Source organism: Streptomyces sp. SLBN-8D4, assembly GCF_049739545.1.
Classification (GTDB): domain Bacteria; phylum Actinomycetota; class Actinomycetes; order Streptomycetales; family Streptomycetaceae; genus Streptomyces; species Streptomyces canus_C.
This window is the reverse complement of record NZ_JBMGQC010000001.1, coordinates 9971597-10028678: the sequence shown is the minus strand read 5'-3', so window position 1 is coordinate 10028678 and position 57082 is coordinate 9971597. Positions and strand designations below refer to the sequence as shown.

The window sequence follows — 57082 nt, the reverse complement described above, 5'->3', positions numbered from 1 at the left end:
TCCGCGGCAGGTGATCCATGGGGGGAACTATGCTTCTGTCACGCGGAACCCGCACAGCTCAAGAGCGGCTGCCAGAGCCGGAGTCGGCGGTGCCGGTTCCCGGGCCCAGCGGGTGGACGGCCGTGGAGTCCCTGGGGCGCGCCGTGTTCGCGGTGCTGGACACCGGCGGCCGCGCCGACTACACGAAGTGGTTCGAGGAGTTCCGGGAGGATCCGCAGGGCGTGGTGAAACCCGCCCTCACTCCGGCCGTCGGTTCGGGAGTGACCGTCACCTCGGCACTCCTGTACGTGCTCCCGGTGGCGGCCTGGCTGGTGAAGGCGGTCGCCGAGCGCCTCGCGGGGCAGGCCGTGGACACCCTCGGCCAGACCCTCCGGACGAAGATCGGACGCCTGCTCGAAGACCGCCACGGCGGGGCGGTGCCCGCCCTGGACCCGGACGAGGAGCAGGTGGCCCTCGCCGCGCTGGCGGCCTGGGCCCGGAGCGTCGGCGCCGACGCCGAGCAGGCGGGCACCGTGGCCAGGGCCGTCATCGCCGTCCTGCGCGTTCCTGGACGAGCGCCGGCACCCCGAGACGTAGCACTGCCCCTACCGTCGCCTCGCGGGCCGCAGGGCTGTGGAGGTGAAGGGCGGTCGCCTACGCGGCGAAAGGCAATGCAGGGCTTCAGCCGAACGATCGTCCCTGCATGCAATCGGCGGGTCAGGCGCTGCGCGGCTTGCGGCCGGCGGTCTTCTTCGCCGCGGTCTTCTTGCCCGGCGTCTTCCTCGCCGTGCTCTTCTTGACCCGGGACAGGTCGTGGGCGTCGGCGTCGCCGGCCTCGCCTTGGATGGACCGCGCCAAGGGAACCGCGGCGTTCCAGCGACTGCCTGTCCACGGACATCAGCCCCTCCGGGTGAGCGGTCATTCCAGGTCCCTGCTGACGGACAGTTGATCTCCCTGCCCGGTATGCTATTTGTCCGAGACGGCCGTGCCGTGCGCGCCTGCGCTGTGTGTGATGTCAGTGGTGGCTGCGATGCTGGCGGCATGACAACCCCTTGGAACCTGCTTGATCTCGACAAGGCCCTGCGTGCCGGCTGGGCCGCCGACACCTGCTCGCCCGACGACCAGGCCGACTGGCAGCCGGACAACCCGGCCTGGGGGCACTGCGACATCACGGCCTTGATCGTCAACGACGTCTTCGGCGGTGATCTCATGGTCGGCGAGGTCCACCTTGACCGGACCCAGCACGGTTTCCACTGGTGGAACCGGCTGCCCAGCGGGGTGGAACTCGACCTGACACTCGAACAGTTCCAGCGCGGGCAGACCGTCACGGCTGCCCGTGTCGTCGCGCGACCGCCGGGTCCGCTGCCCCGCCGCTGGGAGGAGTACCTCCTCCTGCGTGAGCGTGTGATCAAGCACCTCGGTCCGCTTCCGGAGCCCGTCTGAGGAGACGGCGGTCAGCCGGCCGGGGCGAGGGGGACGAGACCCTGACCGCTGGTGGCCTGGGTCAGTCTCAGCGAGGATCCTTCGGTCAGGCGATGTGAGCATGGTGCAGGAGCCGGTGGCGGTGGCGGTGGCCAGCGTCTTGGGCATGATCGAATCGAATCCTGATGGATGGAGGTTCGAGGCGCGTCCTGGTCGATGCGATCACGCCGACATCTGGCCCAAGGTCGGGAAAGTGACGCTCGCTCATTGATGGGCCGACGGCCGGACACCCGCAGCGCATCGCACCTGGGGCCCACGCGCGCTTCCCGTCGACGCGGACTTCGCCTACCCGTGCGTGCGTTCTGCAGCGGCGCTGGCCGCCCGATGGTCATGCTGGTCAGCAATGTGCTTGAGGTTGCGGCGTACCCGTTCGCGGAAGGCCTCCGGGGGCAGCCCCGGCGTCAGTCGATCCTTCGGGAAGCCGTGTCGAGGAACGCGCGTACCGCCTGCTCGAACTCGGACTCGATCACGATGAGCTGTTGCCGGTCTTCGGCGGCGTCGATCGCGCCGAGCTTGGCACGTACCGCGTCCATCAGCGGACGGAGCACCGGATCGTCCGCCACCAGTTGGAGACGGAAGTCGGCGGTGTCGGCTGCGGCTCCCAGCCTGTCGCTCTCCACCCGCGCTGCCCTGTAGGCGTCCTCGTCGCGCGGGGATGCCCGACGGCGGAACCACACGGTGATCAGGCCACGCTTGAGTTCCGACACGGCGCCCGCATACCCGCTGTAGGCGGCGAGACGCTCCTGGCGCAGGCGCTCCTGCCGAGACGCGGCATCCGCGCGTTCCGCGATGCGTCGCTGGAACAGGTAGGTGCTCAGTGAGCCGATCAGCGTGCCGGCAACGGCGACCATGCTGGCCAAGACGGCTTCCACTCGACCACCTTCCCTGCCGACTGGGCCAGATCCTGGTCCACGGTGCCACAGCTACACAGGCGATGTTCGCTGTGTCGGTGAACTCGCCGCGAACTGGGCTGTACCGGAAGGCGGGCCACCGGAGGGCAGGGCGGCTACGACATCACGCCAACAAAGTCAGCAGCTCACACCACCCGAGTTACACCATCGGCTGGACAGACCCCGCCTCGGCATGGCAGCGGTCCACTCACCGGAACAGCGCTCGACTGCCGTGCCGGCGAATCCCACCACAGCGCCGGTGTATCAAAGGGCGGATCGACGCTTCTATGTCTGTAAAGCAGTGACTGTCGGCGGATCCGGTTGTCGGAGTGGGCACCGGGCGAGGAGCGCACAATGGAAGATCTGCTCAGGCTGGTGATGGTGCGTCCCGCTGCACAGGCACAGGCGCAGACGCTGCAGCCCAGTCCCGAACTGCTCACGCAACTGGCCGCGGTGGCCAAGGGGCAGGGCGACCTGGTGGCCGGCCGGCGGGACGTTCTCACGCAGTGGCGCGCCGCCCACCCGCCGTCCGCGTCTCCCGCCCAACTCACCTACGGATCTGCCCTGTTGGCGCTCGGCCAGTGGCTCACCGGGGGTGACCGCCACGCAGCGGACGTGCTGCGCCAGGCTCGGGACGTTCTGCACGCCGATCCCCAGAAGGTCGTGGCGTCCGCGGAGTTCGCGGCGGACGTCCGGCGTCTGGACGACACGCTGCTCGGCCAGACGCTGCTCTCGGACTCGGCGAGCGCCGACATCGCCGCGCTGATGACCGCCCGCAGCGGGTACACCGCGCTGCGCCTGGCGGTCGGCGGGCAGGATCCTCCGCGCACCCCCACGGTGACCCTGCCCGACGCCGTGACACGTACCGTCCCGACCGCCGCAGCGGACGGCGGGGGCGGTCCCGGCGAGGACCCGCGCGCGCCTTTGCGGCAACGGCTGGCAGAGATCGACGCCGCCATCAACGCCGTCGTACGAACGGCACGCACGGCCTTCACCGAACCGGTGATCGGTGTTCGAGACCGGTCGTCCCAAACCGCGCCGGCCGACGCCGAGGGCGCACTCGCCGCACCGGACGTGCTGTCGGCGCTGGCCGGGCCGCCGCGTTGGCAGTTACCGCAGGCGGTGGCGGCGAGCCTGCCCGAGGCCGCACGACGCACGATCCTCGACCTCGCCGGAGACCCGGTCGCGACCCCGGTTCCCGCCGTGACCGGGAGGTTGACACAGGCCCGGGGCGAGGTGACCCGGGCGCTGGCCAAGCTCGACCTCGCCGAGACCGGCCGGGTGACGCGTATCGGCTCGGGCTTCTACGAACCGCTCCCGGTCGTGGGGACGGATCCGAAGGACACGCTGCCCACGACCCACGGCACCGTGCACCCGGTGGGCGTCGGCGACCTGCTGCTGGTGCGGGAGCACGTCAAGGCGTACGAGGCGGGCGAGGTCACCCACATCGAGAACATCCTGCGGCGGGAGCACCTCTCCCGGGACACCCGCCGGCTCGAACGCGACGAGCAGCAGTTCACGGTCGAGTCGGAAACACAGAAGGAGGAGGAGCGTGACACCCAGTCCACCGACCGGTTCTCGCTCAAGCGGGAGACCAGCGACACGGTGAAGACCGACGCACAGGTCAAGGCAGGGCTCACGGTGGACGCGAAGTACGGGCCGTTCGTCGAGGTCAAGGCCGACCTGCAAGGCTCCTACCAGCAGGTCACCGAGCAGTCGACGAAGCAGGCGAGCGAGTTCAGCAAGGACGTCATCAACCGTGCGGTGAGCAAGCTGAGCGAGAAGACCAGAACCGTGTCGGTCCAGACGACGATCCGGGAGTTCGAGGAGAAGTACTCCCACGGCTTCGACAACAGCGGCGTGGGTGCAGACAACATCAGCGGTGTGTACCAGTGGGTCGACAAGGTGTCCCAGGCCCAGCTGTACAACTACGGCAAGCGCATGCTCTTCGACGTAGTCGCGCCCGAACCCGCCGCCTTCTACATCTGGGCGCAGCAACGCGGGCGGGCCGAGGCGGTGCAGATCAGCAAGCCGCCGGGGCTCACCATCACCCCCGGTGACCTGGACGAGGGCAACTACCTCGTCTACGCGCAGGCGTACGGGGCGACCGGAATCGATCCGCCGCCGGCCCTGCACAAGACCATCTCGCAGGCCTGGGACGTGACTGTGGCGGCGGACCCGCATCTGTTCACGAAGTCGGGCACGGTCGTGGTGGACGAGGGTTACGCGGCCACCTGGGCGGGTACTGCGGCGGCCTGGAACTATCCGAGCGACCAGACGCCGTTCATTCGCATCATCGTTGCCAACGCGAGCCTGGCTCCCGGGGATACGACGTTGCTGGCGGGCGAGGAGGGGTCTTTGGCCGTAGGCCTGTTCGCCAGCAAGGTCAACGCCGTCACGGCGACCCTGGAGATTCTGGCCGAACGGACGGACCGCGCCTGGGCGCAGTGGCAGGAGAAGGCCTACGCGACCATCCAGCAGGCCTATCTGACGCGTAAGTCCGAGTACGAACAGGCGCTGGCCGAGGCAGCCACCGCGGGCGGAGTCACGGTCACGGGCCGCAACCCGGCCGCCAACCGGGCGACGATCCTCGCCGAGCTGCGCAAGGCCTGCGTCACCGAGCTCACCGCCCAGCAGTTCGACGCCTTCGGGGCACTGGGCACCGATCCCGCGGGCCGCCCTCAGCTCAATCTCGTCCGGACCTCCCAGCAAGGCAAGTACGTCCGCTTCTTCGAGCAGGCCTTCGAGTGGGACCACCTCGTCTACTTCTTCTACCCGTACTTCTGGGCGGACAAGGCGACCTGGCAGTACCGCTCGCTCCTCGACGACCTCGACGATCCCGACTTCGCCGACTTCCTGCGGGCCGGGGCCGCCCGTGTCGTGTTCCCGGTCCGGCCGGGATTCGAGCAGGCGGTGCTGCACTTCCTCGACACCGGGCTCATCTGGGACGGCGGCGACCCGCCCGACATCACCGGCAGCCAGTACGTCCCCATCGTCGAGGAGATCCGGCAGGCGCAGGGAGCGCCCGGCGAGGAGGTGGCGGTGGGCGACCCGTGGCAGGTCCGTGTCCCGACGTCGCTCGTGAAGCTGCGCCCCGACGACAAGCTGCCGGCATGGAAACAGGACGCCTCCGGGAACTGGGTCCCCGCGAACTAGCGGGCCTCTCGAACGCGGTCGACGACAGGGGGCGCCGTGCAGAAGCTGACGAAGGTCGTCCTGTGGAAGGGACGTACGGATCCGGCGAACCGGGTCATCCCCGCTCACCTGAAGCTCGCCATCCTGTCGCGCGGCACTCTGCCTATCGCCGCCGACGCCGTCACGCCCTTCCTGGACCTGGCGCGGGCGTCCGGGGCCACCTGGCCGGACCGTCTGACGGGACCGCTGAGCGATGCCGGTCCGGCCTTCCCGGTGACCTTCGAACTGTTCCAGAACCAGCGGCTGACCCTGACGCCGAACGAGATCAGGGAGGCGATCGACGGCTATCTGGTCCTGCGGCGCAAGAATGATCTGTCGCAGACGTGCTGGCGACTGATCTACGCGTGGATGCCGGCCCGGGACCGGACGACGCTCGAACGGCGTTTCGACGTGGATCTGGGCGAGCTGTTCCGCGCACCGCACGTCACCGTTCGGCCGTCCGACGACCCCTTCCGCCATCTCCTCGTGTACTACGTCTGTCTGCCGCTCGCCGTCTCCCGCCTCGTCGCGCCCCCGGCACCCCGGCGCCTGCCGTCCCCGCTGCCGCCCCGCCCCTCGGGCAAGCCTCCCATCCTCGGCCTGCTCAAGCCCAACACCGAGCTGCATTTCCGGGACGGGCCGAGCACCTCGGCGAAGAGCCTCGGCGTCCAAGCGGGCACCGCGGCGCGCGTCATCGTGAAGGACAAGCAGGAGGCGGACGACAGGCTCTGGTACCGGTTCGAACTGACGGATCCCGCACGGATCGTCCCGGAGGTGGGTGATCCGCTGACGAAGGCGAGCACCCTGCCCGCCGGCACGTCCGCCTGGGCCTCCGCCAACGCTCTCGACATCCTCGTCGTGGACTGGGCCCTCGTCCGCAACGACCTCGCCGAGTTCGACACCGCCAACGCAAGCCTGTCAGTCGGGGCGAGGATCACCGCGCTCCGGCAGCGCCTGCACGCCAAGAACCTCCCCTTCGACGTGGTGATCGGCACCGACCACGGGAAGGTCTACCTCGACGACATCCCCTTCGACGCCGGCCGATGGCAACTGGGGCGCGACTACCAGGCCTTCGTCGCCCCTGACGGACGCTGGGTCGATCTGCAGCACCTCGCGGTCGCGATGGACGTCCTGGACCGCAGGGAGGACACCGTCGACTTCCTGAAGATCCCGATCGGGACGAACTACGCCGCGGCCACCTGGTCGGGGGATGTCGGGGCCGCTGCCGCCGACGCCAGCCTCCACGTCGACGCCACGACATGGGAACGCTGGAATCCGACCGCGATGGCGGCAGCCCGCCTGCAGTTCTACTTCACCACCCGGGCCAGCGAGCACGACCTGCTGGGTGACCTCGACGGTTGGGGAGTCCAGGACGTCCGTAGCCGCAACCGGGGGATTCAGCAGATCGACGGGCTGATCACCCTCTACTACGAGGACACGACTCCCGGTGGGGAGCGGACGCTCACCGCGCGACGGCGGGTGGCCCTGCAACGATTCCTCAAGCACTACGGGTTCACCTATGACGCGGCCCGGGATTTCCCGAACTACCCGGTCTTCCCACGCCAGAACGGCCCGATGGGCCGGTTCCTTCGGGAGATCAACCTGTTCGGAAGCATCTGGATGCTTCGGCGCAACCCCAACCTGACATTGAGCCATGACCCCAACGCCTGGCATCCCTCGTTCGTCGGCGAGATGACCACACAACTCCTCTGGTGGCTGGAACAACAGGTGATCGAGAACGGTGCCGAAGCCTGAGCGCACTGCTGCGGCTGCCGCCACCGCCGACCGGGGCGGCAGCACGACCGAGCCGTCTGGGCCCCTGACCACCTGACAGCGCCGGCACCCTTTCACCCACCAACGACCCGCCCGCTCCGCCCCAACCCGGCGACCCACCCCGCAGCCCGGAGGAACGCCTCGCCTACCCTCCGCGTTGGTCACCATCGCACCTCCGCCATCAGCCAACTCGCCACCCAGGTCCGCACCCTGATGATCCTCGGCCGCCACCAACAGGCCACCGCACGGCCCTCGCTGATCGTCACCGGACCCGCCGCAGCCTGCAGAACGACGGCCCTCCTGAGCGTCGGCCGCGCCTGCCACTTCGCCCAGACCCGCAAAAAAGCCAGGCTCCTCACGGCGCACGATGACGGGTATGCCCTGTCCGGTCGGGGCCTGGCACGGTCGGCCCGCAGATCACGGCGCTCACGAGCCGAGGCGGATGCGCAGCCCCGGCTGGAGGAGGTCGCCGTGGGCGGTGACCATGTCGTCACACAGGCGCCAGATGTCCTCGACCGGCAGGGCCGCGGCCGTGGCGGGGTCGGTCATCGCCGCGTGCCTGATGTGCCGCGGTTCGTCCTCGATCGCCGCCTGCACCACCAGGTCGTTGGCGCTCAGGTAGGTGCGGTTGAGCGCCGCCAGCTGGGGCGGCAGGGAGCCGACCCGGGTCGGCTGGACGCCCAGGGAGTCCACCAGGCACGGCACCTCGACGACACCGTGCGCGGGCAGGTTGTCGATCAGAGCCCGGTTGGGGACGTTGCCGTAGACCGTGCGCGGGGTGCCGGTGACCATGCTGTGGATGATCTGGGGCGCGTACTCCATCGTCCCCTCGACGGCGACCGGTGTTCCTGCGGCCAGCGCTTCGCGGGTCTTCTCGTAGATGGCGACGTTCTCGTCGACGATCTTCAGGTACTCGCCGATCGGCAGCCGCAGCCGTTCGACCTCGCTGCTGTGGTGCAGGTACCAGGGAACGTACTCGGAGGAGTGCTCGCTGGTCTCCGTCGGGTAGTAAGCGAGTCGGCGGTACATGTCGACCCGCACCCTTCGGCGCAACTGGCTGTCGGAGGCGATGAGTTCGTCCAGCTTCGGGTAGAGGCTGCTGCCCTGGTGTTCGAAGCGCAGGACCCATGCCTGGTGGTTGACGCCTGCGGCGTGGTAACTGATCTCCTCATAGGGGACCTTGACCAGATCGGCGAGGTCGCGCATCGTCCAGTACACCGAATGGCACAGTCCCACCACCCGGGTCAGGCCGGTGGCCTGCGTCAGGTACTGGACGTTCATGGCCATGGGGTTGGTGTAGTTCAGCAGCCAGGCCTGCGGGCAGACGTCGGAGATGTCCCGCCCCAGTTGCCTCAGGAACGGGAAGGTGCGCAGGGCGCGGAAAATGCCGCCGATGCCGAGGGTGTCGCCGATGGTCTGGCGTACGCCGTAGCGGGCCGGCAGTTCGAAGTCGGTCCGGGTGGCCTCGCCCATTCCGATCTGCACGATGTTGATCACGAAGTCGGCGTCCGCGAGGGCTGTGCGGCGGTCGGTGTCCGCGGTGACGGTGGGGTTGGCGCCGAGGGTGTCCGCGATCCGGCCGGCGGCGGCGTGCGCGGTGGCCAGACGCTCGGTGTCGATGTCGTGCAACGCGATGTGCGCCGACTTGAGTTCGGGGAACGCGAGGAGGTCGGCGAGCAGTCCCTGGGTGAAGACGACGCTGCCCGCTCCGATGAAGGCGATCTTGGGGGTGGTCATTCGGGGGTTTCCTCGGTCTCGGACAGGCGGGCGAGGACTTCGTCCCGCGTGGGCTGTGCGGTGGTGCCGCCGTGGGCGCGGGTGGACAGGGCTCCGCAGACCGCGGCGAAGCGGAGGGCCTCCGGCAGGGGTGTCTCGTCGAGCAGGGCGGCGATGAATCCGGCGTCGAAGCTGTCCCCGGCGCCGACCGCGTCGACGGGCTGGACTCGGATGCCCCGGGTGGTGAAGAGCCGTTGGCCGTCGTGGCACAGGGCGCCGTCGGCGCCGTTCTTGACCGTGGTGACCGGGCCCCGGCGGGCGAGCCGTGCGGCGGCCTCGGCGGGGTCGTCGGTGTTGACGCGGGCCAGGCGCCGGGCTTCGGCGGCGTTGGGCAGCAGGAAGTCTGTGTGGGCCAGGACCGCGTCCAGGCCTGAGGCCTGCCAACGGCCTGCCGGGTCGTCGTTGGTGTCCAGTGAGGTGCCGGCGCCGTGCCGACGTGCGGTGCGCAGAAGGTCCGGGAGTGCGACGGCGAGTTGTGGCATCAGGAAGTAGGAGGCCGCGTGCACGTGCCGCGCGGCTTTCAGCAGTGTCGCGGGTACGTCGTCGGCCGTGGTCGCGGTCAGGGTGCCGGGGGCGGTGATGATGGCACGGTCGTCTCCGCGGGTGAGGACGACCGTCATGGGTGTGGGGCGGCCGGGGTCGAGCCGCAGCGCTTCGGTGTCGACGCCGTGGGCGAGGAGCTGGTCGCGCATGTAGCGGCCTGCGTCGTCGTCGCCCACCCGGCCGGCGAAGGCGACGTTGAGCCCGAGGCGGGCGGCCCCGCAGGCGACGATCGCGCCGGATCCTCCGACGGTGAGGGTGCCGGTGGGCACCAGCTGTTCGCGCTGGCCGAAGGCGAGCGGGCCGTCGAGCGGGCCGACGACGATGTCGGGGTTGGCGTCACCGATGACCAGCAGGTCGAATGAGTGCGGCATTGAGGTGTTCCTGCCTGAGGGGTGTGTCGGGGGCGAACGGGGTCAGCCCTTGAGTCCGGTGGAGGTGATGGACTGGATGAACGCCTTCTGCGCGCCGAGGAAGGCGAGCAGGACCGGCACCACGGTGATGACGTTGCCGGCCATCACGGCGGCCCACTGGGTGTGGTGTTGTCCCTGGAAGGTCGTGAGGCCGAGCTGGAGCGTGTACTGGGTGTCGTGGTTGATGGCGATCAGGGGCCAGGTCAGGTCGTTCCAGGTGCTGAGAAACGTCAGGACCGCCACCGTGCTGAGGGCCGGACGGGACAGGGGCAGCACGATCCGCCACAGCACGTGGAGCCGTGAGCAGCCGTCGATCCAGGCGGCCTCCTCCAGCTCGCGGGGCAGGGAGAGGAAGAACTGGCGCAGGAGGAACACCGAGAAAGGCGTGACCAGGGACGGCACGATCAGCGCGCCGAGGGTGTCGATGAGGCCGAGCTGCTTCATCACCAGGAAGGTGGGGATCATGGTGAGTTGGAACGGGATCGCCATCGTGGCCAGCATCAGGCCCAGCAGCAGCCGGGAGCCGGCGAACCGCATCCGGGCGAAGGCGTAGCCGCCGAGGGTGCCGAGCACGAGGTTCGCGGTGACCGTGACGAGGCTGACGAGGAGGGAGTTGGCGAACCAGCGGGGGAACATCGCGTTGCCCAGCACGTAGCGATAGCCGCCCAGGTCCAGGTGAGAGGACCACAGCGCGGGCGGGAAACGGTTGATTTCGGCGTTGCTCATCACCGAGCTGAGCGCCAGCCAGATGAAGGGGACGGCGAAGAGCAGGGCCATTGGCGCGAGCAGCAAGTGCCAGGGGCTGAAGGGCAGTCGCGGGGTGCGTCGTCGTACCTCGCGGCTGGGGGCGGCGGAAGCCGCCTGTGCGGCGTCGGGCGGGGCGGAGACTGTGGTCATGCGGAGGCTCCCTGCACGCGGCGGCGGAGGAGCTGGAGGACCAGGCCGATCAGGCCCAGGGATACGGCCAGGACGTAGGCCGAGGCGGCCCCGTATCCGGCGGTGGCGTTCTGGAAGGCCTGCTGCCAGATGAAGTAGACGATCACGGTGGTGGAGCCGAGGGGGCCGCCTTTGGTGGTGACGTACACGAGGTCGAACGCCTGGAGGGATTCGATGGTCTGCCACAGCAGCAGGAACACCGTGACGGGCCTGAGCGCGGGAAGTGTGACGTGGCGCAGGAGTTGGAGGCGGTCGGCGCCGTCCAGCCGGGCCGCTTCTGTCAATGAGGCCGGCACGTCCTGGAGCGCCGCGAGGTAGATCACCAGGCAGAAACCCGTGCCGCTCCACAGGCTGATCGCGACGAGTACGGGAAGCGCCTGGGAGGGGTCGGTGAGGAAGCCCTGGGACGGGATGCCGAGGTGGTGCAGGACGGCGTTGGCGGCGCCGAACTCGGGGTCCAGGATGAACGAGAACAGAACGCCCTGCGCGGTCGCGGAGACGACGAACGGGACGAAGTACAGGGTGCGGTAGAGCCAGACGAAGCGGATGCGCCGGTTGAGGGCGAGCGCGAGGAACAGGCCGAGCACCATGCTGGCCGGCACGTACAGCGCGGTGTACAGCAGGGTGTTGCGCAGAGCCTGGCTGAAATGCGGGTCCTGGGCGAGGGCGCGGTAGTTGTCCGGTCCGACCCAGCGGCTGGGGGTGACGAGGTCGTCGGCCTGGAAGGACAGCAGCAGCGACCAGGCGATGGGTACCACGCTCAGGCCGATGATGATCAGGACGGCGGGGGAAACGAACGTCCAGGCCATGGCGGCTTCGCCGGCTCGTCTGCGGCGCAGGGCTCGCCGGTTGTCCGGGGGCCCGGACACGGTGATCGGGGTGGGCAGTCGCGACATGACGGGGCTCCTCAGCGCGGGATGAGCAGTGCGGCGTTGGCGTCGGCGGCGCAGGCGCGCAGTGCCTTGGCGGGGCTGCTCCGTCCCAGCAGCACGGCGACGATGGCCTGCCCGAGAGCCTGCGAGATCTGTGGGTAGGCGGCGTGGACGGGGCGTGCCCTTGCCGTAGCGAGGGCCTTGGTGAACACCCCCAGTCCCTCGGTGCCGCTTTCTTTGTGCTGCCAGGCGGGCAGATCGCGGGTGCGGCGGCTGAGGGGCAGGCTGCCTGCGTCGATGTCCCAGCGCACGTCCTGCGCGGGCTGCATGAGCCAGGTCACGAAGGTTTTGGCAGCTCGTCTGCGGGCGGCGCCGTTGTCGAACACGGTCCAGGTGTCGGGTCCGCTGATGGTCATCGGCCGGCCGGAGAAACTGGGCAGCGGCACGACGTGGTAGTCGATCTTCGCTTGGTGGATGTCGGGCAACTGCCAGGGACCGGTGACGACCATGCCCATGCGGCCGGACTCGAAGACCTGGTACATCTGCTCAGTGCCCGGCTTCGGGTCGACGTAGACGCTCTTGTCGCGTGCCAGGGTGGCCACCACCTCCAGGGCGCGGGTCCCGGCGTCGGCGAAGCCGATGTGCCTGCCGTCGTCGGCGACGACATCACCGCCGAGATCCCAGATCATGGGCCACAGACGCCAGACGGTGTCCTCGTCGCCGACGCCGGGCCAGCCGGTGCCGAAGCGGCCGCCGCCGGTGTCGGTGAGCGCCTTGGCGGTGGCGACGAAGTCGTCCCACCGCCAGCCGGTTTCCGGCAGCGGCAGGCCGGCCTGCCGGAAGAGCTTCTTGTTGCAGACCACGGCGAGCGAGTCCAGCAGCGCGGGCGCGGCGCGCACCTGGCCGTTGACGGTCACGGCGGCGCGTGCCGGTTCCCAGTAGGTCCCCCAGGGCGTGGGCGCGTGTCCGACCATGTCGGTGAGGTCGACGACCTGCGGGCTGCGGGCGACGCTGGCGAGGTCGGAACCGAAGATGTAGGCGATGTCCGGGTAGGAGCCGGCAGCGAGGGCGGCCGTCACCTTCTGGAGCATCGAGTCGGCGAGGACTCCGCCGCCCAGCTCGACCCGGATGCGGGGATGGCTGCGCATGAAGGCGGCGCCCAGGGATTCCAGGGCCTTCTTGCCGGTGTCGGTCTGACCGTGCCACATCTCGATGGTCACGGTGCCGTCGGCGCTGACGCCGTTGTCGCCGCCCGCCGCGCAGCCGGCGGCCGACAGGCCCGTGACCGCCGCGGCGGCCCAGGCCGCGCCGGTGCGCAGCACGTCGCGGCGTACGGGCGGCGCGCTGCGGGTGGCTGCATGCATGGGTACCTCCGGTGTGGAGCTGCGGGACAGGTGTTTCCGCGCACGACGCGCGTTCGGTGTACGGCACTTCGGCCGCGGCGAAGGTCGGTGGTCTCGGCGGGGCGGGTGTGCGGCCGGCCTGCGTCCGTCGTGGCGTCGAGGCGGGCGGTGCTCAGCGCCACGGGCGCTGCGAGCCGGACGGTGGCCGTGCCGCTGTCGCCGGCACCGCGCGCCTCGGCTGAGGCGAGGCGGGTCGGGTGCCGGCCTCGCGGGACCTGGTGGGTCGGTGAGCGCGAGGAGCGCGTCCAGGCACGGCCGTCGTGTCACGGCGACTGGGGGAAATCGCGCAGATGAGGATCATGTCCGGGCCCCAGATCCTGGTGGGCACGGCCCCGCCTCGGACTCCGATGGGGTCCTGGCGACTCAGTCCGGACTTGTGGCGCGGGGCCAGCTACCGGCTGGGCGTACCTCTGCCGCCGAGTGCTTCGACTGTGGCGTTGGCCAGGAGTTAAACGACGGTGACAGGCGGCTGTCAAGAGGCGGTCGTGTTCGAATCTGCGTGAAACGCCGATGAAATATGCATGATTGAGCAGTGGTCGGCCCGTGAGCGTCGGCCTGTGACGCCTCACCGAGCCGTCACAGGCCACCCTCTTCGGACTGCCGGGCGACGTCAACGGCGGCTCGACAGCTCCCTGAAGGGGTGCGGGGAACTGCGCGACCAGCCACGACGACGCCGTAGACGATCAACGACACATCGCTGCACGCCCGGCGGAGCGCTCAGCAGGTCTTGCGGACGTAGCCGCCGGTGCCGATCGGCGAGACGTCCACGTCGCGCTGGACGATGGTCAGCGTGCCGCCCCACCCTCGGCACGCCTTGGACCTGCCGGCGTCGGTGTACTCGATCACGATCACGTTGTTCCCGAAGGCACTGGTGTAGTCCCCGCACTCGTTGTACTGGCCGCACTCCTCGGCCACGGCGAAGTCGAGGCCGTTGGCCTTGCGATTCCCGGCCAGCTCGGAGGTGTTCTTCTGGCCGATGGCCAGGCCGTCCGCGTGGGCGCGGGCGGAGAGCAGCTTGATGAACGCCTGTGCGTTGTTCGCCGTCAGGCGGTTGCCCGAGCGGGTGTAACTGTCGTAGTTGTCGGGCTCGACAGCCTGGAAGCCCTTGCTCCTGCAGTCGTCGATCTGGGCTCCGATCGTGCCGGCGATCCGCTGCCGCCTGGCGTCCGTGCTGACGTCGAGGAGGGCCTCGCCCCAGTCCTCGTCGTAGACGACCTTGCCCGCGGAGTCGCGCAGCAACAGGTCCGCGTCCCAGTCCTTCTCGGCGCCCGGCTGCGCCTGGAAGGCGTTGACGTAGCAGATGTTGTACAGGCCCGCCGCCGGGGAGGCGGTGTGGTCACGAGTGACGACCTTGACACCCCTGGGCGGGGTGTAGGCGCCTCCGATCTGGTAGTCGAAGGCCGCATGGGTGGGCGGCGGGGTTACGGTCGCGGCCTGCGTCGAGGGCGCCTGGACGAGCAGAGAGCCGGTCAGGGCCGCAGCGCCGATGGCCGCGCCGGTGAGTTTGCGGGAGGCGGTGTTCAGGTTGCTCATGCGGTGAGCTCCAGAGGACGCGGGCACGTCCCCGCCTCGGACACGTGGGGCGTCCTGGCGACTCGGGCCGGGCTCGCGGCGCGAGGGCCTGCATACCGGCTGGGCGTGCCTCTACACGCGGAGCGTGGCTCCGGCGTCTGCCCAGGAGTAAAGCGACCACCTGTGAGGATGTCAACGCACCGCCGAAGTCCCGGTGTTACGCGGCCAGTCGGGGTCCTCGGGAGGGCGCGACAGCCGGCGCAACGTCACCGCGTCGAGCAGATCGCGGCACACCCGGGGCCGAAGTGCCCGGCGAGCGACGCGGCGAGGGTGGCGGCCGACGGGGCTGCGGCCTCGGCGAGCCGCTCCGGCCAGGGGCGACCGGTGCAGAGGCGCAGGTCAGAACCGCCACCCTGGCCGCGTCGGACGGCACACGGCGGAGGTTGGCGAACGAACCGCCGCACTCCCTGCGGGGCTATGGGCGCGGACCCTGCCAGAACCGGAGACGCGACCACTGCGCGGGCACCCACGGCTCTCAACGCGGCCGCACAGCCTAGGATTCGTTCCGGTCGTCCACGACGACGACGGTGCAACGCTTCTCGCCCCGGATCGGGAGGAGTTGGACGTCGGCACCCCGAGGCATGGAGGACGCGCCACGCTGACGCCCTTGCCGCTGGCCTGCTGAACCACCGAGCGATGCCGTTGCTCGCGGGAGACGGAGTCGCTCGACCCGACCCGTGACGTCGAGCACGATGCCGAGTGTGGGGGTGGGGATCATCCGCCGGGTCGTTCGGGGGTGTCGGCTGAGGCGGAAGCCACCTCGCGGATCGCTTCCGGGGGATCGCGGCCGTGGCGGGTCTCAGTCAGGGCTATCGCCTCGCGAGGACCTGACCGTCCGCCCCGTCTCCGTGCCCGAACCACGGTCGGCGCATCAGCGACGATGCCCGCGACCCCCGAGTGGACATGGAATGCTTGAAGATGCTTGATTTAGGCGTTGATATTGCATCATCGAGCATCTATGGTCTTGCTGTCGCCGTCGGGCTCAGGCTGCGTTGACGCATGGAGCGCGTCATGGTGCATGTCTGCCGTGCCCTGGTCGCCTCAGTTGTCACGATGCCCCTGCTCCGGCGGCCGACCCTCCCACCGGCCAACGGCCACCGGCGCCCAAGCGTCAGCCGTGTCTCCCCGTCTCCGATGAAGGGGTGCTCCATGACCAGTCATCCGGCCGAACCGGAGCTGCGCGTCGGTGTCGTCGGCACAGGCCAACGGGCCGCGCTGGCCGTGCGGGCAGAGCGGCCCGGCGGGGCCCGCGTGGTCTCCTGCGCCGATACGTCCGAGCGTGGCCGCGCCGACGCCCGGAGGATCTTCGGGAGCGGTGTCCAGGTCCACGAGCACTACGAGGACATGCTCGCAGACGATCTGGACGCCGTGTTCGTCCTCACCCCGGACGACATCCACACCGCTCCGGCCCTCTACTTCCTCGAAGCGCAAGTCGCTGTGTTCGTCGAAAAGCCTCTGGCCATCGACCTCGAGGACTGCGACCGGATGCTGGCCACCGCTGCCCGCACGGGCACACGGCTGTACGTCGGGCACAATCTCCGCCATCTGCCGGTCCTGCGCACCATGCGCAGACTCGTCGAAGAGGGGGCGATCGGAACCGTGCGGGCCGTGTGGTGCCGACATTTCGTCGGCCACGGCGGCGACTACTACTTCAAGGACTGGCATGCCGAACGAGCCCGGACCACCGGCCTGTTGCTCCAGAAAGGCGCACACGACCTCGACGCGATCCATTGGCTGGCGGGCGGTAGCGCCCGCACGGTGACCGCACTGGGCGACCTGTCCGTCTACGGCGCCAGTCCCCACCGTCGCACCCAGGCACAGGATGCGGCGCGGGTACAGGACTGGTTCGACGAGGGTGTCTGGCCGCCGTCCGCACTGCGCGATCTCAACCCCGTCATCGACGTGGAGGACCTCAGCATGGTGCTTGCTCGCCTCGACAACGGGGTGCTCACGAGCTACCAGCAATGTCACTTCACCCCCGACTACTGGCGCAACTACACCGTCATCGGCGACGAGGGCCGGATCGAGAACCTCGGCGACGGTCTCGAGGGCGACGCCCCGGTGATCAAGGTGTGGAACCGCCGGCGGTCCGGCTACCGCCCCGAGGCAGATCTCACCCTGTCCCCCGCCGAAGCAACCGGCGGTTCGCACGGAGGCGCGGATCAGTCCCTCGTCGACGAGTTCCTGCATTTCGTCGCGTACGGCGGCGCAACGGAGACGTCGCCCGTCGCCGCCCGCGAAGCCGTCGCGACCGGCATCGCCGCTACCACGTCGCTGCGTTCGGGCGGCGCTCCGGTAGAGGTCCCCGCCATCGCCCCGCACCTCGCCGATTACTTCGAGCGCCACCAGCCCGGCTCCCGTGCCCCCGCCACCCGGAACGACTGAGCCCCGGCCGCAATACACCGACCCACGCAGTGCCCATGTGATCCTCTGTGACCCTCCCCCTATGCCAGGTTGGCGTGGCGACGGACCAGCCCGGCCCGCAGAACGTTCAGGGCGCCCACCGTGTCCGCGTGCGCCTGGTGGGCGCAGCTGACGCAGTGAAACTTCTCCATTGTGGGGGCGGGTTCCGCTTGTCGACACCGGACGGCAAGTGATCGCCGTGGACCCCCGCAACACTTCCCGGACCTGCCCCGAATGCGGGCATTGTTGCTGTGCCGTGCGCGCGGACGGCGGACAACGGAGGCGGCTGCCGGGGCGAGCGAGGTGTCGCTGCCGTCGGAGACCTCGCAGATCCGCGTGTGGTCGCGGAGCAGCCGCGACGGAACGGGTCGGGTGAGCCTGCGTATCCGATTACGTAGTTCTACTGACGCCTCCGGGAGGCAGCGTTGAGAGACTCGTCCCATGAACGTCCCGACGGGGCTGTGGTCACGTCGGGGAGGTTGCTGCCACTCTGCTGGACAACTGTCGTCAGCTGTCCGACAGGGAGCGAACGCTGTCTGGTCGAAGAGCGCAGCTGAACATAGGAGAGCCCTCCGTTGTCTTTCAAGATTCGCGTCCTTGTAAGCACCCGCATGCTGCTGGCTCTCGCGATCGGCGCCATCGCCCTGCTCGCCGCAGTGAAGGCGGCTGCCATCTGGTTCACGATCGTTCCACTCGGCATCCTCTTCTTCGGCGCGTCCATCATCCAGACGTCCGGATGGTTCAACAAAAAGGGACGGTGACTGACCGGGCGGCTCGCAGGCTGGGCAGATGGTCTCCTTCGGAGTCGGCTCCTTCCTGTCGGCCGTAAGGTTGATCTTGGCCGGCAGCCGGTGGCCGAACCCGGCGGCCAGGCCCATGTCCCGCCGGCGCCGGAAGATGTGGGCACACTGGTCGGGGCATCTCTGCCCCGTTTCCGGTCGCGCGTCGGCTGCCGCCCAACGCCCCAGCCGCTGGGCGTGTGTGCGAGGGCATTGTCCAGGCTGCGAGCGATGTGGCGGCATCCCTCGAAGCAGCTGGCGGAGTCAGAGGCTGGCGAGTCGGCCTGGGTGGTGGGGGCATTTGCGGGGCCACCCAAGGGTGCAGTGATAGGCCGTCGATGTATTCGGTGACCAGTAAGTCGTGTTCCCACTCGGTGAAGTGGTCGAGGGGGTGTGGGCATACCAGGGCCGCGTCGTTGAGGTGATGTGCCCTGGTTGATGACATGGGATGACATGATGCCGAGGATGATCAGTGGACGGTTGGCGTCGCGGGTGTGGTGGCGGAGTCCAGCGGTGATGTTCGTCCGGTTGGCGAGTCGGAGAACGCCGATGGCCAGGTTGCGCAGGGATGCCATGGCACGTGGAGCGGTGCCGGTGCGTATGCGGGAGGCGTCCTCGGCGTACGTGGTGTCCTTGACGTGGTGGATCTTGTTCTCGATTCCCCAGCGGTCACGGACGCGGCGGGCGAGGTCGGTTGCGTCGGCCTGCTCCGCGGTCAGGTCGGTCACCCCGTAGACGCGTTCCAGGGTGACCTTGCCGGTGGTGTCGATCCGTTGGCGGCGCACGATCTGGACGGCCTGCACCGCGTGTGGGAACGCGATCCCGGTGACTGCGGCGGCCTTGATCCGGCGGATCTCGCCGCGACCGTGTGCGGTGGCCCACGTCTTGTCCAGGAGTGGCACTTCCATGGCAGGGCCCTTCAGCCACCGGTGCAGGGTGGGCTGGTTGCCCTTGATCAGCGCGATGTAGTGGGCGTGCTTGTCCTCGACGATGAAGCGCGCGTGGGCGGTCTGTGAGTGGAGGACGTCGAAGGTGACCACCGGCATGGGCCACCGAGCTGGGCCAGGACGTGCGGCGGGGCGTCGGCGGCCCACTCCGCGATCGCGGCCAGGGACTTCACTCCGGCCAGGACCGCGCACGCTGCCAGGGAGGGGACGAAGGTGAGTGGGTGGCGTCGGCCCTGGTCCCGTCGGGGATCGGGCACCTGAGCCGGGCAGGCCAGCAGGCCGGGGAGGTCATCTGGCATGGTCGGTGCAGCGTCGGTGAGTCGGCCCAGAGGGCCCGGGATGAGCGAGGACGAGCGGGCAGGCACGGTCTTGCGTCGTGGTGATCAGGGACTCGACACCTCATGATCACCGGAAGTCGTGCCTGCCTCCGCGTCAGCCCCCGACGACCAACTCGCGGTCCTGCCCCAGCTCCTGAAGCCCCATCAACCCGGATGCACCGCCGGAACGACGCCGCCCTGCGCTGCCGGATCTTTCTCAACTCTGCTGCTGCCTGAGTCGCCTTGGCGTAGGCAATGAGCCGTCCTGTCTCTGTGGAGATATCGAAGGATGGGTCATTCAGGACAACGAGGGTCTTCCCCCAGTCAAGAACGTTCCTGACGAACGCCATGAAATGGAGATCGTCACAGCTCAGACGGTCCTGTGGGGTGACTGCCAAGACGTCCCACTTCTCCCGTCCTTCCTCGGTAAGCCAGGGGCCCATAGAGGGGCGCTCAGGGAGGTCCGCAGAGCCGGACACCGAACGACCTGTGCCCACGTCTGGAGGTGTTCCAACTGCCTTGGGATGGACGTTGATTCGTCGGTGTCCACGCTGATCCGCGCGGCGAGCAGCGCCCTCTGTGTCTCTGCCATAGGCAAAGCGGAGAGCAGTTTCAACCTACGTATCTACGGAGTGCCGTAGGAGGTGGAGAACGTCTGCGCGTTGTCGGGACTCTTGTGCAGCAGGTAGCCGAGGTCGGTCGCGGGGCGTTCGGGGGTGCCGGTGGTGGTGATGGTCAGGAACACGTGGCCAGGCCTCATGGAAGGGGATGAACTGCGGATGGGTTGAACCGGGATCCTTACTGTGCGCCAACGTACAGCGAACATCCCCTGCGTACCCTGGCATTTTCGCCGCCCAAGCGGAGTCGACCTCCCCTCTTCGCGCGGGCCTGTGTCGGCCGTGGGGAACCCTGTGACAAGATCCGCTGGCATGTCATCTGTCATGTCGTCTGCCATGCCTTCGTTGCCTTCGTCGCCCACGGGCCCCTCAAGAACCGGTCGCCGACTGCTGGTCGCCCTGCTCGCGCTGCTCGCGACTGCAGGCTCCACCGTGGCCGAGGCCGGCACGCCGTCCGGCCCGGCGCCCGGCGCCGCGGTGAGAGCGGCCGAACCCGCGACGCCCGACCGCCCCAGCTACGACGTGAAGCTGCGCGCCGACGCCGACGGCTCCCACTGGGCGGGCCGGCAGACGGTGTCCTTCCGCAACGCCTCCAGCCGGCCCCTGCGTGAGGTGTACATACGCCTGTGGGGCAATGGCGAGGACGGCTGCGGGACATCCGGAAGACCGTCCCCCGTCCGCGTCTCCCACGTGCGCGGCGGCACTCCGGGCCGCCCCGGCGTGAAGTGCACGGCGCTGCGCATCACTCTGCCGAGGCCGCTCGCACGCGGTGAGCGGACGGCCGTCTCCTTCGACGTGGCCCTCACCGTGCCCGCACGCAACAACCGCTTCGGCCGCGAAGGCGCGTTCCGCTTCCTGGGCAACGCGCTGCCGGTCCTCGCCGTGCACGACGCGAGGGGGTGGCACCTCGATCCGTATGTGTCGTACGGCGAGAGCTTCTACACCCTGGCGAGCGACTTCCGGGTGCGCCTCGACCACCCGTCCGCCCTCAAGGTCCCGGCGACCGGCAGCACATGGACCCGCCCCGGCGGTACCGGGCGTACGGTCACCCACAGCGTCGCCAAGCTGGTGCGGGACTTCGCATGGGCGGCGGGCCCGTTCCGCACCGCGACCCAGACCTCGCCCGACGGCGTGCGCGTGATGTCGTACTGGTCACCGAACACGCCCGCCGCCGGTGTCCGCCTCAACCGCAAGGACGGCGTCGCCGCCATCGACCGGTTCGGCAGGGAGTTCGGCCGCTATCCGTACGGCGAGATAGACCTCGTCATGACCCCCGGGTTCGCCGGCGGCATGGAGTACCCCGGCCTGGTCATCCTCGGCACCGGGGAGGAGGGCGCCGCCACCGTCCATGAGATCGCCCACCAGTGGTGGTACGGCGTCGTGGGCAACGACGAGTACAACTCACCCTGGCTGGACGAGAGTTTCGCTCAGTACGCCAACGCGCGCTACTACCGCTGGGACGGGTTCGAGTGCTCGCCGGACGACTCCTGGCCGAGCGCCACCGCCGCGCTCACCAACTCGATGGCCTACTGGTCTACACACCGTGGCGAGTACTTCCAGGTCGTGTACGGGATCGGCCCCTGCGTCCTGGCCGACCTGGAGCACGTCCTCGGGGCCGGCACCATGGCGCGCCTCATCAAGAAGTACGCCCACGACCACTGGTACGGCGTCTCCACCACCGTCGACTTCAAGAAGGCCGCACAGTCGATGACGCACAGGGACCTCGGCCCCTTCTGGCGGAAGCACCGCATCCGCTGAAGTCGCACTCCGCTCGCGGGTGACAGGCGTACCCCGTCGGCGCCACGATGACGGTGACCGACGGGGTACGCGGGCAGGGCTGCGTCGTTCCGGCGGTGCATCCGGGTTGATGGGGCTTCAGGAGCTGGGGCAGGACCGCGAGTTGGTCGGCGGGGGCTGACGCGGAGGCAGGCACGACTTCCGGTGATCATGAGGTGTCGAGGAGTCCCTGATCACCACGACGCAAGACCGTGCCTGCCCGCTCGTCCTCGCTCATCCCGGGCCCGCTGGGCCGACTCACCGACGCTGCACCGACCATGCCAGATGACCTCCCCGGCCTGCTGGCCTGCCCGGCTCAGGCGCCCGCTCCCCGACGGAGTGAGAGCAGACTCCATCTCGGTATGACCCACTTCGACGCTGCAGCATCGCGTGACCAGAAGGGGAGCACTGTGTCGACGGCGTCGAGAGCTTGATTGACTTTGCCCACGACGGGGTCACCGGATGGATCTCCCACTCGTCCCACCAGATGTCAGCGCCTGCCAGTCGCATCTTGGAGGCGAACGGGGTGACCCACTGTTTGTACTTGCGGTTATGGGACATGAAGGCATGCATGAGCCGAGGATGAAACGGGAGCCGGCGAAACATCGTGCTCTCTCAGCGATTGAAGCGCACAGCCCGCCAATTCGAACGCTCAACCGCCAGGTGAAGCGCCCGGTCACATCCGGGCCCGCGGTGCATTCGGCTCGGGGGCGACGGCTGCCCTACCGGAAGCCTGGGCGGTGCGTTCCTGTCGCCCGAGAGGGCAGTAGGCCGCCGAGCTCCCGGTGAATCCCGGCCCCCGAGGCCCGGAGTACGTCTCTTTTCAGCCATGCCTCTGTAACGTCCCTGCACGGAAAGGTACTTCCGTACAGGATCATGCACCTGACATCTTGCATCCACTACTCGTTTCGTACGGCCCGGCCCGTGTCCTCAGCACGGCGGGGCCGTCTTTGGAGGATGCATTGATACCCCACATACCCAGCCGTCCTAGACGCACGCTGGTGCTGGCGGCCACGCTCGGCGCCGCCCTCGCGTTCGGCGCCCCGGGCGCCCTCGCGGGCACGCTCCCCGTCGCCCCCTCCACCGCGCCGACCGCCAAGACCCACGCTCCGGCCGCCGTGCCGGCTTCTCGGAGTGCGACCTGGGTGGCCGGGACGCGTGCCTACCTCGTGATCACCGCCCCCGGTGACAGTTCGGCGGTCCGCTCGGCGATCACGGCCAACGGCGGCACCGTCTTCTCGAACTTCGACGCCATCGGCGTGATCGTCGCCCACTCGGCGTCCAGCGGATTCGCCGCCACCATGCGCGGCGTCGCCGGCGTGCAACAGGTCGGCGCCACGCGCACCTCGGACGTCCCGGCCGACGCCTACAACCCGGCGCTCCCGGCCAATCCGGCCCGGGCCTCGACCCCGGCCGGAGAACCGGTCCGGGCCGACATGAGCCAGATCAAGGCCGACCAGGCCTGGGCCGTGAACCCGGGCTCCGCCTCCGTCAAGGTCGGCATCCTGGACACCGGTGTGGACGACCAGCACCAGGACCTGGCGCCCAACTTCGATGCGCCCGACTCGGTCTCCTGCGCCTACGGCAAGCCCGACACCCGTGCCGGCGCCTGGCGGGACGTCGACACGCACGGCACCCACGTAGCGGGCACCATCGCCGCGGCCAAGAACGGCAAGGGCGTCGTCGGCGTGGCCCCCGGGGTGAAGATAGCCGCAGTCCGGGTCGCCGAGCCGGGCAACGCCTTCTTCTTCGCCGAGAACACCATCTGCGGCTTCGTCTGGGCCGGTGACCACGGCTTCCAGGTCACCAACAACAGCTATTACACGGACCCGTGGCAGTTCAACTGCCCGGACAACATCGACCAGGCCGCCATCATCGAGGGCGTCAAGCGCGCCCAGGAGTACGCCGAAAGCAAGGGCTCCCTCCAGATCGCCGCCGCGGGCAACGAAAACTACGACCTCGCCCACAAGACGACCGACTCCGCGAGCCCGAACGACTCGACGCCGACCACCCGCACCATCACCAACGCCTGCCTCGACATCCCGACCGAGCTGCCAGGCGTGGTCACGGTCGCGGCCAACGGCACGGGGGTCACCAAGGCCTCGTTCTCCAACTACGGGCAGGGCGTCATCGACGTCGCGGCGCCGGGCAGCAACGTGTACTCCACCGTCCCCGGCGGCGGCTACGGCAGCAAGAGCGGCACCTCGATGGCCACCCCGCACGTGGTGGGCGTGGCGGCGCTCATCGCCAGCGCCAACCCGGGCATCACCCCGGCGCAGCTCCGCGCCAAGCTGGCCGAGCAGGCCAACGACATCGCCTGCCCCTCGGACAGCCGCTGCACGGGCACGACGGCCAACAACGCGTTCTTCGGCGAAGGACAGGTCGACGCCCTCAAGGCCGTCGGGACCACTCCCCCGCCCGGCAAGTACTTCGAGAACCTCGCGGACTTCGCCATCAACGACAACGCGACCGTGGAGAGCCCGATCGCCGTCACCGGCGTGACCGGCAACGCCCCGGCCACCCTCAAGGTGGGTGTGGACATCAAGCACACCTACATCGGTGACCTGAAGGTCGACCTGGTGGCGCCGGACGGCACCCTCTACACGCTGCACAACCACACCGGCGGCAGCGCCGACAACATCGCCCAGACCTACACCGTGAACGCCTCCACAGAGGTCGCGAACGGCACCTGGAAGCTGCGCGTCAACGACAACGCTGCCTCCGACACAGGCAAGATCGACGCCTGGAACCTGACCTTCTAGCGCAGGCCCCGGCAACGCCCGCGTACAGCACGCACAGCGCCGACGACGGCTCCCCGCCCGCGGCCGCGCACAAGGCGGGCTGCGGTCTTTTCGGCCAGGGTCGCGAACTGCTGGGCAGTAGAGGGCATATGGGCCCCGGCGGCGGTGCACACCGCAGTTGGGGCCCATATGCCGGAGGCGTCCAGGAAGGCCACGGACGGCCTGGAGCCGGTGTCCAACTCGCCATGCGGCTCCCTGACGAGCTGCAGCCGCGTGTCCGCAGGCGCAAGTGGCGGGCCACCGTCCCGGCCCGGACCACGGAAACGGCCTCGCAGCGGAAGGCCCGGGGTCCTCATCACGTGGGATGTGAGCGTCGACTCCACCATCGCCCGCGCTGATCAGCACGCCGCTGGAGCGCGTAAAGGGGGGATCTGCAGAAGGAGCCTCCTGGAGGCGTCGACACCGAGCCCGAGGACCACGGTCTCGGCCGCTCGCGGGGTGGGCTGACACTTCACGCCGCGCCTGCGTAGACAGGCGCGGTTCGCCCGGGATCCGTACGCCCTGTCTGCGCACACCCGGTCAGGCTTCGTGCGGGGGCGGCCGATTCCGGTGCGAGGCACTCGAATGCCGGCGAGAACCGGCCGGAACTGGGGACTGTCATGCTGCTGGCCTGCCGCGATCAGCACGGACAACGGCTTCTGTCCCTGCTCGACCGCCAAATGCACCATCCCCGAGAAGTCTGACCAGGTGAGCAACCGTCAGAAGCTCGGTTCCCGAGGCGGGCCGCCCGCCCAACTTCGACAAGGACGACTACAAGCAGCGGCATGCAGTCGAGTGCGGGATCAACCGCCTCAAGAGACACCCCACGGTCGCCACCGGATACGACAAGCTGGCCGTCCGCTACCACGCAACCACCGGAGGAAGCGTGCCAGCAGCCAGGTCGACCAGAGCTTCCGCCAGCTCGACAAGCGAAGCCCCATTGATGTGCTCTGCACCGCGCAGGAAGCTGGTCGCGCTCTCCTCCAACTCGGGCCGGGTCGAAACCTCGTTGCGGTCCACGCCGCCGCGGGCCCTCCACAACACAGTTCAGGAGTACCTGTCGCTGTTCAACGCCAAATTCGTCGAGCTGAACGGCGAAGCTGCTGCCCACCAGCGCGTGCGTGCGGGGACCATGCTCCAGCTCCGACCACCACCAGGGCCGCAGGTCCGCCAGTGTCTCTGCACCGACTCGCGCCGCCTCGATGAAGAGAACCCCGAGTGCCACGTCGTGAGCCCAGAACATCGCGTCACCGAAGATCACCGGCACTGACTTGCTCAACGACACTCCTTCGCAGCCGATCGCTTCCAGCGCAAAACATGGCCTATCTACCCGCTCACTCGCATCGCTTGACTGATCGCACCACGAGCAGTTACGAGCTGGCCATAGAGGCCGGGTCGAGTGACGACGCCCAGATTTAGGCCGTCCTGAGATCTCTGTGGTCCGCCGACGTGCGCAGGTGCTTCGGGCAGCGAGACCGTGAACCTGAGGAACTCCCGTGCCCTGCACAGTTGGATCACTGACCGAGTTCCGACACGTGCCGTACCGGCGGGGACAGCGCAGGCGCCATGGGGCTGCGCGGCACAGCGATGAGGAGGAACCCGTGTCCAGCTCGCTGCGGGTTCTCCACCGGGATCACGTCGATGACCAGAATCGGGTGAGCCAGACGGCTCACCGGTCCCCGCTGAAGTGGTCGAGAAGTGCATCATGGCAGTCGTCCGCGCCGACCCTGGTTCGCGAGAAGGCCAGCACGCCGTCGTCGTTGCCTTCCCTCTTGGCCTCGGCCAGCTGCGCCTCGACGTCCGCGATGTACTCGGCGCACTCGGCGCTGACGGGCTTCTCGGGCTGCGGGTCAGGCGCCGGAAAGGCGTTCAGTGCGGCGGTGGCAGCGATACCGGCCACGCACAGCACCACCCACGCAGCAATCCATGTGCGGCGGCTCATCCATAACGGCTTGGGCATGCAGGCATCCTACGAGTGTCCCGCCGGGCCTCTTCCGGATCCCTGGAGACGAGAGCGGCGCAGCCGGCTTCATAAAAACGTGGATGGTGTCCTGCTGGAGCAGATCGCTAGAGCCCGGGAGCCGGGGGGACGTAGAGCTGTGAGGAACCTTGGAAGCTGTTGCCTTTCCGGACTTTATATCCCGCTCGCGGTGTCGCTGACCGGCCGCAACCCCAACGACGTCACCCAACTGCTGCCGCTGCTGGACAAGATCCCGGCAGTGGCCGGAGATGAACGCCACCGGTCAAAGTCCGCCTCTCCCCCGCCCGTTCAGCCGGGGCCTCCTCGTACCGGCGACAGACCCGTCGATTCCGGCGTACGAGTCGCAGGTCCTCCAGCCGCCTTGTCAGCCGAGGTGAAGGGTGGTCAGGGCAGTGGTCCAGTCGGTGACGATGGCCTGCTGCGCGGCCGCGAGCGTGACCTGGCCCTCGCAGACCGCGGTGTGCAACTTCGTCTCCAGCGGATCCTTCTTGTTGTTCACCCCGGCACCCTTCTTGTGGCCTAGATCGGCCGGATCCACCCGCAGGTTGCAGGGATCGGTCGGGTCGCCACCGAGCTGCACGCTGACCAGGTGGTCGTACTCGGCATCACCCATCTGCTGCGCCAGTTCTGTCCCGGGTGGCGGGACCGCAGGTGTGACAGCGCACGGGTGTCCAGGCCGGTGCTGTGAAAACGCTCATCGATGACGACCGCGGTGATGACCCCCAGGGCGCAGTCAGTGCAGATCCGGTACCGGACCTGGCCGACGACCTGGCGGGTGTGCACAAGGAGCAGGCATTCGTCGCCCGGGCCGGGGTCGTCCGGGATGTGCGTGGACAGGAAATCGATGGCCCGGTAGGCGAGGACGCGGCGGCGCAGGCTGCCGGTGCGCCTGCCTCGGCGCGAGTGCTTGGCACCGTCGCGACCGGGCGGCGATGGCTCGGCTGTGGAGGCCTGGCCGATGAGACCGCCGCTGGTGGGACGCACATGTTGCCCGTGCATGGCGTCTCGGGTGCCCGAACAGCCGACGGATACCCGTTCCAGCGCGCCGGGCACCCCGCCCGGGGGTGTCCTCTTGTCCCGGGACGGCGTCCCGACTGAGTGGTCGGACTCCGGAGTTCAGTGCTGATGGCGATCGTGCTGGGGCAGGTAGAGGGGACTGATCTGACGCCAGTAGCCGTGCACCAGGTCTTCGGCCTCCTGCACCGCCCGCTGAGCGTACGGCGCGTCCGTCGGCAGGCCCTGCCCGGCTTGGGCGGTGGCGTTGCCCATGCGCCAGGCAGCCCTCAACGTCGCCCGACGTGAGGCACGGCGGTACGCAGCGACAGTACCTGGGCTGCTGTTTCGGCCCGCCAGGCACCATCGCGCGAGCAGAATCGCTGCCACCGCCGACAACGCGCTGGCGGCGAACATCTCATGACCGGCCACTGGCTCCTCCTGCCGGACACCCGCATGGACCGTGCCGGGTTCGTGTGCCCCCGTATCGCACTCTCAACGTCACCGTTGGGCTAAGAAAACCTCACAGCCGTCGCCGGAGCGTGGTGAGTCGACGCCCGGCACGGGCAACTTCATCTTCACGCGGGGACGCGGGGCCTCGGGGCCTCGGGGCCTCGGGGCCTCGGGGAGCCGACGCCCAACACGGTGCGCGTGTCCCGATCGCCGCCGCATCCGCGCCGCCGCCCATCCCTCCCGTCCACGGGAGCAATGCGGCAGCGGTCGCAATTCCGCGACCAGCCGCCCAGCACACGGAAGCGGGCCGGCAGGCTGCGCCTCATCGATGACGGTGCCGTAGAAGACCGTCCGTCTGCCCAGCATCACGGCCTCCAGCTCAGGGAACGTCTCCGCAGCGTTCTCCGGGACCGGACCGCGGACACGGAACTCGTAGCGGATGGGCTCGCCCGCTCCAGGCCCAAGGTGTGACGGGTTGAGCGTCACGGCATTCCCGTCAGGAATTCCCATACTTAGGGCTTGGGGTCGGTGTTCCACGCGGCGATCCAGGTGCGGACGTCCCTCTCCAGGGCGTGGACGGTTTTGTGGACGCCTCGCCGTATCCGCTTGTTGGTCAGCTCCGCGAACCAGCGTTCCACCAGGTTGAGCCAGAAGGACCCGGTGGGTGTGAAGTGCAGGTGGAAACGCGGATGAGCCGAAGACTGGGTTCAGTCTCACAGACGATCACTGCTGACAATGCGGGCCCGGGAGGAAGACCGGCTTCACTGTGATCACTCCGCGTGGACTCGTTTCGTGCGGTACCACGGGGAGCGGGAAGGGCGGTGGTTGTGGAGGACGAGCAGCGCCAGGGCGCCGGTCGCTGCGGACCAGGTGTCCCGCTGGGCGTTGGTCGAACCGCTACCTAAGCCCCGCCGAGCGCCTGGCCGGGTGCTGCGGGTCCGCACGATCTGCTCCACCGCCGGCGCCGAGGGCTCCCGGGCGACGGGGCGTTGCACGACCAGGCGCAGCCCTTGCCCGCGAGTTGGTCGCTGGTCCCGCCGTGCTCCCGAAATCCGTGTGTGGCACTCGGTCTGCCTTGGGAGCGGGGCCGGTCTGCTCCCGGAGGAGCAGACCGGCCCCCACGGCGGTGCAGGCGGGACCAGGGATCAGTTCAGGCCGAGGTTCGTCAGTGCGGTCGTCCAGTCCGTGACGATCGCGTCCTGGGCGTCGGCGAGGGTGACGGTGCCGGCGCAGACGGCCTTCTTGAGCTTGTTCTCGACGGTGTCCTTGTTGGCCGCGGTGGTGGTGCCGTACTCCGGCTCGGGCCACAGGTTGAGCTCGCTCTTGGGGGCACCGCCGAGTTCGAGGGGGACGAAGTGGTCCTCCTCGTAGTCCGAGGTGCTGGTGTCCGTGTAGCCGTACTCGACGATCTGCTTCTTCTTCAGCGCGGTGGTGTAGGAGCTGGACGGCCGGACGGTCGCAGTCCATCCGGAGACGCAGATCGTGGAGTCGATGGTGGACTGCGTGACATCCGGATTGAAGTCACCGGGCTGGCAGCTGGAGTCGGGTAGGGGGAGGTAGTCCTGGCTGCAGCTCTGCGCGTGGGCAGTGCCGGCTGCGACCGTGAGGCCGGCGGTGGCGAGGGCGAGGGAGGAAAGAACGGTGACCAGCGAGCGGGATATTCGGGGCATGGGGGGGGCTCTCCCGGAGCGGTGCCCGGCAGGAATTCCGGGCGGTCGCGAGCATGACAACACTCGGATCATCTATGCGGGTAGAGCTCTTTGCCGACCGTAGAGTTTTCTTGCTGAACATTTGAGTACGGTGAGACTGGCGGAGAGCAGGTCATGGACTGCGCTTGGTTGTCGGCATCGCGGGCCGGGCCTGCTGACGGCCCCTCGTCACGTCAGCTCCAATGACCGGATGGACGCGCCGCGTTCGCCTACAGCCTGTGCCCACAAGTTGTCCGTCGGCGCAGGCGACGCGAGGGGACCGGCCAAGTCGCATCCTCATACCGGCGACCGGCACAGAGTCGTCGGAACATTCCGGCGTACGACAACCACTGCCTTCCAGCGCCTCTTCAGGCGAGGTGAAGGACCGTCAGGGCTGTGGTCCAGTCGGTGACGATGGCCTGCTGCGCGGCCGCGAGCGTGATCTGGCCCTTGCAGACCGCGGTGTGCAGCTTCGTCTCCACCGGGTCCTTCTTGTTGTTCACCCCGGCACCCTTCTTGTGGCCGGGGTCGGCCGACTCCACCCACAGGTTCCTCGGATCGTTCGGGTCGCCGCCGAGCTGCAGGCTGATCAAGTGGTCGTACTCCGCGTCACCCATGCGGCCGGTGTATCCATAGGAGGCTGCGTTGAGTTTCTTCTCCTTGCCCGTCACATACGCGGAGGGGCGTATGCCGGAGGTGTAGCCACCCTTGCGGCATATCGTCGACTTCAGGTTCGACTGCGTCACGGCCGGAGAGACGGCGCCCGGCGTGCAGGCGGGGTCTTCCAGGGGCTCACCATGCTCGAAGCGGTAGTGGCACGAGCCGGCGGCCGGCTGCTGCTGCACGGTGTAGTGCTTCTGCGGGCCCGCCCCCACTGCGATCGGCCGCCCTGATCCGGCAGGCGCGCCGGGCGCGGGGTTCTGGGAGTTGGAGGGTGTCGGTGTGCCGAGTTGAACGGACGAACAGCCCGTCATCAGCAGGCAGGCGAGCAGGACGGGCGGTACGGCACGGCGGACAGGAGACATGACGATCCTTCACAGGTGTCGGCGACGGCTGAGCAGATGCTCCCCCATCACCAACTGGTCTCATCCGCCGGGGTACGACACGGGTGCACGAACGCCTTGCGGTCCCCGGTCCCGGTCCGCGACTAGCGCTGGCTCGTCGGACCGTGTTCGCCCACGACGGGCAGTCCGAACTCGGGCTCGTAGAAGGTCTGTCGGCACACACAGCCCGAGCCTCGGATGCCAACGGGCTGTCCTTGTCCTCCGTGACGCACGGGTGGAACAGGGCCGGGTTCTTCGTCGGCCCCACGAGCGTGCAGTGCATCGCGTTCGGCTCGCAGCGCACCAGCCTGCTCAGCCACTCCTGGAGGTGAGGCGTCACGGTCTGGAACGCTTCGATGTCCGGCTTGGCGTTCAGCGATGACGAGTCGATTCCGCGGCGGGCCTCGGTGTAGAGGGCGAGGTGCAGGCAGCCCGTCTTCGGATCGGTCAGGTTCATGGTGCGGCCGAGGCGGTGGATCTCCCGTCGGCCGTCGCTCCAGTCGGCGGCCTTCTCCCCGCCTCTGGCCGGGCGGGGCCAGTCTCGCGCGAGCTCGGGTGCTCGGCCGCGGTCATGCGCGCTCTCCGGAAGCGCCTCTGCGCCGGTTCATCGCTCAGCGTCCGGGCGGCCGGGACGATCCGTCCCCGCCCTGATGAAGTCACCCCTGCGCTGCGCCGATGTGCTCATCTCTGTTCCTCGTAAGCGATGTGGTACTTGGCCGCGATGGGATTTATCTTGACGGGGGGCCGTCCCGCGGCCTGGGCTACCGCTGGTTCACCGACCCCGCCACCCGGGCGCTCTGCGCCCCCGACGACCACCCCTTCCTGACACGCATGTTCGCCTCGGGCCTGCGTGGGGTGGTCACCCTGCGCGGACCCCACTCCCGCGCGGCCCGACTCGCCGATCTGCTGCTGTCCCAGAGCGAGGAGTTCCGGCAGGCGTGGCAGGCCCACGAGGTCGGCATCCGCCCCCATGAGACCAAGCGCTTCATTCACCCCCAGGTCGGAGCAATGGAGCTGGCCTGCCAGACACTCCTGGACCCCGACCAGTCACATCTCCTGCTCGTCTACACCGCCATTCCCGGCAGCGAGAGCTACGAACGGCTCCAGCTGCTGTCCGTCATCGGAGCGCAACCGCCCGCTGAACGTCAGCGCTGAAAGAAGCTCAGGCGCAGGGATACCGGGCTCGAACTCGCCAGCGCCTCAGGGACTTTGCCACCCATCTGGCTCTTCCCTGATCGGCGACATCTCCGCACGGCGCGCGGGTGGGCAGGGACGTGACTGGCGCCTCCGTTGTTCGAGCCAGCCGACCAGGGCGGGACGATGGCGCTCCCGCCGGGTCCCAGCGGCAGCTTCCAACAGCTCCCTCACGCACGCGGCCGCATCTTCAGCTCCAGTGACGAACTGCTCCACCAGCCGCCACTCACCCCACCGAGCCTCGTGCCCTGTCGCGTGGCAGCACCGTCCGGCGGGGGCTCGGGTGACTGCCGCCGGTCACCTACGACACCGTAAGAGCAGCGCAGTCGTGCGGGCGAGCGCCGACGGCACCCAGGAGACCCTGCTGGACGCCGCCGAAGACGGACTGCCGGGCACCACGGCCGTCATTCGAGGCGACGGGACGTATGTCACCATCGGCGCCCACCTGGCTCGCGCGCCTGCGTCGGCGCTGACGTGTGGCCACTCCCCCGCCGATGCCCGTCACGCGTGACGCTTGGCAGGGACCGGGCCTGAGTCCAGGTCATGGTCGGACATCAGGCGACGGTAGCGGGCGCTCTGTTCCTCGTACTCGGCCAGGAGCTGGGACAACGGGACGTCGGCTGGCGTCCGCATCTCAGGGCCGGGATCATCGTCGGTCGCCTCAGCGAGCGGCCCCGCGAGTTCCTCGCCCAAGAACAACACTTGCTGTCACGGGCGTAGTCCAGAAAGGTGATCAGCCGCTTACGCTCGCCCCCCGTGGGAGGCATGTCGTGTCGTCGAGTCATCGCGAGGAGCTTCCCGAAGGTCGGAACGGGTGCCGGCCCAATTGTCAGAAGCACCGTCAAGTGCCATCAAGCGTGCCGGAACGGCTGCTGACAGACGGGCGTTTACGTCAAACTCTCTGGTGGTTCGCGTGGCGCGCGGGTGACAATCGCCCGCATGACCGAGTCCTCCGGTGGTCCGTCCACCTTCCGTGACCTGTCCGCCTTCGTCGCCTGCCCGCGCGTCAACTCCCTTGCTCTGTCAGTCGATGGCACTCGCCTTGTCGCCGCCGTACAGTCGTTGTCCGAGGACGGGACGCGGTTCGTGTCCGGCCTGTGGGAGATCGATCCGACCGGGGAGCGCGACGCGCTGCGGCTGACCTGGTCCGACAAGGGTGAGTCAGGACCGGTGTTCGGTCCTGACGGGACGCTGTACTTCCTGTCCGAACGGGCCGCCACGGACGGCGATGAGGGCGCCGCGCTGTGGGCGTTGCCGCCGCGCGGGGAGGCCGCCGTCGTGGCCCGGCACCCAGGCGGGATCACCGCGGTCACCGTAGCCCGCAACTCCGGCGCACTGTGCCACACCGCGGGGCTGCTCCCGGGGGCCGCTGATGCCGAGGCACACGGAAAGCTGCGCGCGGCGCGAAGGGACGCGAAGGTCACCGCGATCTTGTACGAGGCCGGTCCGACCCGCGCCTGGGACCACGACCTGGGCCCGGCGGAGCCGCACGCCTTCGTCCGTTCAGGTGTTGACGCGGAGCCGGTCGTAGCCGGTGGACAGGGGATCGGTCTGGAGGATCCGGGGGATGCGGCGTTGTCCCCGGACGGCACACGGGTCGCGTACCGGCGGTTCGTGCCTGGGCGGGTCCCGGCCGAGCATCGCACCGCCCTGGTGGTGGCCGACTCGGAGAGCGGGGAGGAGATCCATGTCGTCGGTGATCTTGAGCACCTCTACGAAGCCCCGCGGTTCACCCACAACGGCTCGGCCCTCGTGTGCTGCCGGATGCGCTACCCGACCTACGACGCCCCCTGGGAGGCAACTCTCGTACGGATCGGCCTGGCCGACGGCACGGTGCAGGACCTGCTGCCCGGGTTCGACAACTGGCCTGGGGGCGTGGCCTGTTCACCGGTGGACGACACGCTCTTCTTCACATCCGACGAGCAGGGGCACGCGCCCGTCTTCAGGCGCGACCCGGACGGTAGCGTCACCCGCCTTACCGCTTCCGGTGCGTACGGCTCGCTGACCGTGAGCCCCGACGGGCGGACGCTCTACGCCCTGCGCCACGCGGTCGACGCGCCGCCGACGCCCGTCCGGATCGACGCCGGCATCGTCGACCAGACTCCTGCCCAGCTGCCTGCCCCGGGCGGCGTCGGCCGGCTGCCCGGCACACTGAGCGAGGTGCACGCGGAGGCGGACGACGGGTTCGTCCTGCGCGGCTGGCTGGTCATGCCCGAGGGCGCGTCCGCCGAGCAGCCCGCTCCGCTGCTCGTCGCCGTCCACGGCGGACCGCAGTCCAGCTGGAACGGCTGGACCTGGCGCTGGAACCCGTGGCCGTTCGCCGCGCGCGGCTATGCGGTTCTGCTGCCGGATCCGGCACTGTCGACGGGCTACGGGCAGATCAACCACCGGCGCGGCTGGGGGCAGTGGGGCGGTCGCCCCTACGCCGATGTAATCGCGCTGACCGACGCGACCGAGGCCCGCAACGACATCGATGCCACGCGCACCGCTCTCGCCGGCGGCTCGTACGGCGGATACATGGCGAACCGGGTAGCCACCAGCACGGACCGCTTCAAGGCGATCATCAACCATGCGGGCCTGTGGGACCTGCGGGCGTTCCAGGGCGACACCGATGTGCCCTGGTACTTCCAGCAAATCTTCGGCGACCCGCTGACCCGCCCCGAGCGCTACGAGGCCGACTCGCCGCACTTGGACGTCGCGAAGATCCGCACCCCGATGCTGGTCATCCATGGCGCGAAGGACTATCGCGTGCCCGTCGGGCAGGGCGCCGCGCTCTTCCAGGAACTGCAGCGGCACGAAGTTCCCGCGAAGTACCTCTACTTCCCGGACGAGAACCACTGGATCCTCAAGCCGAACCACGCGCGCCTGTGGTACGAGACGTTCCTCAACTTCCTCGACCACCACGTCCTCGGCACCGAATGGCAGCAGCCCAGCCTGCTGTGACTCGGCCGCACCCGCCAGCCGTCTGCTCAGGCTCCGGAACCAATACAGATCGGCGAACTCGGCCTCGACGGCCCAGCGTTGGACGCCCAGGCCGGAACCGTGCTCGGCACCGCGGAGGACGATCAGCAGCTGACGCATCTGCGTCCGACTTGCCGCGCCCCCGCCATCCGCGTACGGCTCACGACGTCCGAAGCGTCGCCAGATACGTGGACACCAGGGCGCGGGCCCAGTCGGCGGAGGCGGGCTCGGGCGTGAAGACTGCGCGGTAGTAGAGCGGGCCGAGGAGGAAGTCCGCCGCGGTCTCGACGGCGAGCGCCTTGCCCCCGCGGTCCTGTTCGCGCTGGATGATCGCGCCGAGCTGGCGGTGGCGGTCCTCGACGCAGGCGCAGCCGCCCGCCGGGCCGGAGCCGATGGTCGCCCGCATGAGGGCGAGCGTGTCCGGGTCGGCGACGTCCGTGGCCACGTCGGCGAGCCAGCGCTGGAGGTCGCCGTCGAGTGAGCCGGAGTCGGGGACGACCAGGTCGCCGGTGAAGCGGCTGGTGGCGACGTCGTTGAGGAGCTGGGCGATGGACCCCCAGCGCCGGTACAGAGTGGTGGGGTGGACGCCGGCGCGTGCGGCCACGGCGGGCAGGGTCAGGGTCTCCGCTTCCTCCTCGGCGAGGAGTTCCGCGACGGCGCGGTGGACGGCCGCCCGCACCTTCGCGGAGCGGCCGCCGGGACGTACCTGGGTCGACGATTCAGCCATGGGGAAATTATCGCACTGATCGCTGCGTTAGTGGTAGCGTCCTAAACGCATCGATCACTGCTTTTGGAGTCGCGCCGTGTCCGGTCCCGCCCCGTCCCAGCTCCAGCCCTCCTCGCAGCCCACCGACCACGCGGCGCCACCGGAGGAGAGGCGACGACGGCTGAGCCGTCCCGTCGCCTTCGCCTCCCTCGCGGTCGTCTTCGTACTGTTCATGGCCGCCTCCAGCGCGCCCTCCCCCCTGTACGTCGTCTACCAGCAGGAGTGGCACTTCTCCGCCACCACCCTCACCACGGTGTTCGCCGTCTACGTGCTCGGCATGATCGGGGCACTACTGGTACTCGGCGCCCTCTCCGACCACCTCGGCCGCCGACCGGTCCTGCTCTCCGCCATCGCCCTCGAAGCCTTCTCGATGGTCCTGTTCCTCACCGCAGGCAACGTCGGCCTGCTACTGACGGCACGCCTCATCCAGGGCATCGCCACCGGGGCCGCCATGACCACGATCGGCGCCGCCCTCTCCGACCTCAACCCCGCGCACGCCCCGCACCGGGCGGGACTCGTCACCGGCACCGCACCCACCTTCGGACTCGGACTGGGCTCCCTCGGATCCGGCCTCCTCATCGAGTACGGCCCGCACCCCACCCGCCTCGTCTACGTGCTGCTGCTCACCGTCCTCGTGGTCGCCGGGGCCGTCCTGTCGGCCCTGCCCGAGACCTCGCTGCGCCGCCCCGGCGCCGCCCGCTCGCTCCAGCCCCGCCTGCGCATCGCCCCCCACCTGCGGGCCGACCTGCTGAGCCTGGTTCCGATCCTCATCGCCAGCTGGGCACTCGGGGGTCTCTACCTCTCCCTCGGCCCGTCCGTCGCCGTCGGCCTGTTCGGCCTCTCCAGCCACGTCGTCGGCGGACTCGTGGTCACCCTGCTCACCGGCCCCGCCTTCCTCACCGCTCTCGCCCTGCGCGGCTGGCCCGTCGGCCGGACCCTCGCCGTCAGCGCGACCCTGCTCCTGGCCGGCACGGCCGTCGCCCTGACCGGCGTGGAGGAACACTCCCTGACCACGGCCGCGCTCGGCACAGCGATCGCCGGCGTCGGCTTCGGCGGCTCCGCCCTCGCCAGCTTCGGCACCCTGGCCCGCATAGCCCGCCCCGCCGAACGCAGCGAACTGCTCTCCGTCGCCTTCGTCATCTCCTACCTGGCCTTCAGCGTCCCGGCCGTGATCGCCGGCATCGCCGCCACCCATGCCGGCCTCAAGGACACGTTCGTCACCTACGCGGCGACGGTCGCCACCCTCTGCGCCCTCGCCCTGCTCGCCCAGCGCCTGCGCGCCACCCGCACCACCGCCACCGCAGGCCTTCCCCAGGCGTAAGCAGAAGCACGAAAACCGGTCGCCGCGGCCCGCACCAGGCCGCGGCGACCGCGGTGCGCCGGACGCACGGCCCCAGCTGGGCCGCAAGGTCTTCGCCACCCGCTGGTCGTGCGCCCTGAGGCAAACCACGCGGCGTTCAGCAGCGGAGCAGGCAGGTTCAGGCGCTCGGACGCACGGGCCAGGGAGGCCGGGACGTGCTCGACCTCCGTGGGCCGCGCGTCCAGAACGTCCCGGTGCCCCACTCGAGCTGCGCCGCGACCTTCACGACGGCGCCGAGAACCGCTGAAGGGAACGGTGTCGATCACTTCGAAGTGGGTCGATGCGCTTGGGAAGCGGCTTTCACGGTCGGCAGAACCAGGTCGTAGGGCAGGGTCTTTGCAGGAATGTGGTCTGTCCGGATTCGTCAGGTGAGTCCGAGGGCTGACAAGAGGTCGATGGTAGTCCCGAGCGGTGTGGCGGAGGGCGGCGGCGATGATGTCCCTGCCTCGTCCGCGCCCAGCGGCCGGCACGAACGCGGCGGTCTTGGCGAGGTGGTCCCTGACCCGGGCGAGCAACGGCGGGCCGGTGAGCGGCCGTAGGCGAAGACGGTCCGGCGGCATCGACCTTGGCCGGCGGGCGTCGTCGCTGCCGAAATTCCTCCCTGATCACGGCAACCTTTGTGTGCGTTGCGGCAACTGGCAGGCAACTGGGTCCCAGAGCAAGGCCCACTGCGCAAGAAAGACAGGCCGTTGCCAGATCTGAACCGCTCTCATCGCCGCCGTCCGGCAATCCGCCGCGTGATCGCCGCCGCCGTGGTCCTCGCCGCCGCGGGTGCTGCCGTACCGCTGGTCGCCCTGGCCGCACGCACGCCGGAGGCCGGCACGCCGACCACGGTCGCCGACGCGGCGGCCGGCAGCGGCCGCTACTTCGGCACGGCAGTGGCCGCGGGCAGGCTCGGCGACGACTCCACGTACTCCGCCATTCTCGACCGGGAATTCAAGATGATCACCCCGGAGAACGAGTTGAAGTGGGACGCCATCGAACCCTCCCGCGGCTCGTTCAACTTCGCCGCCGCCGACTCGATCGTCAGCCACGCCTCCGCACACGGCCAGCGCATGCGCGGCCACACCCTGGTCTGGCACTCCCAGTTGCCCGGCTGGGTCAAGTCCATCACCGACGCCAACACCCTGCGCAGTGTGATGAACAACCACATCACCACCGAGATGACCCACTACAAGGGCAAGATCTACGCCTGGGACGTGGTCAACGAGGCGTTCGCCGACGGCGGCAGCGGTCAGCACCGCAGCTCGGTGTTCCAGGACGTGCTGGGCAACGGCTTCATCGAGGAGGCCTTCCGCACCGCCCGGAGCGCCGACCCCTCCGCCAAGCTCTGCTACAACGACTACAACATCGAGAACTGGTCCGACGCCAAGACCCAGGGCGTCTACCGGATGGTCAAGGACTTCAAAGCACGCGGCGTACCCATCGACTGCGTCGGCTTCCAGAGCCACTTCGGCGCCGGCGGCCCGCCAGCCAGCTTCCGGACCACCCTGTCCAACTTCGCCGCACTCGGCGTCGACGTCCAGCTCACCGAGCTCGACATCGCCCAGGCATCCGCCACCGCGTACACCAACGCCGTCCAGGACTGCCTCGACGTCGCACGCTGCACGGGCATCACAGTCTGGGGCATCCGCGACAGCGACTCATGGCGCACCGGTGAGAACCCCCTGCTGTTCGACGCGGGCGGCAACAAGAAGCCCGCCTACAGCGCCGTGCTCACCGCCCTGGGCGGCAGCAGCGGCAGTGGCGGGGGCAGCGGTACGCAGGCCGGGGGCCTCACCTCCGGCACCGTCTACACCCTCTCCAACGCGGCCGCCGGACGCGTTCTCGACGAGCCCGCGGGACAGAACGGCAACGGCACCCCGCTCCAGGTGTGGGACGCCAGCGGTGCCTCCAACCAGCGGTGGAAGGTCGTACGGAACAGCGACGGCGCCTACACGCTCACCAACATCGCCAGCGGCCGGGTACTGGACGAGCCGGTCAACCAGACGGCCAACGGGACGAGGATGACGGTCTGGGACGCCAACGGCGGCGCCCACCAGCACTGGAAGGCCAGCCAGAACAGCGACGGCTCCTACACGCTCACCAACGTCGCCGGCGGCCGGGCGCTGGAGATCCCCGGCGGTCGGACCGCCAATGGCACTCCCCTCCAGGTCTGGGACTCCAACGGCGGGTCCAACCAGCACTGGAACTTCAAGCCGACCACGGCGCCGACGAGCAACGCGTGTGCTCTTCCGTCGACGTACCGGTGGACCTCGACGGGCGCGCTGGCACAGCCGGCGAACGGGTGGGCCTCGCTGAAGGACTTCACCAACGTGACCTACAACGGCAAGCACCTGGTCTACGGGACGAACTACTCGGGATCGGCCTACGGTTCGATGATGTTCAGCCCCTTCACGAACTGGTCGGACATGGCGTCGGCCCGCCAGACCGGCATGAGCCAGAAGGCGGTGGCGCCCACCCTGTTCTACTTCGCGCCCAAGAAGATCTGGGTGCTGGCGTACCAGTGGGGTCCGTGGCCCTTCAGCTACCGCACCTCCAGCGACCCCACCAGCCCCGACGGCTGGTCCGCGCCGCAGCCGCTGTTCACCGGCAGCATCCCCCGCACCGAATCCTCCACCGGCCCGATCGACCAGACCCTGATCGCCGACGACCAGAACATGTACCTGTTCTTCGCCGGTGACAACGGCAAGATCTACAAGTCGGCCATGCCGATCGGGAACTTCCCGGGCAGCTTCGGCTCCTCGTACACGACGGTCATGAGCGACACGGTGAAGAACCTGTTCGAGGCGCCACAGGTCTACAAGGTCAAGAACCAGAACCAGTACCTCATGATCGTCGAGGCGCGGGGTTCGAGCGAGCAGCGCTACTTCCGCTCCTTCACCGCCACCAGCCTGAACGGTCCGTGGACCCCGCAGGCGGCCACCGAGTCCAACCCCTTCGCGGGCAAGGCCAACAGCGGCGCCACCTGGACCAACGACATCAGCCACGGTGACCTGGTCCGCGACAACCCCGACCAGACCATGACCATTGACCCCTGCAACCTGCAGTTCCTCTACCAGGGCAAGTCCCCCAACACACCGCCGAACACCTCCTACGACAACCTGCCGTACCGGCCCGGCATCCTCACCCTGCGGCGCTGACCCGCCTGATCGACACTCAGCACGTCGAGGAACCCCAGCCATGCGTCGGCTGGGGTTCCTCTCTTTTCGCAAGCGCCGCATCCTGACCGACACCGAGCCTGCCAGGGTCCGGCTCAGGCGGAGGTGGATGCCGCGCGGAGCGCGTCGAGCGGGCCCGGCTGGGGCGCGTGAGGCGCGGGCGAGTCAGGATCCGGAGTGCAGTGAGATCCCGACCGGCAAGGTCGCTCCGATCCCTCGCCGACCTCGCGGCGGCCACCGGCAGCACCCACTATCCGTGCGGCACCGGTGGTGTGCGTTGCCTCGACACCGACCCTTTCGACGCTCACGGCATTCCCGTGCCCCCTCTCCACACCTCTATGGGAGATCCGCTCTGGCAATGGGGCCGCCGGTCCAGCAGCCTGTGGGCCCCGGGACCGAGCCAGAGTCCGCCCGGCGCGTCGGTCCGGCCTGCCCGGACGGGGCTCCCAGCACCTCAGGGAGCCCCACCCGGGGACGGGTCAGCCCATGCCCTGGAGACGCCAGATCTGGTTCTTTTTCGAGGTCAGGTCGCTCGCCGGGTCACAGGTCCACTGGTGGATCACCGCGCCGGGTGTGGTGGAGATCCCGCTGACGTCCACGCACTTGCCGCTGTGCACCGCGGCCAGCTGGTAGTCCTTGCTGTTGCCGAGCGCGCTGACGGACCTGAGGGTGAACATCTGGTTTGTGCTGCCGCTGCAAGTCCACTGGATGACGGCGGCACCGTCGGCCGTGGAGGCGCCCGAGACGTCCAGGCACTTACCGCTGTACTCGTTCACGATCGTGTAGGTGTTCGCCCGGCCGGCGACCGGCTTGAAGTCGAGCATCTGCTGGTAGCCGCCCTCGCAGTTGTACTGCTGGTACTGCGTGCCGTCGGCGGTGCTGAGGTTGGTGTCGTCCAGGCACTGACCGCTGTGCTGTACCACCGCGACCGTGGAGACGGTCGTGTTGGACGGTGGCAGCAGCGTGACGGTGTAGCCGTCGGCGGCGTCCGTCCACGGCACGCTCACCGAGGCCGAGTTGCCGCTGACGGTCAGTGTCTGGTCGGAGACCGTCACCGGACCCGTCACCGCACCGCCGCCGTTGTTCGGTATGCGCTGGACGATCGCGCGCACCCGGCTGTTCTCCACCACCGAGGTCGTGTCGAGGCGGTTGAGATTGACGTTGACGTTGCCGGCGTTGCCGTTGGTGCCCAGCAGGATCTTCGCGTTGCGCGCCGTGTTGTCCTTGGTCGCCAGCCCGTCGGTGTTCGCACCGGGCGTGAGGTTCACGATGTTCCCGGTCTGTGAGCCGTAGTACCGGTAGAGGAACCACTCACCGAGCGGCAGGTACTGGCCGGAGCTGTTCTTGGTGAGCAGGGCAGCCGCGTAGTCGTGCAGGCTGGGGCCCCCACCCCAGTTGGAGCGCAGGCCGTCGGCACCGGCCCGCTCCAGACGGCTGATGAACCAGCCGCCGCCACCGGGGTTCTGCTGCTCGCGCCCGGCGTACTCGTTGATCTGGTATGGGCGGGTGTTGGTCAGGCCTGCGGCGGCGAGGGTCGAGTTGGCGTTGCTGACGGCCGTGACGGGGTCGTGCGGGATGGCATGCCAGCTGTAGATGTCGGGGGCGACGTTGTTGGCCTTGACGTGGTTCAGGAAGGTGGTCCACCAGGTGTTGGAGGAGCTGGGCGGGTTGGCGATGCTGGGACCGACGATGAGCTGCCCGGGGAGGCCGGCCCGCACGGCGGCATGGAAGCGGGACCACATCTGCAGGTACTGGCTCTGGGACCGGCCCCAGAAGCCGCTGAGGTCCGGCTCGTTCCACAGGTCCCACTCCACCGTCATGTTGTTGGCCTTGACGTCGGAGATGAGCTGGTTGACGAAGTTGTCGAACTGCGTCCAGTTGCCGTTGTCGCCGGGAAAGCCCGTGTTGGTGGTGCCGTCGGCGCCCCACAGGTCGTGCGGCAGGATGACGAAGGTTCCGCCGAGCGCCTTGGTGCGCTTGTACTGGGCGAGGGTGGCGTTCCAGCGGGTCCGGTATTCGGCGAGGCTGGTGGCGTAGCCGCCACCGTTGAGCTGCGCGCCGCCGGCCCGCTCGAAGTGCCACTTGATGTCTTTGAAGAAGTGGTCCGGCGGCTGCGACCCGTCGACAGTCAGCCCGTAGATCATGCCCGAGGCGCGGTAGGTGGGGGCGCCCCCGGCGGTGGAGAAGTCGACGGCGACGCTGGTGTCCGCGGCCTGCGAGGGGCCGGCGGGCACCAGGGTGGTGGCCAGGGCCGCCAGGAGGACGGCCACGGACGAGGTCGCTCGGCGTCCGGTGCGGGTTGTGGGTCGGCGAAGTGTCCAGCGAGGTCTCATGCTGCGGCTCCTGAGTGAGCGGGGAGGGTGGCCGGGGTTGGAGCGTCCCCGGGGCTGTGGGAGCGTTCCGGTGTGGGCGTCGAAGTTCTCGGCGAGCCATGGGTTTCGCACAGGGCCGGCCCGCAACCGGGCTCTGATCTCGTCGGCCAGGTGCTCGTGCCCGGCACAGCGAAGGCCGTCTTCGATGAGGCCGGTGGCGGGGGCCCGGATGGGGCCGCGCCGGTAGCCGTCGGGCAGGTGGGGGGGCAGTTCGGTGGCCAGTCCGTACGGGGCTCAGGTGGGTCTCGATCCGGGCGGCCAGGTCTTGCCGATGTGCTCGGGCAGGTGCTCGCCCAGTGCCCTCGGCATCAGGTCCGGCAGGCCGGCGCTGTCCCAGGTCGCGGTGCTGTCGATGCCGCGGGCCACGAACCGCTCTCCCGTCCACAGCTCGTCGGGCATCGCGGCCTGGGTCGCGTCGGTGGTGCGGGTCCAGCGCCGGGCCTCGGAGGGCAGGTCCAATTCGGGTGCCAGGCGGGCGAGTTCGTGAACCTGGAGTGTGAGGAAGGCGGCCAGGTCGGCGGTGGCGACCACCCGCTCGGGGCCGAAGGTGGTGGCAATGTCCCAGCCGCTGTCGTTGCCGTGGTGGTAGTGGGGCAGGGCAGCGCCCGGTGTTGTCCGCCGGGAGGCCGGCCAGAATTCCGGCCACCGTGCCAATCTCCTGTAGCTCTCGGCCCGTTCGGTCCGGCTGAGGGGCTCGGGAACACATGGCGGGTCCTTGGTTTCGGGCACATGTGTGCCGCGGGAGGGGTGACAAGGGGAAGCGGGCACGCCGGACGGTGACGGTGCGGGATCGGGTGCTCGGGGTGTGAGCCGAGGAATCGGGGAGCCGAGGAAGAGGAGAAGCGATCGGGTGAGGAGGGTCAGGCTTCGGCGGAGGGTGTACCGGCGGCGGGGCCGGTGCTGGCCCGCAGCGAGATCGGCGGGGTGAGGAGGTGCTGCCGGGGCGGCGCGTCGGGGTGGTCCAGCCGCTCCACCAGCAGGTCGACGGCGAGCCGGCCCATCTCGGCCGCCGGGACGTCGGCGGCGGTGAGCTGCGGGGTCACCGTCTCCGCCCAGCGGTTGGCGACGACCCCGGTGACGGAGAAGTCGCGCGGCACATGGCGGCCGGCGTGGGCGAGGCCCCGGTACAGGCCGCCCAGTGCGGCCTCGTTCAGGGTGACCAGGGCCGTGGTGGCCGGGTCGTCGTGCAGGATCTGTTCCAGGCAGGCCTGGCCCGCGGCGGCGTCGTCCCCGCAGCAGTACGTGCGGACCGTCAGCCCGCGTTCGGCCGCGGCCTTGGTGAAGCCGTCCAGGCCGCGGTGGGCGGACTCGTACCCGGTCCTCAGCAGTTGTTCGGACCGGTTGACGAAGGCGACCCGGCGGTGGCCGAGGTCGGCGAGGTGATGGACGCAGGCCGCCGCCAGCGCGGTGTGGTCCAGGGCGACGTACCAGCCGCCCTCCGGGTGGGCGGTGCGGCCGATGGCGACGGAGGGGAAGCCGAGCGCGGCCAGGTGTTCGGCCCGGTCGTCCTCCAGCCGGATCTCCATCAGGATCGCCCCGTCGACCCGCCGCTCCCCCAGCAGCCGCTGGAAGGAACGGTCGCTGTCCACGCCGCTGGGTGACAGCAGCACGTCGTAGTCGTGGGCCGCGGCGGCCTCCACCACGCTGCCGATGAAGTCCAGCTGCATGCCCGTGTAGTGGTTCCCGGCCGGCGGGAAGACCAGACCGATGGTGCTGGTCCGGCCGTTGGCCAGGGCGCGGGCGCTGGCGCTGGGCTGGTAGCCCAGTTCGTCGACGATGCGCTGGATCTTCCGGCGCGTGTCCTCCGACACGGGGCGCTTGCCGCTCAGCGCGTAGGACACGGTGCTGCGCGAGACACCGGCCCGCCGGGCGATCTCACCGATGTTCACGGGAACTCCTTGCCCGAACCGTTCGAAGCCGTGTGAAACGGAACGTCCGGTCGCGTAGGTAGGTGGAGTGGGCACTGCGGTGAAAGTCAACGATCATCGGTTGTCGAACCGGTTCGGTGAAGCGAAGATAGGAACGACTCTGAGGGCTGTCAACGCCTGCGACGAGACTCCTCGAAACAGACCTGCAACTCGCATTTTCTGCGGACTCCGCTTGCCTCAGGGTATTGCTGAGAGCATTTCTCGCTGCTAGCTTCCTGCGAACCGGTTCGCAGGAAAGCGCTCCTTTTGGTGACCGGGCGCCCGTTCCGCACCGTCCTCGACGTGCGGGGCGCCGTCTCTGCAGAAACCCTTTCGCGCCCCGTACCGGTCGCCGAGAAATCAGCGTCGTGGCGGCAACCTTCTCGTCCTCTGCGGCAACTGGGAGTCGGAAGACCGACTCGAACCAACCGGATGGACGGGCATGAGGGCAACGAAGCACGCCGCGCCGCAACCGTGGCGCAGGCGCGGACTGTTCACGGGCACTCCCTCGGGGCCGCTGGTCGTCGGTGTGCCGGCGCGCCTGGCCCTGACCGTCTCCCCAGGGAGCGGAACCGGTGCCGGGCGGGCGGCCGCCCCGTCCGATGCCAGGTCTGAGGCGGGCGGCGACGCTGCACGTGCGACGGTGCAGCCGACGGCCTCGGCCAGTCCGACGATCTTGGCCTCCGCCACGCCGTGCCCTTCGGTTTCGGCCACTCCGGTGGCCTCGGCCACCAGCACCGCGCCCGCGAACTCCAAGGCGACGGCCCTGGCCGTACGGATCACATCGGCCGTCAGCCACCAGGGAGTCGCCACCGGCTGCGGCGAGTCGCTCAGGATCACCGACATCCACGGGGAGCATCTGACCGTCGACGGCACCGCCGTGCGGCCGGACGTCGCGCAAGCGGCCCGCGTCCAGTTCACCCGCCATTGACCAGCCCGCCAGTCGGCCTTCACCGGGCCACAACCGAACACGAGCGCCGGGCTGGTCCCGGGCTGAGCGCTGTTGGGCTGCGACCCCCGATGTTGATAAACGCGCAACCAACGCGCGCATCATGGCTAGGAGAGGGCGACCGGGGGATGCTCCTCGATGACGCGTCCGCGGAGTTTCACGAATTCTTCGAACGCCACTATGCCGAACTCGCCCGTCTGGCCCACCTCCTGACCGGCGAGACCGACGCGGCGGACGACCTCGCGGCGGATGCCCTGGTCGCCCTGTGGCAGCGCTGGGACCGGTTGCGGCAGGCCGACCACCCGCTCGCCTACGCCCGCGGTGTGGTGGCAAACCTGGCGCGCGGACGGATCCGCAGCGCGGTGCGCGAGCGACGCCGGATCGCGCTGTTCTGGTCCCGCGGCCCCGAGAGGGTGGAGGGGCCGGACATGGCGGCCGTGCTGGACGTCCGCGCGGCGCTCGCCCGGCTGCCGTTCCGCAAGCGCGCCTGTGTGGTGCTGCGGCACGCCTTCGACCTGTCGGAGAAGGACACAGCGGTGGCGCTGGGCATCTCGGTCGGAACGGTGAAGAGCCAGACCTCGAAGGGAATGGCCGAGCTGGTAAAGATACTGGGCGCAGGAGCGGCCGGGGACCTGGTGGCAGGAAGGAGGAACCAGTGAACGAGGAGATCGCCCGTCGGCTGCGCGAGGCCGCCGAGGCCCACCGGCCCGACCGTGCGCGGATGCTGGCCCGGGTGCAACGCGGCATGGCCGGCCCGGCCGTCCGTCACCGCGCGCGGCCGTTCGCGAGGTCCGGTACCAGGGTCGCGCTCGCCGGGCTCGCCGCCGGCGGCATCCTGACGACCGGCGGCCTCGCAGTCGCCGCCATCGTCACCACCCCGTCGCCGTCGGCCACCGTGACCACGCCTGCCACCCCGTCCCCGACCGTCAGCTCCCCACAACCGACCTCGGCCCGCCCCACCCCTGTCGCGCCGGCTCCGGACACCACCCCGGGCAGCTCGCGCACGACTCCGCCGGCCACCAGTCCATCGCCGACCGACGGCGAGAGCCAGGACGGACCGTTGTGGTCGGCCGGCTCGGTGGACCCGCGCAGCACCGTCTACTGGACGCAGAGCAACCTCGCCCTCAAGACGACCCAGCCGCTCACCTCGCTCACGATCGAGATCCGGATCGTGCGCACCGGCGGGGTGAAGAACACCGGAACCTGGCAGACCCTGCCGAGTGATGACTTCACCGTCACCGTCCAGGAAGCCGGCGGCGCGCTGGTCTACCGCTGGGTCCTCAAGCCGGGCCTCACCGTGCCGGCCGCGAGCCATGAGTTCGCCGCCCAGTTCAACAACGGCACCGGCGTGCGCAGTGCCGCGGGCGACAGGTACCGCGTCGACGCGCAGGGTTTGGGCGGCTCCGCGTCGGTCCGGGGAGGGTTCGCCCCGACCCGGTGAACACCGCTGTGCGGCAAGGGGGAGAGTCCCCTTGCCGCACGGCGCGATGGTCGGAACTGGGTGGCGAAGGTGGCGGCGGCCATGAAGATCCTCCCCTCGATCGCGGCCACCTTTGTGTGCGTGGCGGCAACTGCCGGGTAACCGGGACCGGGCCAAGGCCCGTTGTGCCGGAAGGACATGCCGTTGCCAGATCAGTGACCGCTCTCATCGCCACCGTCAGGCAACGAATGCGGCCCCCATCGAAGAGATGGGGGCCGCATTCGCGCCCAGCGCCTATTTGAGCGGTGTACCGCCCGAGTTGTGATAGGCGATCGTCTTGCGGATCAGGTTTCCGCCGTCGGACTCGACCGTCGTCTGCTCCGACCACCCCGCACCGAACAACAGGCCGGCGACATGGGCGTTCGCCACCTGGTCCATGTGCGCGAAGAACCAGTCCACCTTGTCGTCCTTGAAATGGCCGGGAGTGTTGTTCCCCGCCATGTTGCCCACGGGGACCTGCCACAGGACGATCGGCCTGCCCACGGACTCGGCCATCGTCTTGTAGAACTTCAGCGCGGCGGCGGCCTTCTGATCGGTCCAGAAGTGGTCACTGCCTCCGTGGGCCGGCTGTGCGTACCAGCCCGCGTCGCGGTCCGACACATCGGTGACCAGGAAGTCGGCGTTCTTCGCCCCGAGGTCCGCGTAGTCCTTGCCGCACTTCTGGAGGTTGCTCTCCCAGTCGAAGCAGGAGAGGTGCAGCCCCACGCCGGCGTTCGGCGCGTACTTGCGCGTCATGTGGATCAGGCACTGGGCGAGTCCGGAGGCGCTGTTCTCCTGCGATGCGCAGTCGGTCGGATTCGAGGCCGTGACCTGCGCGGGAACCTGGTGCAGATTGCCGAGCGACCGGGCGAAGCCCCAGAAGTCGGGCTCGAGGTCGATCATGTCGTGCGAGTTGCCGACCTTCTGGAGGAAGAACCGGTAGTCGTTCAGGTAGCGGGTGAGCAGGTCGGTCCTGTTGATGGCCTTGACCTCGCCCGGGCCGTCACCCTCGCCTGCCGCGTCCCCGAGGTCGCGCAGCGAGTACCAGGTCCACAGGTACTTCTGCGGTCGCGACTTGCCCTGGTAGGTCGCCTTGGCCGCCACGCTGTCCTGCCAGGTCACCTGGTTTCCGGGCGCCGTACTGCTGCCGCCCCAGCAGCCCCACCAGCCCGACCACTCATCTTTGCAACGCGACGCCGTATAGGCGGCCGACGAGGGCGCGGGCTGGCTGTGCAGATAGGCGTAGCGCACGTCGAACGGCGCGGCGTTCGCCGAGGCGTCGGTCATCGAGCCGCCGATGAGCACCCTGTTGCTGCCCAGGAAACTCTTCGTCGAGCTGCCGTTACCGGTCGCGGGAGACGACGGCGAGGGAGACTTCGGAGACGACGGAGAGGGAGATGACGGCGACGACGGGCGTGTGCCGACGCTCCCGGCCGGGACGAGTTTCCATTGCTGATCGGCGCCGCCCCGGTCGCGGTTCTGGACGACGCCGCTCCCGTTGGCTTTGGCGGCGTTGCGGACTCCGACGGCCATGCCACTGAAGCGATTGACCAAACGCACGTGGCCGTTCTGCGACTTGGCCAGTTTGAACTGCTGGTTGGTGGCGTTCAGGTCTTTCCACTGCACGATGGCGGAGCCTGCGGTCTTCGACCAGCCCAAGTCGTCCAGCACCTTGCCGGAGTTCCGGTTCTGCAGCCGGTAGTACCCGTCACCCGCGTCGACGAACCGCCACTGCTGGTTGGCCCGGCCGGTGCGCGCCCCCTGCACCACCGCGGCACCGTCGTTCTTGGCGAAACCGCGGTCGTCCAGCACCTTGCCGCTGTTGCGGTTGACCAGCACGTACCACTTCTTCAGATCCACGGTTTGATCCGCCGAAGCCTGGCTGACCACAACGGCGGAGCCGGCCACGACCACCATGACGAGGGCCGCCCAGAAACCCCGACGGGCGAACAACCGACGGCTACGGTGCGTCGGGCGGCTACCGCGGGCGTGGCCGTCGGTACGGCGGCCGCCGGCGCGGGACGCCACCGATGACGCGGGTGGGCTGGGGACATGTCTGTGATCCCGTTCAAGGGACATGCCTGTGCTCTCTTTCAGCTGTCGCTCTGACCGGACCACCTGGCCGGACAACACTGAGTGGCCCTGGAGCGCGAAAAGGTTGCCGAAAAGGCGCAGATATTTTTCGTCCCTGCGGACCGCTTCCAGTCCGCAGCGGAGCGCAGCACGGCCAACGTCGGCGGTGGCGAACGCCTGATGGCTGCTCCCGTCCCTGCCGCTCATGTCGGCCCAGGTGCACCAACCCCGCCTCTGGACTTCGCCTCTTGCGGACGCCTGGGTCGCGCGGGGTGGCGGCGGACCCGGTCCTTACAACGCGGTTTGCCCGGTGAGATGTCCAGGACCGGGACATGCCTGTGGCTCCGGACGCATCCGGAGCCACAGGCAGTTGCTGCTTTTCGGGTTACCAGCGATACCAGCGGCCCTTGCGGCCGCCTGTGTCAGCGGAGCGCATGACGAAGCCCAGGAGCCAGACGACCAGCACGATGACGGCGAGCCACCACAGTGCCTTCAGCGCGAAACCCGCGCCGAAGAGGATGAGAGCCAGCAGAAGAACGACAAGCAGGGGAACCATAGTTATCAACCTCCGTCGCTCCTGATGCCCGGCGAATGCAAGAACACACGGTCGATTTCCCTGGTTTCTGCACTCCTGTCGTGCCGCCGCACGTCGACTGCGCCCTCACTCCGCTCGGCCGGAGTCTGCTCGACACGGTGCGCGGCCTCCTCGACTGGGCCCTGGAGCGCGTCGACGACATCGACGAAGCGCGGCAGGGGTACGACACCCCTTCCTGAACCGAGCCGCCCACCCGCACCGACTGCCTCACGTGCGTCGACAAGACCGCCGACGTGATTCGACCGGGCTGTGGACTCCACGGACGGTCCGCTGTGACCTCGTCTTCCGCGACGCCGCCCTGTTCGACCAGTGCCCGGATCTTGGCGTGAGACCGGTGCCTGCCTGCCGGCCGATGGACAACTGCTTCCGCCCGCCTCGGAGATGGCGCCTCTCCATGGGGTGGGCTGCCCACGAGTGCCTTCAACTCCAGAAGGCGGCGAACCATCCACCCCGCACATCTTGTCAAACATTGAACGGACTCCTACAGTCCGGTGGCAAAAGGGGCGTGGGATCGCTCCCACGCCCCCTGTCATCCGAGCGACGGAGCCGCGATGCCATCTGCACTTCCCCGACCGGGACGCCTGCTGGTGGTCGCCCTGGCGACCCTTTCCCTGCTTGTCCTGGGACATCCACGAGCCGACGCGGCGTCCTGGGGAGCTCCCCAGACCGTCAACTCGTGGAACACCATCAATGGGCGGTGGACCGCCAACAACGAGCTGGAAACTTACACTCCCGCCTGTGTGTGGTACGAGGGCAGCACCCTCGTCATCAAGACCTACAAGTCGGGCAACACCTACTACTCGGGGCGTGTGGAGTCCAAGGCTCTTTACGGCTACGGCACTTACAGCTTCACCGCGAACATGCCCAACGGTCAGGGTCTCCTGCCCGCGGTGTGGGCGGCCTACCTGAACCCGTGGCTCCCCGAGTTCGACGCCGCAGAAATCGTCGGCCAGAATCCGAACAGCGTCTACCAGACCTTCCACGACCCCAACAACGCCCAGACCCAGTTCTCGAAAACGAATTCAGCGGGCTGGACGAACGCCTACCACAGGTACTCGTTCACCTGGTGGCCCGATCACATCGACTTCGCCGTGGACGGCACCATCACCGGCACCAAGTGGTACAGCACTGCCCCGGGCGTGGGGATGCGCTTCATCGTCAACACTGCCGTCGGTGGCGACTGGCCGGGCAACCCCAACAGCTCGACCTGGGCCACAGCAGACGGCGCGAGGTACCTGAAGGTCTCCTCGATCACGTACACCCCGTACTACCCCTGAGCACTACCCCTGATCGTCGCTGTTGCCCCCTCCCCGAGATGACCCGGACCGCTGCCAACGGCCCTGACGCTCCTGGCCCATGCAAGTCGTGACCGATCACGTGTCCGCGTCCTCGGCGGTGCCATTCGGTTCGGACGTCGTCATCCGGACGGGGGCTGCCGGGGCCGCCCCGCACCGCGAGATGTGGGGTGGCCCCGGCAGCGGCGGTTTGCACCTGAACTGCGGCTCAGTGGCCTTCTCCTGGCTCGCGGTCCGGATCAGCACCGTGCCGTCGCGGACCTGCCACTCGCTCATTCCGTCGACTTCGTGGCTGACGAAGAACAGGCCGGTGAGCCGGTCGTCGTCCTCGTCCGAGGCCGGGATCCGGGCCACGTTCCGCAGCCGGTCGGGAAACCAGTCGACGGACTGGGCGCGCATCTCGGCCCCGCAGAAGACCCAGTTGCCGAGGTTGTACTGCCTGGGGGAAAGGCTCAGCCACCGCGACTTCCTGGCCCCGATGATGATGCTGGGCTTCGACATCGGTCTGAGCGTCTCCCCGCCACCGACACCGTCATGGGCTCCTTCCCCGAGTCCGAACCGGGGGTCGGCGGCGGCGCCAACGACACCTCGGTGGAACTGGGCGGCTCCCTCGGCATCGCGCTGCACGGCACGGCGTACCGGGACGAGCTGACCGACCTGGTCGGTGGACACCTGCCGACGGCGGCGCTGGAGACGGCCAAGGACTCGGTGGGCGGCGGGGCCTGGCCGTGGCCGAGGCGGTCGCGCAGGACCCGGCGGGTGGGACGCAGCAGGCGCTGGTCGATGTCGTGCGGGAAGCCTTCGCCCACAGCATCGCCCAGACCAGCCTGATCGGCGGACACCGCAGATCGGGCCGTGCGTTGAGCGGTGCACGGCCCCGGCCGGTGCCGGACACGTTCCCTACCCGGGCGAAATCGTCCCCTCGCAGACAGGCGAGGAGCGGGCACTGCGGGCTGCGTACGACCGTGCGTCGAGTTCGTGACCGCTCCGGCGCGATCTCCTGGTGGCACCGTCAGTGGGGCAGCGTGCGGTGCAGCCAGGTCAGCAGGTCGTCGATGACCTCCTGGTTGTTGGTCTCGTTGAACAGTTCGTGGCGGGCTCCCGGATATGTGCGGTATGTGATGTCCGTGACGCCGGCCGTGCGGTAGCGCTTGACCAGCAGGTCACTGAGCTGGAGTCCTTCGTTGAGCGGGTCCATGTCCCCGACCATGACGCAGATGGGCAGCCGGGCGGGAACGCCCTGGGGATCGGCGAGCGCGGGCAATGCGGCGGCGAGGTCCGCCATGCCCTGGGCATCGAGGCTGAAGCCGCACAGAGGGTCCGCGAGGTAGGCGTCGACGGCGCGCTCGTCGCGGCTGAGCCAGTCGAAGGCTGTCCGGGCGGGCTCGAACGCCGCATTGAGGGCGCGCAGTGGGTCTTCGTCGGCGGTCTGTCCCGCGAGCATGAGGTCGACCGCTGTGGTGCCGGTCAGCGCGACAGCGTCGACCAGGGAAGCGTGGCCCAGTATGTAGTGCTGGGCGGCGAAGGACCCGAGGCTGTGGCTGATCAGTACCAGGGGGAGACCTGGGTGCCGCTCGTGGGCGATTGCCGAAAGGGCGGCCATGTCTTCGACGAGCCGGTTCCAGCCGCGGTCACCGAGATGACCGGGCGAGGCGTGCCTGCTGAGTCCGTGTCCGCGGTGGTCGTTGGCGTAGACGGTGAAGCCCTGCTCCGTCAGTGCCGCGGCGAGCGGCGCGTAGCGGCCCGCGTGTTCTCCCATGCCGTGGGCGATCTGCACGACGGCACGCGGTGGTGTGTCGGGCCGCCATTCGTGCACGTGGATCGTGACACCGTCCGTGCTGTCGAAAGTGAACAACGCAACTCCTGATGAGGGGATCCGGGCAGCTTCAAGTGCCGGGCCGGGTGTCCTGGGTGGCCGGCCGCGGCGGAGAGGCCGTGTTCGAAGCCCGGGGGCGGATGGATCAGACGGGGTGTTCGCCGAGGTAGCCGGCGACGATCCTGGCCTGGTCGGCACCGAGTTCCCGGGCCGCGGCGTGGGTGGTGATCTCGCCGTGGGAGAGGACGTAGCCGTGGTCCGCGACTTCGAGGGCCAGGCCGACGTGCTGTTCCACGAGCAGTACTCCGCAGCCGGAGTCGTCCGCGTAGCGCCGTACGACGGGCAGCAGCTCCTCCACGATGATGGGTGCCAGGCCGAGGCTGAGTTCGTCGAGCAGGAGCAGTTTCGGGCGCCGGGCCAGTGCGCGCCCCATGGCGAGCATCTGTTGCTCGCCGCCGGAGAGCAGGCCTGCCCTGCGGTCCCTGAGGCGGGACAGGACAGGGAAGTAACGGTAGGCGGCGGCCTCGTCCAGGCGCTCTCCCCGATGGGCGAGGCGCAGATGTTCCGCCACGGTGAGAGCGGAGAAGATGCCCCTCCCCTCGGGGACATGGGCTATGCCGAGACGGGCGCGGGTCGCGGCCGGGATTCTGTCGAGGGGCGAACCGGCGAAGACGACCGTGCCGGCCATGGGGCGCTGCAGCGCGGAGATGGCCTTCAACGTAGTGGTCTTCCCGGCCCCGTTGGCTCCGAGCAGGGCCACGACCTGTCCCGCCGCCACGGTCAGGTCGACGTCGCGGACGACTGGGGCACCGTCGTATCCGGCGGTGAGTCCCCTCACCTCAAGAACAGGGGTGCTCATGATGGCTCCGGTGTGGTGGTGGCGGCCTTGGACGGGTGGTCGGCGGATGGTGTGCCGCCGTGCAGCTGGGAGGCAGTGGCAGCAGGGGGCTGGACGGCGGAGGCCCCCAGGTAGGCGGTGATGACGGCCGGGTCGTTGCGGACCTGCGCGGGGGGCCCGGAGGCGATGACCTTGCCGAATTCCAGGACGACCAGGTGGTCACAGATGCCCATGACGAGACTCATGTCGTGGTCGATGAGGAGCAGGGACGTGCCGTCGTCCGCGATGGCACGCAGGCGGCGTCCCAGTTCGGCGCTCTCCGCTGTGTCCAGCCCGGCGGCGGGTTCGTCGAGGCAGACGACGCGCGGCCGGGCGGCCAGGGCCCGGGCCACGCCGACGAGTTTGCGCTGTCCTTGGGACAGCTGGTGGGCCGGGGCGTGCGCGAGATCCTCAAGTCCCAGGGCTGACAGGGCCTGTGCGGCGGCCGCGTCGGGGGACACGCGGCGGCCGAGGGTTTCGCCGAGTGCTCTCCACCAGCTCGGCCGGTCCGCCGTGATCTGGAGGTTCTCCGCGACCGTGAGGTCCTCGAAGAGCTCGCTGCTCTGGAAAGTACGGGCGAGGCCGCGTCGGGCTCGCGCGTGCGGCGGCAGACCGGTGAGGTCCTGACCGTCCAGACTGATCCGTCCACGCGCCGGGACGAGGCCGGTGACGGCGTCCACGAAGGTGGTCTTGCCGGCGCCGTTCGGGCCGATCAGCCCGACGAGTTGGCCTTGCCCGACGTCCAGGGACACCTCGCTCAGCGCGTGCACTCCGCCGTAACTGACGCTGAGCGACTGGACCGACAGTACGTTCACGAGGCGACCTCCGTGGTGTCGAGCGCGGCGGGTGCGTGGTGCTGCCCGGCGGCGTGCGGGCCGTCCGGCGCACTCCCCTGGGCCGCGGCACGTGCGGCTCTCTTCGCCGTCCTGCGGCGGTGGTTGGCGCCCGCGATTCCGTCGGGGTTGGCGATCAGTGTCACGATCAGGGACACGCCGCCGAACAGCAGCGCCCAGGTCCCCTTGATCCCGAACCATGTGTCCAGCGCGTGCGGCAGCAGTGCTTCGGTCGACATCAGGCCCGCGATCACGGCTCCGGACACCATGGTGATGCCGCCGATATAGGCGAAGCCGATGAGGCCCAGAGCGGCCAGCGCGGTGAAGCGGGCCGCGCTGACAGAGCCGAAGTTGTAGCCGTACAGGGTGCCGGCGACGCTGGCGATGAAGGAGCTGATCGCGAAGGCGGCGATCTTCACCGCCCGTACGTCGACGCCCGCCGCCGCGGCGGCCCGTTCGTTGGAGCGGACCGCGAGCATGCGCCTGCCGAGACCGGTGCGCCGCAGATGGGCGACGTACAGTCCGAGACAGACGGTGACGGCCAGCACGAGGAAGCCGAACATGGGGCTGGGCTCGTTGCCGTCCAGACCTCGGAAGTCCGCTCCCGGGCCGAGGTTCACCCCCAACAGGCGCGGCGGAGGTACGGACACACCGGCGGTGCCGCCGAAGGAGGTGTTGCCGAACAGGGCCTGTTCCATGGCCAGGGCGGCGGCCAGGGTGACGACGGCGAGGCTCACACCGCGGACCCGTAGGGCGGAGATGCCCGCGGCCACGCCGAGCAGTGTGGCCAGCACGGTGGCGCCGAGGGCGTCGAAGGGGAAGGGAATGCGCAACTGGACCGCGAGGTGGGAGAGGGCGAAGCCCGCCGTGCCGGAGATGGCCAGCTGCATCACGGAGATCTGTCCGACGTAGCCGGTGATGACGACGTACGACAGGACGATGACCATGCCGATCATCGAGTTGGTGAGGGCCTGACGGAAGTCGAACGGCAGGACCACCAGGGCCACCGCGGCCACGACCGCGGACAACAGGGCGGGACGTAGCAGCCGTTCGGGCAGGGGGACGGCGGGCAGCCGCTGTTCGACGGCTTCCCCGCGGCGCGGCAGACCCGCGCCCCGGACGTACAGGGCGACCACCATCAGGACGAAGACCAGCAGCTGCTGAAGGCCCGGCATGGCGTTGCCGTTGTCGGTCGGGAACCAGCTCTGCGTGGAGAGGTAGTACACGATCGACTGCAGCACTCCGATGAGGATGCCCGCCGTGCAGGCGATCCACAGCGACGTGAACCCGGCGAAGAGGGCTGCCGCGAGGGCGGGGACGACCTGGAGAGGCAGGGTGATGGAGTCGACCTGGACGATGGGCGCGGCCAGGACGCCGAGCAGCCCGGCGACCACGGCGGCCAGGAGGGTGTTGGCCAGGGAGATGCCGTTCGGGGACAGGCCCGCGAGCAGCGCGGCCTGTTCGTTCTCCGAAGCGGCGCGGGTGGCCAGGCCGAACCGGCTCCACCGGTACAGGGCGCCCAGAGCCAGGGCGATCGTGATGATCAGTGCGGTCAGCAGGAACCGGTCCGCCGGAGTGGTGATGCCGAGCACGGTGACGGTCTCGCCGGGAAGGACGCTCGGTGCCTGCTGGGGCTGGGTGCCGAAGACCAGCAGCACCGTGGCCTGCAGGGTGAGCAGGATGCCGAGCGACGCGGCGAGCTTGGCCAGCGGTGAGACGGTGCGCAGTGGCCGGAACACCGCCACCTCGATGAGCACTCCGATGGCGAGCGCGGCCACGAGCGCTCCGATGAGAGCGGCCACGGTCGGCAGGGTGAAGCCGAAGAAGCCGGAGGTGAGCGCCCAGAAGATGTAGGCGGAGGCCATGGCGACGGCACCGGTGGACAGGTTGATGATGCCCGAGCCCCGATACGTCACCACGACGCCGAGCGCGATACCGGCGATCAACGCTCCCTGGCCGAGTCCGAGCACGGCGAAGAGCAGGATCTGATCCATGCATGACTCCTGTCATGACGGTGGGAGTCCCGTGCCGACGGCGCTCCGCTGGGGAGGGACGGTTGCACCGTCGGCACGGGGGTGGGCCCGAGGGCCCGTGGGAGGGTGAGAGCGGGGCTCACTGGGGCGGGCGAATCCAGTCGGTCAGCGGCTTGAACTGGCCCTTGCCCTGGTACTGGTAGAACCGCGCCTGGTCGTTGCAGACCGCGGGGGCGTCCTTGTACTTGCCGCACTTGACCTCGGCGGCGCCCATGATGACCGGCCCGGTGAACTTCCTCAGCTGCTCGGTGACCGTCGCGGGAGTGATCTTCTCGGGGCCGACGGAGTCGAAGACCTTGGCGTACGTCAGCACCGTGCTCCAGGCCAGCGGTGCGAAGACCTTGGCTGCTGTGTCCTTGTCCAGCCCCACCTGTGCCGAAGCGGTCAGGAACGCCTTGGAGTCGGCTGCCGAGGAATCGGCCGTCAGTGTCTGGGCGACCCCGTATGTCCAGGCGGGCAGGTCGCCGCCGAGACCCTGGGCGACGTCCGGAGACATGCACAGCGGTGTCGCGACCACCGGCTTGGTGACCCCCAGCTGCTTCAGGGCTTTGGCCACACCGACGCATCCGGAACCGATGGTGATGGGCACGACGACGTCGGCGGTGCTCGCCCCCGCCGCGGTGACCGGGCCGATGAGATCGGTGGCCTGGGCGTCGAATCCGACGGACTTGACTGTCAGACCGGCGGCCTCGAGTCCCTTCACCGCCGCGCTGGAGGCGATCTTGTCCCCCGGCGTGTTCGTGTGGATCACCGCCGCGGTCTTCGCCTTCAGCACATCGCGGGAGTACGTCCCCCAGGCGCCGAAGATGTGCGGCAGGTCGCCGAAGGTGCTGAAGGTGTTCTT

At 69.2% G+C, this 57082-nt stretch carries 45 protein-coding genes and 10 pseudogenes (1 of these 55 only partly in view); 21 read left to right on the top strand and 34 right to left on the bottom strand.

The genetic code is table 11. The annotated features are described in order from the left end of the window. Positions 1 to 696: 696 nt before the first annotated feature. Positions 697 to 837, bottom strand: a complete 141-nt coding sequence (locus RKD20_RS45575; RefSeq protein ID WP_424882898.1) for a hypothetical protein — start codon at positions 835 to 837, stop codon at positions 697 to 699. Positions 838 to 1020: 183 nt separating this feature from the next. Between RKD20_RS45575 and RKD20_RS45570 the strand changes: the two genes are divergently transcribed. Further along, positions 1021 to 1422, top strand: coding sequence for a YunG family protein (locus RKD20_RS45570; protein WP_424882897.1), 402 nt, complete (start codon positions 1021 to 1023; stop codon positions 1420 to 1422). Positions 1423 to 1433: 11 nt separating this feature from the next. Here the strand turns inward: RKD20_RS45570 and RKD20_RS45565 are convergent. Together RKD20_RS45565 and RKD20_RS45560 are read right to left on the bottom strand one after the other, a co-directional pair. After that, positions 1434 to 1605: pseudogene (locus tag RKD20_RS45565) on the bottom strand (ATP-binding protein); the annotation flags it as partial. Positions 1606 to 1862: 257 nt separating this feature from the next. After that, entirely contained in the window at positions 1863 to 2321 is a 459-nt protein-coding gene (locus RKD20_RS45560) for a hypothetical protein (protein WP_424882896.1), read from the bottom strand. A 384-nt stretch (positions 2322 to 2705) separates the two neighbouring features. On the opposite strand from RKD20_RS45560, the gene RKD20_RS45555 reads away from it, so the two are divergent. Both RKD20_RS45555 and RKD20_RS45550 read left to right on the top strand, forming a co-directional pair. After that, complete coding sequence (locus RKD20_RS45555; protein WP_424882895.1) at positions 2706 to 5507, top strand: hypothetical protein; 2802 nt, start codon at positions 2706 to 2708, stop codon at positions 5505 to 5507. Between the two features lie 36 nt (positions 5508 to 5543). Continuing rightward, positions 5544 to 7280, top strand: a complete 1737-nt coding sequence (locus RKD20_RS45550) for a hypothetical protein (RefSeq protein ID WP_424882894.1) — start codon at positions 5544 to 5546, stop codon at positions 7278 to 7280. Between the two features lie 444 nt (positions 7281 to 7724). Here RKD20_RS45550 and RKD20_RS45545 read toward each other — a convergent pair whose 3' ends face one another. From RKD20_RS45545 to RKD20_RS45520, 6 genes are all read right to left on the bottom strand, one after another. Further along, a complete protein-coding gene (locus RKD20_RS45545) occupies positions 7725 to 9035 on the bottom strand; it encodes an alpha-glucosidase/alpha-galactosidase (protein WP_424882893.1) in 1311 nt (436 codons plus the stop codon). Then, positions 9032 to 9988, bottom strand: a complete 957-nt coding sequence (locus RKD20_RS45540; protein WP_424882892.1) for a carbohydrate kinase family protein — start codon at positions 9986 to 9988, stop codon at positions 9032 to 9034. Before RKD20_RS45540 ends, RKD20_RS45545 begins: the two co-directional genes overlap by 4 nt. 42 nt (positions 9989 to 10030) lie before the next feature. Next, positions 10031 to 10924, bottom strand: a complete 894-nt coding sequence (locus tag RKD20_RS45535) for a carbohydrate ABC transporter permease (RefSeq protein ID WP_424882891.1) — start codon at positions 10922 to 10924, stop codon at positions 10031 to 10033. Next, the gene (locus tag RKD20_RS45530) at positions 10921 to 11859 is read right to left on the bottom strand and encodes a carbohydrate ABC transporter permease (RefSeq protein ID WP_424882890.1); all 939 of its coding nucleotides are present in this window, start codon (positions 11857 to 11859) and stop codon (positions 10921 to 10923) included. Before RKD20_RS45530 ends, RKD20_RS45535 begins: the two co-directional genes overlap by 4 nt. 11 nt (positions 11860 to 11870) lie before the next feature. Next, positions 11871 to 13199, bottom strand: coding sequence for an ABC transporter substrate-binding protein (locus tag RKD20_RS45525; protein ID WP_424882889.1), 1329 nt, complete (start codon positions 13197 to 13199; stop codon positions 11871 to 11873). 756 nt (positions 13200 to 13955) lie between these two features. Beyond that, the gene (locus RKD20_RS45520; protein WP_424882888.1) at positions 13956 to 14771 is read right to left on the bottom strand and encodes an endo alpha-1,4 polygalactosaminidase; all 816 of its coding nucleotides are present in this window, start codon (positions 14769 to 14771) and stop codon (positions 13956 to 13958) included. Between the two features lie 1188 nt (positions 14772 to 15959). On the opposite strand from RKD20_RS45520, the gene RKD20_RS45515 reads away from it, so the two are divergent. After that, complete coding sequence (locus RKD20_RS45515; protein WP_424882887.1) at positions 15960 to 17195, top strand: Gfo/Idh/MocA family protein; 1236 nt, start codon at positions 15960 to 15962, stop codon at positions 17193 to 17195. 629 nt (positions 17196 to 17824) lie between these two features. Next, positions 17825 to 17974 (top strand): hypothetical protein, encoded by a 150-nt coding sequence (locus RKD20_RS45510; protein ID WP_424882886.1) that lies wholly within the window; start codon positions 17825 to 17827, stop codon positions 17972 to 17974. Positions 17975 to 18594: 620 nt separating this feature from the next. Here RKD20_RS45510 and RKD20_RS45505 read toward each other — a convergent pair. From RKD20_RS45505 to RKD20_RS45490, 4 genes and pseudogenes are all read right to left on the bottom strand, one after another. Beyond that, positions 18595 to 19038: pseudogene (locus tag RKD20_RS45505) on the bottom strand (ISAs1 family transposase); the annotation flags it as partial. After that, the gene (locus RKD20_RS45500) at positions 18948 to 19196 is read right to left on the bottom strand and encodes a transposase family protein (protein ID WP_424882885.1); all 249 of its coding nucleotides are present in this window, start codon (positions 19194 to 19196) and stop codon (positions 18948 to 18950) included. The gene RKD20_RS45500 and the pseudogene RKD20_RS45505, both read right to left, overlap by 91 nt. Further along, a complete protein-coding gene (locus tag RKD20_RS45495) occupies positions 19109 to 19735 on the bottom strand; it encodes a recombinase family protein (protein ID WP_424882884.1) in 627 nt (208 codons plus the stop codon). Before RKD20_RS45495 ends, RKD20_RS45500 begins: the two co-directional genes overlap by 88 nt. 152 nt (positions 19736 to 19887) lie before the next feature. Beyond that, positions 19888 to 20001: pseudogene (locus tag RKD20_RS45490) on the bottom strand (hypothetical protein); the annotation flags it as partial. Positions 20002 to 20209: 208 nt separating this feature from the next. Here RKD20_RS45490 and RKD20_RS45485 point away from each other — a divergent pair. The 3 genes and pseudogenes from RKD20_RS45485 to RKD20_RS45475 all read left to right on the top strand — a co-directional run. Continuing rightward, the gene (locus tag RKD20_RS45485; protein WP_424882883.1) at positions 20210 to 21631 is read left to right on the top strand and encodes a M1 family metallopeptidase; all 1422 of its coding nucleotides are present in this window, start codon (positions 20210 to 20212) and stop codon (positions 21629 to 21631) included. A 1019-nt stretch (positions 21632 to 22650) separates the two neighbouring features. Then, positions 22651 to 24411, top strand: coding sequence for a S8 family peptidase (locus tag RKD20_RS45480; RefSeq protein ID WP_424882882.1), 1761 nt, complete (start codon positions 22651 to 22653; stop codon positions 24409 to 24411). A gap of 333 nt (positions 24412 to 24744) precedes the next feature. Next, positions 24745 to 24899: pseudogene (locus RKD20_RS45475) on the top strand (IS5/IS1182 family transposase); the annotation flags it as partial. A 60-nt stretch (positions 24900 to 24959) separates the two neighbouring features. Here the strand turns inward: RKD20_RS45475 and RKD20_RS45470 are convergent. The 3 genes and pseudogenes from RKD20_RS45470 to RKD20_RS45460 all read right to left on the bottom strand — a co-directional run. Next, positions 24960 to 25118, bottom strand: a pseudogene (locus RKD20_RS45470) (IS5/IS1182 family transposase); the annotation flags it as partial. 172 nt (positions 25119 to 25290) lie between these two features. Then, complete coding sequence (locus RKD20_RS45465) at positions 25291 to 25449, bottom strand: hypothetical protein (protein ID WP_424882881.1); 159 nt, start codon at positions 25447 to 25449, stop codon at positions 25291 to 25293. A gap of 649 nt (positions 25450 to 26098) precedes the next feature. After that, complete coding sequence (locus tag RKD20_RS45460) at positions 26099 to 26389, bottom strand: hypothetical protein (RefSeq protein ID WP_424882880.1); 291 nt, start codon at positions 26387 to 26389, stop codon at positions 26099 to 26101. A gap of 178 nt (positions 26390 to 26567) precedes the next feature. Here RKD20_RS45460 and RKD20_RS45455 point away from each other — a divergent pair. Next, positions 26568 to 26657, top strand: a pseudogene (locus tag RKD20_RS45455) (IS5/IS1182 family transposase); the annotation flags it as partial. Between the two features lie 117 nt (positions 26658 to 26774). Here the strand turns inward: RKD20_RS45455 and RKD20_RS45450 are convergent. The 6 genes and pseudogenes from RKD20_RS45450 to RKD20_RS45425 form a co-directional block, all read right to left on the bottom strand. Beyond that, positions 26775 to 27023 carry a hypothetical protein gene (locus tag RKD20_RS45450; RefSeq protein ID WP_424883512.1) on the bottom strand — a complete coding sequence of 83 codons (249 nt, stop codon included), beginning with the start codon at positions 27021 to 27023 and terminating at the stop codon, positions 26775 to 26777. Then, positions 26930 to 27463: a hypothetical protein gene (locus tag RKD20_RS45445; protein WP_424882879.1), complete on the bottom strand. Its 534-nt coding sequence runs from the start codon at positions 27461 to 27463 to the stop codon at positions 26930 to 26932. The genes RKD20_RS45450 and RKD20_RS45445 overlap by 94 nt, the downstream gene beginning before the upstream one ends. A 63-nt stretch (positions 27464 to 27526) precedes the next feature. Further along, on the bottom strand, positions 27527 to 27835 hold the full coding sequence (locus tag RKD20_RS45440; protein ID WP_424882878.1) for a hypothetical protein: 309 nt from the start codon (positions 27833 to 27835) through the stop codon (positions 27527 to 27529). Between the two features lie 536 nt (positions 27836 to 28371). Then, a pseudogene (locus RKD20_RS45435) lies at positions 28372 to 28548 on the bottom strand (IS630 family transposase); the annotation flags it as partial. Between the two features lie 453 nt (positions 28549 to 29001). Further along, positions 29002 to 29526 (bottom strand): hypothetical protein, encoded by a 525-nt coding sequence (locus tag RKD20_RS45430; protein ID WP_424882877.1) that lies wholly within the window; start codon positions 29524 to 29526, stop codon positions 29002 to 29004. Positions 29527 to 29912: 386 nt separating this feature from the next. Continuing rightward, complete coding sequence (locus RKD20_RS45425; RefSeq protein ID WP_424882876.1) at positions 29913 to 30569, bottom strand: hypothetical protein; 657 nt, start codon at positions 30567 to 30569, stop codon at positions 29913 to 29915. Positions 30570 to 31328: 759 nt separating this feature from the next. Here RKD20_RS45425 and RKD20_RS45420 point away from each other — a divergent pair. The 4 genes and pseudogenes from RKD20_RS45420 to RKD20_RS45405 all read left to right on the top strand — a co-directional run. Then, positions 31329 to 31742 (top strand): annotated as a pseudogene (locus RKD20_RS45420) (transcriptional regulator); the annotation flags it as partial. A 367-nt stretch (positions 31743 to 32109) separates the two neighbouring features. Further along, positions 32110 to 32292 (top strand): hypothetical protein, encoded by a 183-nt coding sequence (locus RKD20_RS45415; protein WP_424882875.1) that lies wholly within the window; start codon positions 32110 to 32112, stop codon positions 32290 to 32292. 32 nt (positions 32293 to 32324) lie between these two features. Beyond that, positions 32325 to 32501 (top strand): hypothetical protein, encoded by a 177-nt coding sequence (locus tag RKD20_RS45410; RefSeq protein WP_424882874.1) that lies wholly within the window; start codon positions 32325 to 32327, stop codon positions 32499 to 32501. Between the two features lie 219 nt (positions 32502 to 32720). Continuing rightward, entirely contained in the window at positions 32721 to 34724 is a 2004-nt protein-coding gene (locus tag RKD20_RS45405) for a prolyl oligopeptidase family serine peptidase (protein ID WP_424882873.1), read from the top strand. Positions 34725 to 34902: 178 nt separating this feature from the next. Here the strand turns inward: RKD20_RS45405 and RKD20_RS45400 are convergent, their stop codons facing one another. Beyond that, positions 34903 to 35469 carry a TetR-like C-terminal domain-containing protein gene (locus tag RKD20_RS45400; RefSeq protein WP_424882872.1) on the bottom strand — a complete coding sequence of 189 codons (567 nt, stop codon included), beginning with the start codon at positions 35467 to 35469 and terminating at the stop codon, positions 34903 to 34905. Between the two features lie 76 nt (positions 35470 to 35545). On the opposite strand from RKD20_RS45400, the gene RKD20_RS45395 reads away from it, so the two are divergent. Together RKD20_RS45395 and RKD20_RS45390 are read left to right on the top strand one after the other, a co-directional pair. Further along, on the top strand, positions 35546 to 36829 hold the full coding sequence (locus RKD20_RS45395) for an MFS transporter (RefSeq protein ID WP_424882871.1): 1284 nt from the start codon (positions 35546 to 35548) through the stop codon (positions 36827 to 36829). A 776-nt stretch (positions 36830 to 37605) separates the two neighbouring features. Continuing rightward, positions 37606 to 40011, top strand: coding sequence for a non-reducing end alpha-L-arabinofuranosidase family hydrolase (locus RKD20_RS45390; RefSeq protein WP_424882870.1), 2406 nt, complete (start codon positions 37606 to 37608; stop codon positions 40009 to 40011). 497 nt (positions 40012 to 40508) lie between these two features. Here the strand turns inward: RKD20_RS45390 and RKD20_RS45385 are convergent, their stop codons facing one another. From RKD20_RS45385 to RKD20_RS45375, 3 genes and pseudogenes are all read right to left on the bottom strand, one after another. Next, complete coding sequence (locus tag RKD20_RS45385; protein WP_424883481.1) at positions 40509 to 42362, bottom strand: RICIN domain-containing protein; 1854 nt, start codon at positions 42360 to 42362, stop codon at positions 40509 to 40511. 63 nt (positions 42363 to 42425) lie between these two features. Next, positions 42426 to 43103, bottom strand: a pseudogene (locus RKD20_RS45380) (MGH1-like glycoside hydrolase domain-containing protein); the annotation flags it as partial. A 158-nt stretch (positions 43104 to 43261) separates the two neighbouring features. Next, entirely contained in the window at positions 43262 to 44290 is a 1029-nt protein-coding gene (locus tag RKD20_RS45375; RefSeq protein ID WP_424882869.1) for a LacI family DNA-binding transcriptional regulator, read from the bottom strand. A gap of 736 nt (positions 44291 to 45026) precedes the next feature. Here RKD20_RS45375 and RKD20_RS45370 point away from each other — a divergent pair. From RKD20_RS45370 to RKD20_RS45360, 3 genes are all read left to right on the top strand, one after another. Beyond that, positions 45027 to 45239 carry a hypothetical protein gene (locus RKD20_RS45370; protein ID WP_424882868.1) on the top strand — a complete coding sequence of 71 codons (213 nt, stop codon included), beginning with the start codon at positions 45027 to 45029 and terminating at the stop codon, positions 45237 to 45239. 146 nt (positions 45240 to 45385) lie between these two features. Further along, positions 45386 to 45916: a SigE family RNA polymerase sigma factor gene (locus RKD20_RS45365; RefSeq protein ID WP_424882867.1), complete on the top strand. Its 531-nt coding sequence runs from the start codon at positions 45386 to 45388 to the stop codon at positions 45914 to 45916. Beyond that, positions 45913 to 46698, top strand: a complete 786-nt coding sequence (locus tag RKD20_RS45360) for a hypothetical protein (RefSeq protein ID WP_424882866.1) — start codon at positions 45913 to 45915, stop codon at positions 46696 to 46698. The genes RKD20_RS45365 and RKD20_RS45360 overlap by 4 nt, the downstream gene beginning before the upstream one ends. 273 nt (positions 46699 to 46971) lie before the next feature. Here RKD20_RS45360 and RKD20_RS45355 read toward each other — a convergent pair whose 3' ends face one another. Together RKD20_RS45355 and RKD20_RS45350 are read right to left on the bottom strand one after the other, a co-directional pair. Next, positions 46972 to 48576, bottom strand: coding sequence for an RICIN domain-containing protein (locus RKD20_RS45355; protein WP_424882865.1), 1605 nt, complete (start codon positions 48574 to 48576; stop codon positions 46972 to 46974). Between the two features lie 598 nt (positions 48577 to 49174). Next, positions 49175 to 49345: a hypothetical protein gene (locus RKD20_RS45350; RefSeq protein ID WP_020121623.1), complete on the bottom strand. Its 171-nt coding sequence runs from the start codon at positions 49343 to 49345 to the stop codon at positions 49175 to 49177. Positions 49346 to 49425: 80 nt separating this feature from the next. On the opposite strand from RKD20_RS45350, the gene RKD20_RS45345 reads away from it, so the two are divergent. Both RKD20_RS45345 and RKD20_RS45340 read left to right on the top strand, forming a co-directional pair. Beyond that, a complete protein-coding gene (locus RKD20_RS45345; RefSeq protein WP_424882864.1) occupies positions 49426 to 49563 on the top strand; it encodes a hypothetical protein in 138 nt (45 codons plus the stop codon). A 372-nt stretch (positions 49564 to 49935) separates the two neighbouring features. Further along, entirely contained in the window at positions 49936 to 50661 is a 726-nt protein-coding gene (locus RKD20_RS45340; protein WP_424882863.1) for a glycoside hydrolase family 16 protein, read from the top strand. Positions 50662 to 50757: 96 nt separating this feature from the next. Here the strand turns inward: RKD20_RS45340 and RKD20_RS45335 are convergent, their stop codons facing one another. Continuing rightward, the gene (locus tag RKD20_RS45335) at positions 50758 to 51180 is read right to left on the bottom strand and encodes a hypothetical protein (protein ID WP_424883511.1); all 423 of its coding nucleotides are present in this window, start codon (positions 51178 to 51180) and stop codon (positions 50758 to 50760) included. Here RKD20_RS45335 and RKD20_RS45330 point away from each other — a divergent pair. Further along, a pseudogene (locus RKD20_RS45330) lies at positions 51134 to 51518 on the top strand (MFS transporter); the annotation flags it as partial. The gene RKD20_RS45335 and the pseudogene RKD20_RS45330 sit on opposite strands and share 47 nt — an antisense overlap. A gap of 173 nt (positions 51519 to 51691) precedes the next feature. Here the strand turns inward: RKD20_RS45330 and RKD20_RS45325 are convergent. The 5 genes from RKD20_RS45325 to RKD20_RS45305 form a co-directional block, all read right to left on the bottom strand. After that, entirely contained in the window at positions 51692 to 52534 is an 843-nt protein-coding gene (locus tag RKD20_RS45325) for an alpha/beta fold hydrolase (protein WP_424882862.1), read from the bottom strand. Between the two features lie 106 nt (positions 52535 to 52640). Further along, on the bottom strand, positions 52641 to 53354 hold the full coding sequence (locus RKD20_RS45320; RefSeq protein WP_424882861.1) for an ABC transporter ATP-binding protein: 714 nt from the start codon (positions 53352 to 53354) through the stop codon (positions 52641 to 52643). Next, positions 53351 to 54187 (bottom strand): ABC transporter ATP-binding protein, encoded by an 837-nt coding sequence (locus RKD20_RS45315; RefSeq protein ID WP_424882860.1) that lies wholly within the window; start codon positions 54185 to 54187, stop codon positions 53351 to 53353. The genes RKD20_RS45320 and RKD20_RS45315 overlap by 4 nt, the downstream gene beginning before the upstream one ends. Then, positions 54184 to 56199, bottom strand: a complete 2016-nt coding sequence (locus RKD20_RS45310; RefSeq protein WP_424882859.1) for an ABC transporter permease subunit — start codon at positions 56197 to 56199, stop codon at positions 54184 to 54186. Before RKD20_RS45310 ends, RKD20_RS45315 begins: the two co-directional genes overlap by 4 nt. A gap of 118 nt (positions 56200 to 56317) precedes the next feature. After that, on the bottom strand, positions 56318 to 57082 hold the 3' portion of the coding sequence (locus tag RKD20_RS45305) for an ABC transporter substrate-binding protein (RefSeq protein ID WP_424882858.1). 549 nt of this gene lie beyond the right edge of the window; only the last 765 of its 1314 coding nucleotides appear in the window; its start codon lies beyond the right edge, outside the window; its stop codon occupies positions 56318 to 56320.

What these genes read in the sequence shown, in the direction of transcription:
- RKD20_RS45335 (WP_424883511.1), bottom strand. Translation starts at nt 51,180, where the DNA reads ATGTCGAAGCCCAGCATCATCATCGGGGCCAGGAAGTCGCGGTGGCTG.
- RKD20_RS45310 (WP_424882859.1), bottom strand. Translation starts at nt 56,199, where the DNA reads ATGGATCAGATCCTGCTCTTCGCCGTGCTCGGACTCGGCCAGGGAGCG.
- RKD20_RS45525 (WP_424882889.1), bottom strand. Translation starts at nt 13,199, where the DNA reads ATGCATGCAGCCACCCGCAGCGCGCCGCCCGTACGCCGCGACGTGCTG.
- RKD20_RS45515 (WP_424882887.1), top strand. Translation starts at nt 15,960, where the DNA reads ATGACCAGTCATCCGGCCGAACCGGAGCTGCGCGTCGGTGTCGTCGGC.
- RKD20_RS45410 (WP_424882874.1), top strand. Translation starts at nt 32,325, where the DNA reads ATGGTCGGACATCAGGCGACGGTAGCGGGCGCTCTGTTCCTCGTACTC.
- RKD20_RS45405 (WP_424882873.1), top strand. Translation starts at nt 32,721, where the DNA reads ATGACCGAGTCCTCCGGTGGTCCGTCCACCTTCCGTGACCTGTCCGCC.
- RKD20_RS45535 (WP_424882891.1), bottom strand. Translation starts at nt 10,924, where the DNA reads ATGACCACAGTCTCCGCCCCGCCCGACGCCGCACAGGCGGCTTCCGCC.
- RKD20_RS45340 (WP_424882863.1), top strand. Translation starts at nt 49,936, where the DNA reads ATGCCATCTGCACTTCCCCGACCGGGACGCCTGCTGGTGGTCGCCCTG.
- RKD20_RS45450 (WP_424883512.1), bottom strand. Translation starts at nt 27,023, where the DNA reads ATGGGTGATGCCGAGTACGACCACCTGGTCAGCGTGCAGCTCGGTGGC.
- RKD20_RS45520 (WP_424882888.1), bottom strand. Translation starts at nt 14,771, where the DNA reads ATGAGCAACCTGAACACCGCCTCCCGCAAACTCACCGGCGCGGCCATC.
- RKD20_RS45425 (WP_424882876.1), bottom strand. Translation starts at nt 30,569, where the DNA reads ATGTCTCCTGTCCGCCGTGCCGTACCGCCCGTCCTGCTCGCCTGCCTG.
- RKD20_RS45485 (WP_424882883.1), top strand. Translation starts at nt 20,210, where the DNA reads ATGCCTTCGTTGCCTTCGTCGCCCACGGGCCCCTCAAGAACCGGTCGC.
- RKD20_RS45430 (WP_424882877.1), bottom strand. Translation starts at nt 29,526, where the DNA reads ATGCCCCGAATATCCCGCTCGCTGGTCACCGTTCTTTCCTCCCTCGCC.
- RKD20_RS45545 (WP_424882893.1), bottom strand. Translation starts at nt 9,035, where the DNA reads ATGACCACCCCCAAGATCGCCTTCATCGGAGCGGGCAGCGTCGTCTTC.
- RKD20_RS45460 (WP_424882880.1), bottom strand. Translation starts at nt 26,389, where the DNA reads ATGCCCAAGCCGTTATGGATGAGCCGCCGCACATGGATTGCTGCGTGG.
- RKD20_RS45400 (WP_424882872.1), bottom strand. Translation starts at nt 35,469, where the DNA reads ATGGCTGAATCGTCGACCCAGGTACGTCCCGGCGGCCGCTCCGCGAAG.
- RKD20_RS45555 (WP_424882895.1), top strand. Translation starts at nt 2,706, where the DNA reads ATGGAAGATCTGCTCAGGCTGGTGATGGTGCGTCCCGCTGCACAGGCA.
- RKD20_RS45385 (WP_424883481.1), bottom strand. Translation starts at nt 42,362, where the DNA reads ATGAGACCTCGCTGGACACTTCGCCGACCCACAACCCGCACCGGACGC.
- RKD20_RS45570 (WP_424882897.1), top strand. Translation starts at nt 1,021, where the DNA reads ATGACAACCCCTTGGAACCTGCTTGATCTCGACAAGGCCCTGCGTGCC.
- RKD20_RS45320 (WP_424882861.1), bottom strand. Translation starts at nt 53,354, where the DNA reads ATGAGCACCCCTGTTCTTGAGGTGAGGGGACTCACCGCCGGATACGAC.
- RKD20_RS45350 (WP_020121623.1), bottom strand. Translation starts at nt 49,345, where the DNA reads ATGGTTCCCCTGCTTGTCGTTCTTCTGCTGGCTCTCATCCTCTTCGGC.
- RKD20_RS45540 (WP_424882892.1), bottom strand. Translation starts at nt 9,988, where the DNA reads ATGCCGCACTCATTCGACCTGCTGGTCATCGGTGACGCCAACCCCGAC.
- RKD20_RS45510 (WP_424882886.1), top strand. Translation starts at nt 17,825, where the DNA reads ATGCTGCTGGCTCTCGCGATCGGCGCCATCGCCCTGCTCGCCGCAGTG.
- RKD20_RS45530 (WP_424882890.1), bottom strand. Translation starts at nt 11,859, where the DNA reads ATGTCGCGACTGCCCACCCCGATCACCGTGTCCGGGCCCCCGGACAAC.
- RKD20_RS45365 (WP_424882867.1), top strand. Translation starts at nt 45,386, where the DNA reads ATGCTCCTCGATGACGCGTCCGCGGAGTTTCACGAATTCTTCGAACGC.